Genomic DNA, 57,671 nt, shown 5'->3' with positions numbered 1-57,671 from the left:
ATAATCCGTTCTTTGGGCGCAAAATTAGGATAATAAAATAGGAATTCATGAACCGACAGCCTTTAATCTGTAAAGTCATGGCAAAACAGCTGGAATCAGCTTTTACCGGGCGCGGTCCTTCATTGTATTATAACCTTTAGTTATGACTGATCACTTTATATATTTTTGTCATCCTCATAATTAATAGCATTTTTGAATACCAAACCAAATATTTTGAGCGAAGAAACTAAACCTGACCAAAGCCGGCAAGCCCTTATTTATACCGCGAAATCCATCGTGTTAGTTTCCTTGTTGTTTATTTTAGCCAGTTTAATAGGGATCAGCGCTTACTATTTTAAGGATGCAGCTTCAACCTCAACTCAAGAAAGTGCTGCTGCAGGGGCAGATCATGGAACTAGTCAAATTGGAAATACCAAGGCTGTAATGCAAGGTAAGGCCATTCCGGCTGATGCCTGGAAATCACCAGACGACAGTACGATTCCTGCCGATGAGTATGGTGAAATGATCCGTTATGGAAGGGAACTGGTGAAGAATACCGCTAAATATTTTGGGCCAAATGGTGCTGTGGCCAGAATCAGCAATGGAATGAACTGTCAGAATTGTCACCTGGAAGCAGGAACGAAGACTTTCGGCAATAACTATTCGATATTCTTTGCCAGCTATCCCAAAAAGAGCGCACGCTCAGGTAAAATGGCCGAAGCCACCGAACGCATCGCCGATTGCTTTCAGCGGAGCTTAAACGGAAAAGTTCCTGATCTAGCTGGAAAAGAAGTAAAGGCGATGCTCGCTTACATGAAATGGGTAGGATCGGAACAAGAGAAAGGAAAAAAAGCATTTGGTACGGGCACGGAAAAATTGAACTATATGGACAGAGCCGCAGATCCGGAAAAAGGGCTGATCGTGTACCAGAATAAATGCCAAAGCTGCCACGGACAGCATGGCGAAGGAATTAAATCAGCAGACCAATTGGCCTTTTTATACCCACCGCTCTGGGGACCGCACAGTTATAACGATGGCGCAGGGATGTACAGATTGAGCAATTTTGCAGGTTTCGTAAAAAATAATATGCCTTATGGGGTGACTTATCCAAATGCACAATTAACAGATGAAGAATCCTGGGACGTAGCTGCATTTGTCAACACTCAGCCCAGACCTCATAAAGCACAAAAAACAGATTATCCAGATCGCAGTAAAAAGCCAATTGATGCGCCTTATGGTCCTTATCTGGATGGGTTTCCTGAGCAGCAGCATAAATACGGACCTTATCCTCCAATCGTGCTGGCATTGAAAGATATCGCCCCAAATCATTAATAAATCTAGATCATTTTACCCTATATGAGAATTTTAAATCAGCTATTTTGTGGCGCAATCGCCCTATTTGTCCTTTCCTCCGAAGTGAATGCTCAGGAACACTGCTTTGATCCGCCATGGAATACTCCGCCGGAAAGCAAGGTACAGTTTACCGTTCCTGGGATAGACAATGTTCCTGATCTTTTCGGTGACATAAATGACCCCCAATTGGTGGTGTTCTTTGCAGGGAATCAGTTCATGTGCATTGACGAATTGATTGGTGCCTTTAAGAAAAAGCATCCCCAATATCAAAGGGTATTTGCGGAAACACTTCCTCCAGGTATTTTAGCCAAGCAGATTGCCAGTGGCAGCATTGTGGTCGGCAATATGAGGATCACCTTAAAACCTGATGTGTATACCGCTGGAAAAAGCAGAATCGAGCAAACACCGGAATGGTTTAGCAAAACACAGGTCTATGCCAAAAATAGGTTGGCCATTATGGTGCAAAAAGGAAATCCTAAAAAAGTAAAAGGGTTAAAAGACCTGGGCAGAAAAGACTTGAGAATCAGTATGCCCAATCCGGATTTTGAAGGAATAGGAAAAAGAATTGAAGAAGCCTATGTGAAAGCAGGAGGTGAGGTGCTAAAACAAACCGTTATGGAAAGTAAAGTGGCAGATAAGAGTACTTATCTCACACAGATCCATCACCGACAATCGCCAATGCGCATTCTTTATGATCAGAGCGATGCTGCGCCGGTATGGTATACGGAAGTTTATTATCAGAAAATGCTGGGACATCCCGTAGAAATGATCGAAGTTCCCGAAGCTGAAAATATCCGCTCTCAATATATTGCCGGACAGCTGAAAAATGCACCGCATCCAGAAGCAGCAAAGGACTTTATGGATTTTCTGGTAGGCGCAGAAGCTGGCGCTATTTACAAGAAATTTGGCTTTGATCTGCCCTAATATGAGCTGATAATTCATTGGTACGATTTATCAAGTAGGCTGAAAATGGCCTGAAAACGCGGTTTTAGCATTTAAATGGCCGGATCTTTGCTTACAATTGTAATTGTAAATGAACGCCCCTCCATCGGTTATACAAACAGTTAGAACTTAATGGAAATTGGGTTATTTAGTAAAAAAGAAAAATTATGAAAAAGGCAATCTTCGCTATCTTGATCTCTTTATCCGCTTTAACATCTTGTAAAATGATGAACAAAGGTCAAAACACACAGCAAAATGCTGCAGCTTCAAAATTAAGCGGCAACTGGGAGTTAAATTACATTACAGGGGTAAGAATAGCCTTTAATGGTTTATATCCAGAATCAAAACCGAATATCAATATCAATGCGGCGCTTAATGAACTTAATGGAAATACCAGCTGTAATTCCTTTGGTTCAAAATTAGAGGTAAAAGGCAACAAATTTAAAGTTGATTTATCAGGACCAATGACGATGAAACATTGTGAAGGCGAAGGAGAAATGAGATTCCTGGAAATGCTTAAAAAAGTAGATGCTTATACAGTAGATGGCAACACACTTACCTTAATGATGGGTGATGTACCAGCAATGAAGTTCACAAAAAAATAGTAAATTTTTAGGCTTTTAATCGTTCAAATGAATATAAGTTCACACTTTTGTGCAACTTATATTCATTTATCATTAGCGCAATACCATAAAGATTGAAGCAAGTAGAAGAAAAGCCTGAGGAGCAGAAGCTACAAAGGGGTTTACAAAACAGACATATCCAACTCATCGCCCTTGGCGGTGCCATAGGAACCGGTTTATTTCTAGGTATCGGTTCTGCTGCAGTTTTAGCAGGTCCATCCGTAATTTTAGGTTATGCCCTGGCAGGGATTATCGCCTTTTTCATCATGCGCCAATTGGGCGAAATGGTGGTAGAAGAACCTGTGTCAGGAAGTTTCAGCCACTTTGCTTTTAAGTATTGGGGTTCCTTTGCTGGATTTGCCTCCGGTTGGAATTATTGGGCATTGTATATTCTGGTGAGTATGTCTGAATTGACCGCTATTGGAATTTATGTGCATTTCTGGTGGCCCGAAATCCCATTATGGACTTCCAGTCTTTTCTTTTTCATTGTGATCAACGCCTTAAACCTCACCTCTGTAAAAGTATACGGAGAAGTAGAATTCTGGTTTTCGATCATTAAAGTCGTGGCCATCATTGCTATGATCGCTTTTGGCGCTTATTTATTGTTAAGTGGCAGCGGTGGAGCACAAGCCAGTGTACAAAACTTATGGAATGACGGCGGTTTCTTTGCCAAAGGATGGTTCAGTGCAGATGGAAAAGGTGGCTTTCAAGGCTTATTTGCCGCAATTGCGCTGATCATGTTCTCTTTCGGCGGACTGGAGCTCATCGGAATTACCGCTGCAGAAGCTGAAAATCCAGAGAAAACTATCCCTAAAGCAACAAACCAGGTGATTTATCGGATCTTGATTTTCTATGTAGGAGCATTGGTTATTTTGTTCTCTTTATCGCCATGGAAAAATATTACTACGGATAGCAGCCCTTTCGTAATGGTGTTTGAAAGTCTGAAAGGCTTTGAAATCCATGCCTTTGGGAAAACCATATATTTCACCAGTATCATTGCCAATGTGCTGAATATGATCGTACTTACTGCAGCCTTGTCGGTATACAATAGTTGTGTATATAGCAATAGCCGGATGCTTTTCGGCCTTGCAGAACAAGGAAATGCACCTGCTTTCTTGTCGAAACTGAACAAAAATCATGTGCCAATTAAAGCGATTCTGGTTTCCAGTCTTTTCGCCGCAATTTGTATTGTCATTAATAAACTGATTCCAGAAAAAGCGTTGGAAATATTGATGTCACTAGTGGTGTCTTCTTTGATTATCAATTGGTTGATGATCAGTATTACCCACCTGAAATTCAGGAAATCTAAAGATGCAGCTCAGGTGAAAACAAAGTTTCCTTCTTTTATCTATCCTTTGTCTAACTATATATGTCTGGTGTTTTTACTGGGAATTCTAGTGATCATGTGGATCACCGGAATGAAACTTTCAGTAGAGTTGATTCCTGCCTGGATTCTGCTTTTATACATTTGCTACTTATTGGTCAACAGAAGGAAACTTAGACAAGGTAAAATGAAGACAGGATCTTAAATAGCTAAATTAGCGCTGAAATGATACAATTTATGGTTTCACTTTATAATGTGAAACCATGCTTCTCCCGCTAAGACCATAGGTTTTTATACTTTTGAGCATATTTACACCTATTCTTACGCCATCTCTTTTGAAACCGAATATTAACTTCGACGCATTCTATAAAGCGGGACCTCCAATTTTAGTTTTGAAGCCGGACCCGCCGTATTTTACTATCGTAGAAGCCAACGATGCTTATCTTAAAGTAACCTCCAGCAGGATTAAAGATCTGGTGGGGCGACCCCTTCTGACTGCTTTTCCGCAGAACCCTCAGGACAGCAGTACTAAGAATGCAGAATTGTTTTATAACAATCTGCTCAGTGTGCTGGAAACTAAAGAACAGCAGGTACTCAGCATTCTCAAATATGATATTCCAATCCGGGGAACAGATCAATTTGAAGTGAAATACTGGATGGTGACTAATTTTCCGGTGCTGGATGATCAGGGGAATGTAGCCTATATCGTCCATACCAATGTAGATGTCACCTCTACGTACGATCTGGTTAGAAAGGAAAGGATCGAGCTAGAGGTAGAAGACTGGACCAATAAACACCTCCGTGAGTTTTTTGCCCATGCACCAGTGGCGATTGCGATGCTGAAAGGACGGGAGCTGAAAGTAGAACTAGCCAATGGACTCATGCTGGAAGTATGGGGTAAATCAGAGGAAATCATCGGTAAAAAGATGTCAGATGTGCTCCCCAAGGCTATTAAATTAGAAGTCCTCAGCCTGATCAGTCAGACGTATTGCACCGGTCGATCGCATTATAATGAAGACATAAAAATGCTGCTTGCAAGGGAGGGTTCCTTACAGGAAGCCTATTTCAACATGGTTTACCATCCCCTTAGAGATAGTTCCGACTGTGTTTGCGGGGTGATTATTATGGCTTCAGAAGTGACGGAACAGGTAAAAGCCAGGGTTGAGTTATTGCAGGAACAGCAAAGAAGCAGGTTGGCTATCGAAGCCGCTGATCTGGGCGTGTTCGATATGGATGTTGAACATGGCTTGCTGAAATGTGATTTACGGTGTCGGGAAATCTTTGGAATAGAAGCTGGTGAGGTGTATAATCAGACAAGGGATTTTATGACAGCAGTTCATGAAGAGGATAAAACCAGGCTGATTAAACTCATGAGAAATGCCTTTAAAAGGCCATTGAAGAATGGGGATTATGATGTGGAATTTCGTACGGTGAGCCTGATCAACCAACAAATGCGCTGGGTTCGTGCAAAGGGTAAGTTGTTTTTCAATGAGCAGGGACTGCCCGGCAGATTCATTGGAACGGTACTCGATAATACCCGTCAAAAAAGGGAAGAAGAGCTTAAAAATGATTTCATAGCCATGGTGAGCCATGAATTGAAAACACCATTGACCTCCCTGAAGGCATATGTTCAATTGTTGAAGAAAACAGGGAAGAAAGCGCAAGACCTCATGACCGCTGAAATCTTAGAAAAAGCAGATCATCAGGTGAATAAGATGGTCGGTATGATCAATAGTTTCTTGAATATTTCTAGATTGGAAGCAGGAGGGATTGTATTGGAAAAATCAGCATTCGAATGCAATAAGTTGATTCTGGAGGTAATAGAAGAGGTTAAAGCCATTATCAATCCTCATGTAATTGCTTTTGATAGGACAGAAGAATTGTGGCTAACCGGAGATCGGGATAAAATAAGCCAGGTGTTGACCAACCTGCTGAGCAATGCGGCTAAGTACTCCCTACACCATAAGGACATCCGGCTGGACTGCCGAAAAAATGAATCAAATGCCCAGATTTCGATAACGGACCGTGGGATGGGGATTCGGGAAACTGACCTTCCATATTTGTTTACCAGGTTTCAGCGATTCGAAACTGCGGATACTAAAAATATCGCTGGCTTTGGAATTGGACTGTATTTATGCGCAGAGATCGTGAAAAGTCACAACGGAAAAATCTGGGCAGAAAGTGAATTCGGCGAGGGAACCAGGATGATTTTTGAATTGCCCATCTCTTAGTTATAGCTGTTTTAAGGGCGATGACGTTTCTTTTCAGTAATCCATAAAGACATGTATTTAGTGCTGCTGGCATTGTGGTATTGCAGGATCTGGCCAAAGAAATTATGCTGGCGATGAGTTTTCAGTTGATGGCTTAAATTTTTCAAAGTCATACCAAAAGCTGGTAAAAATGACGACTTAGCATACCGATTATTTAAGAGGTCGATGCCGTTTTGCCGCGCTTGCAGCCATTTATCTTTCATTTGATATAAAGTAACTGCTGCGGTGATGAAAAGCTCAGGATCATCGGCGATGAGCCCATTCCAGTCTAAATCGCCAGCCATGGCTTCCGCACCAATGGTACTCGTCACATTTGGTGTACCCGTTAACATGGCATCAATGAATTTCCCTTTCAAACCAGCGCCAAATTGGATCGGTGCGAGCAGGACTTTATGCTGCGCAATCGCTTTCTTAGCATCTTCCGCACGGCCATGAACCAGAAATTTCTCTTTTTCATTGTAGAGCTGCATTACTTTCTGATTGCTGTAAGCCCCATAAATATGCAAGGCTACTCCCGGTAATTTTTTCCGGAGCAGCGGCCATATGGCTGTTTTTAAGGTTTGCAGGGTATGCCAGTTCGGCTCATGTAAGTAATTGCCAATAAACACAAATCCAGCTCTTTCTTCAAAAGATGGCCATTGCTTAAGGTCTTTTTCTTCCAATGTTTCTTCTAAAAAGGGGAGGTAGTAAATTAAAGAAGGGTCGATATGAAAAGTTTCCTTTAAGATTTTCATTTCCAGTTCGGAAATGATCAAAGAAAGGTCACATCGCAGTATAGCAGCGATTTCTCTTTTCGCCATATCCGTAAACAAATCACTGATTTGAAAATGTTTTCCGCTTTTTATAGCCTGCTGTCGTGCATGACGTAAACAATGGAGGTCTTCCGTATCCAGGATTCTAAGCGCATTAGGACATTCCTGCTGTACCCGCCAGCCATATTGTTCTTCCATCACAAAGCGGTCGAAAAGAACGATATCCGGAGCAATTTCCCGAATCAAGCCGTTAAAACCATCATCATTTAATTCAATAACCAGTTCGCTAACTCCTTTTCCCTCCAGGTCAAAGCTGTGTGCTGTTTTAGCTGCTGCACAAGCAAAAATCACCTGATGACCATCAGCAATAAAGAAATCAATCAGCTGAAGCATTCTTGTTCCCGCTGCTGAAGAGCATGGCTCTGGCCATACTAAACCGATGATTAATGTTTTCTTTTCGCTCATTTCTTTAAAATTGTCGCAAAATAGATGTTTTTACTGCAAAGCCTGCGATTATTCCTAATTTTGGGGCAGAGAATTTTATTTATACCTCATGCTTGGACTAAAATTATTAACAGACCCCCGTTGGGCTAATATTGCAGAATCGAATTTAGAAGAAATATTAACGGATCATGCCTGGTGCGAACAAAAAGCCGCAACAAATGCGATTACTTTAATTACGAATAATTCTGAGCACATGGATTTGGTAGAAGAACTCACCGCCATTGCGATTGAAGAGATGCAGCATTTTCAAATGGTGATCGAAATTATCAATAAACGCGGGTATACCCTCGGAAGAGAGCGTAAAGATGATTATGTGGGCCGATTAGTGAAATTTAGCCGCAGAGATGGCAGTAGAAATAATGCCTTTATCGACAGACTATTATTCGCTGCAATGATTGAAGCAAGGAGCTGCGAGCGTTTCCGCGTGCTGTCACAAAATATTAAAGACCCTGAACTGGCGAAGTTTTACCATGACCTTATGGTATCTGAAGCCGGTCATTATACAACTTTTTTAAATTTTGCCCGTAAATATACCATCGATGTAGATGTGGATGCGAGATGGAAAGAATGGCTGGAGTTTGAAGGGGAACTGATCCAAAGCTATGGCAACAAAGAAGCGATACACGGCTAATATTTAAGAAATTATAACTAAAAAGCAGTTCCAAAATTTAATGGAACTGCTTTTTAGCTTAAGGCTAAATCGACAATAAAAATCCAATAGTGAAATTGGAATCCCAATCGAACACAAAAGTATTGCAGTTCGTCGCATCTTTAATAGCCTGGTAGATGTTTACGCCACTTTTGATCTTGATTTTATCTGTTTTATATTTTCCTGGATCTTTTAATACCGTATATCTTTCCTGTCCTTTCCGACTTTGATTGGCCAGTTCAAATGGTACTCCGCCAATGATGAAACATATTTTACGTTGGGCAGCAGGTATTTTTCCGGCAGCCAATTTTACCTGATCATAAACGTCCTTATCCACCATATCCTTCTCATAATATTTTGCCCCTGGGGCCTCTTCAAAATGTACGGAATTGTCTTTCCAGCATATTTTAGTGTTTCCAGAGCCAATGTCTACTACAAATGAAGAATCTGAATAGCTGTCAGGTAATACACATTTTAAGGCCAATTTCCCTTCTTCTTCGGGCGTGACCAGGTTTACGATATAACCCATCTTTTTTAATTCTGAAGAGATAGCGGCAGTTTTAGGCACTTTTTGTGCACCAGAACTGATTACAAAATGAATGTTTTTTGATTTCACTCCTTTATCAAACATACCCCCTATATAATCTTTTAACCCCATTCTGATGTCGGTGGTGCTGGCCATTCCCTCATAGACAAATGATTTTCCGAAATCTTTAGAAATAATTTCCCAACGTTTCTCTTTGTCGATATTCACAATGAAAGAATTGAAACCTGAAGCGCCAACTTCTACTACACCCTTGTACGCTCCATTTACTGGTTTTTCCGGACTATAATTAAATTCAGGGTGGTCATCAGGGCTGCCAACTGTCGCTTTCTTTTTTAGCGTGCCAATCGAATTTAAGTTATTCGCTTGTGTATCAAATCTGCCACTTTCTAAAGCCCAATAACCAGCACCAATGATTAAAATGATCAAAATAACTGCTTTTATTGGCCAGGATGCTTTGTTTCTGGTAGTCTTTTCTTCCATGTTGTTGATTGGTGCTTTCGTTTTGGTTGGTTTATAGCGTTTTTATTAATAGAGATGGTAGATGAAATCTGATAACGAATATAGTACATCAATTTATTTATGTGAGCTAATTTCGGAAGATTAATTAAATGAGGATCGGAAACGATTAAACTAAACATTGTTGCTATATTGAATTTTGCGGTATTCATGGCAGTTGTGAAAAGAAAATTGCTTTGGCCTCCTAATATTAAATCCTGAAAATAAACTATGACTAATTTTAAAATGGATCGCCAAACTTTTAGAGACCTGAATGTATTTACCGATGCATCGGCTGACGAATCTATATTCAGCTTTTTTAAAGCAACGAGAACATTAGGAGGGAAGGAGAAAATTCAGGAAATGATGGAAAGGCCATCTTCAGATATTCATTTACTGAATGGGCGTCAATCTGCGATCAAATATTTTCAAGATTATAAGCTGCAGATAGCGGTTAAAAGTGAACAATTAGACCTGATCGGGTATTATTTGAAATTCAATAAAGTACTTTCCAGAAATAATATGCTGGATGCTTTGGTGGATTTCATCGGGAATAAGTCTAGCAACGACTATTATATCGTGATTAAAGGATTAGAGTTTCTGATTAGCACTTTGAAATATCTATCCCGTTTTATAGCTGAACAGGATCTGACCAAGGTGCCAGAATATTTGAAGAATAAACTGAAAGAGATCGAAATAATATTGAATATAGAGTCTTTAAAGACTGCTGCGGGCCTTAATGAAAAAAAACTTAAGTTTTATCAGGTGAGTAAGTTAGACCATAGCTTTCGTGGAAAAGAGAAAATAGAACTACTCCATTTATTACAGCTGATTTATGAACTGGACGCTTATGAAACCATTGCTACAGTGGCCAGAAAAAGACAATTCTGCTTCCCTGAATATTCCGAAACTGAAAATCTGGAGCTGGGGCTTGTTGGTTTCTTCCATCCCTCCTTTGATGAGCCCGTTAAAAATGATATTTTTTTGAATCAAGCCGAAAACATGGTTTTTCTTACCGGATCCAATATGGCAGGTAAATCATCTTTGTTAAAGTCGTTGGGATTGGCTGTTTACCTGGCACATTTAGGCTTTCCAGTTCCTGCAAGTTCGATGAAAATAGCCATTTTTAATGGTTTATTGACCACAATTAACCTACCGGATCAGCTCGGACAAGGGCTTAGCCATTATTATTCTGAAGTAAAACGGGTAAAAGAAGCTGCAACGGCACTCCTGGAAAACAACCGAATGTTTATTGTTTTTGACGAACTTTTTAGAGGAACAAATGTAAGAGATGCCTATGATGCTTCCTTGCTGATCATTTCAGAACTGACGACCATCCGTAATTCGGTATTTTTTATCTCTACACATCTGGTGGAGCTTGCAGCTGCGCTCAAGCCACTAAATCATATCGCTTTCAAATATCTGGATACCTTTTTTGAAGGAGAAAAGCCGGTATTTACATACCGGCTTAAGGAAGGTGTTTCTGAAGAACGTTTAGGGATGTACATCATCCAAAAAGAAGGAATTGTGGACATTATCCGTGCTGTTTCCCCAAAAACTTAATAATTCAGCTTAAAGCCTAACGTGTACCATGATCCTGGCATTGGAATGGCTTCCGCTTCAATAAATTGCGCATTAAACAGGTTGCCCGCATCCAAATAGAGGTTGTAATGTGGTTGCTTATAGGCCAGTTTGGCATCGATCACCGTATAATCTTTATAAGTAATACGGTCTTGATAACGGGCAGCAATTGTTAAATCCATTACCTTGCAGAAAGAAGTTGTTAAGGTGCCATTCAATTGATTCTTTAAACTTCTTAAAGCATATCTGGAGATGTTGGCAGTAGAAATAGTAGTTTTAATTGTCGGATCCAGATAGGTGTAAGCAGCGCCCAATCGGAAGCCATTCAGGATGCCAATGCTGCCGGAAGGGGCAGTCCAGCGGTAATCTCCACTTAATGTCAAGCCAGTGGTATTGACCTGAGCATAATTTTGTGGCTGGTAACGATCGGTAATGTTTTCTTTTGTCCAATCAATAAAATCACTGATCCGGCGGGTAAAATAACTGGCATTGGCGGAGAATCTTGCGTTGTTGAACTTGATTCCGGCTTCCGCATATTTTGATTTTTCGGGATGCAACTGGTCATTACCTTCATTGGAAGGCCCTTTATAATAAAGGTCGGTATAGGTTGGCAAACGCTGTCCAGTACCTAGATTACCATATAATCTCCAATTGCCGTAAATATTGTAGCCAATGTCGAGGCCAGGAAAAGCCTGCCATCCATAGTCAGAATTGTAATTGGTATAAGCGCCAACATTTACTGATAATCGATCGAAAGGCTCAAATTTATACTCTCCAAAAAAGCCGGAATTGCTGCGGTTTCTCTTCCCGAGACTGCTGCTCTTGATATATTCTGTCCTGGTTTCCAGGCCCAATCCGAAGGTACCGAACTCAGTTTGTATCGTATTGTTTAATTCTGCATCCAGGACATTACTTACGTGATGGTTAGGGGGATAAGCTAATGTTACCTTGTTAAAGAGGTAATTATCTACGTTATTGCGGTAACTGATCCTTGGAACCATGGTCCAGTGCTCCGTGATTTTTGTGGTATAAGCCAGGGAAGCAATCGCCGTTTTTACAGTTTCTTCTGATTCCTTATCATTTGGTGCAGCATAGAATCCATTTGCACCGAATTTATTGTAGGTATAGCCAGCCATCACATCCAGCTGGTCTTCTTTTCCCAGTTTGATTTTTCCCTGATAATATAGTTTCTGATTATTGAAAGCAGTATTGTAACGGTAACCATTGCCTGATTCCCGTCCGATGGAAAACAAATGACTGGACTGATCTAAAGCGAGGCTGCCACTCAGATGCTGGCCGTTGTTCAAGTAAATACCCCCAGCTCCATCTCTGTGTTTAAAACTACTTCCAGCAAACACATTGGCTGAAATACCGGTCTTCTGCGGACTGCGGGTCACAATATTTATCGCTCCGGTTAACGCATTAATGCCGTAAACTCTGGATGCAGAGCCACGCAGGACTTCAATATGGTCAATATCATCCATGGTAATGGGTAGGTTCATCATGTTGTGACCCGTTTGCGGATCAGTAATTTTAACGCCATTGAGTAAAACCAATGTTTCATCAAAGGTACCACCATCGATACTGATGTCGGCCTGAGTACCGCCAGGGCCGCGCTGACGAACATCAATACCAGTTACATAGCTGAGCAATTCACTAACTGATCTGGCCGGTAAGCTCTTGATCTTTTCGCTGTCAATGATCCAGATGTTTCTATTTTGTTTCGAAAAAGGAAGTTGAAGTCGGTTTTCCTGTACCATGACTTCATTTAATTTTGTGGTGTCAGCCATAGGTTGGGCTGTTTGTGCATTTAAAGTGATGCTGGAACCCATCAGGGCCATAAAATACACGGAATTTTTAAAAAGCATTGCGGTTTATTTTGAGGGCCAAAGATATATTGTTTTCCAACCAATTTTCCCCAGAACTGGCATACTTATTTTGTTTTAATTATGTTTGCTGAATAATTTGATAAGAACCGCCCTGCGGAAAATTTACAGAAAAAACGTATAAAGAGAATAAATATGATTATTGAACCGAAAATTCGTGGGTTTATCTGCCTGACTGCTCATCCTGATGGTTGCGCACAAAACGTGTTAAACCAGATCAATTACGTGAAATCTAAAGGACCTATCGACGGACCTAAAAAAGTCCTTGTGATAGGCGCATCAACCGGTTTTGGTTTGTCATCAAGAATTACCAGTGCTTTTGGAGCTAATGCATCTACTATTGGTGTATATTTTGAAAAACCACCAGCACCTGGAAAAACTGCTTCAGCGGGTTGGTACAATACAGCTGCATTTGAAGCAGAGGCTCATAAAGCTGGCTTATATGCTAAAAGTATCAATGGCGATGCCTTCTCAAAAGAGATCAAAGAAAAAACTTTGGAATTGATCAAAGCTGACCTTGGACAAATTGACCTGGTCATTTATAGTTTGGCTTCTCCAAAAAGAGTTCACCCGGTAACAGGAGTGGTACACAGTTCTGTATTGAAACCAATTGGTGAAGTTTATACCAATAAAACAGTAGATTTCCATACCGGAATTGTTTCTGATATCTCTATTCAACCAGCTCAAGGTGATGATATTGAAAATACGATTGCCGTTATGGGTGGTGAAGACTGGGCGATGTGGATCGATGAATTGAAAGCTGCAGGTTTACTTGCACCTGGTGCAACAACAGTTGCCTATTCTTATATCGGGCCATCACTAACAGAAGCAGTTTACCGTAAAGGCACTATCGGTCGCGCTAAAGACCATTTAGAGGCTACAGCGTTCCAGATTGCTGATCGATTAAAAGATATCAATGGAAAAGCTTATGTATCGGTAAACAAAGCCCTGGTTACTCAGGCGAGCTCTGCAATTCCAGTGATTCCATTGTACATTTCATTATTGTATAAAATTATGAAAGCAGAAGGCCTTCATGAGGGATGTATTGAGCAAATTCAACGTTTGTTCAAAGAGCGTTTGTATACAGGTGCTGAAGTATTGACAGATGAGCAGGGACGAATCCGTGTAGATGATTTAGAGATGCGTGATGACGTTCAGGCGCAGGTTGCTGCCCTTTGGACTGAAGCAACTACAGAAACACTTCCTGCAATCGGTGATCTTGCTGGTTACAAAAAAGATTTCTTAAACCTGTTTGGTTTTGACGTAGCGGGTGTGGATTACGAAGCTGACGTGAATGAAATGGTAGAAATTTCAGGATTGGTATAAAACCACCTGATCATGATTACAGAAAAGCGCTTCCTGATGGAGGCGCTTTTTGTTTTATAAATATTTATTTAATTCTTCTTCCAGTTCTTTTGGAAACAATGGCTTCCGGAATAACTTCACCACATGTGGATTCGCTTCCGCTTTTTTGATGTCTCCAAAATCCAGGGTGGAGGAGAGTATCGCTACGACACATTTTTCTGTGATTGACTTTGGCAGCCCTTTATAAATTTCCAGAAACTCAAAGCCATCCATCTCCGGCATCTGAATGTCCAGTAAAATGAAATCAGGAATCTTATCCTCCTCATTTTGGTTTTTACTGAAGTAGTTCAGCGCCTCTTCGCCCGATTGGCAAAGGATAATTTCATCAAATAATTTAGTGATGGTGATGATCTTGGAGTTGATTTTCAGGTCAACCTCATTGTCATCAATTAACATAACTTTTCTGACCTTATTTAACATTTGGAATCGTGATTTTAAAGGTGGTACCTTCTATAGCATTTGAACTTACTGTAATCTTTCCGTTGATTTTATTTAGCGCTTCTTTCACTATGAAAAGGCCCAGGCCACTCCCATGATTAATTTTACTTTTAAAGAATTGTAAGAATATCTTTTCTAAATGTTCGTTCAGAATGCCCATCCCATTGTCGTTGATGCTAATGTGCACCTGAGTAGGCTGAACCTCTACAGATATGTTTACATTCTTATTTACTTCTGTTTCTTTCTGGTACTTGATTGCATTAGAAATCAGGTTTCCTAAAATCACTTCAATGCGAAAGGCATCTCCAAAAAACTGCTCATCCTGAATGATGTTCACATTGAACTTCATATCCTTATCTGTATAAGCATACAGCTCAATCAGGTCGGCCACTAATTTTTTGAAATGGATTTCTGTATGTTCCGAAACGGTCTTGTTGTTTTTATAGTATTGCAGCGTTTTTTGGATGTAATAATCTAATCTGTTGGAGCAGGTTTCAATCAATCCCCAGTACTCACCACTGGAATTAAACAGGCCTTCCATTTTTACCAGATTTACAATTCCCATTGTAGATACCAATGGTGCCCGTAGTTCATGAGAAATACTATAGATAAAGCGGTTCAGCTCATCATTGGTTTTTTCCAGTTCTGCGACTTTATTTCTCAGGTCTATTTTAGATTTATAGGCATCATATGCATTTTTGATAGAGTTGTGCAGCTCCAGATCATTCCATGGTTTGGTAATATACCGGTAAATATCGCCATGATTGATCGCATCAGCCAGGGCTTCAATATCAGTATAACCAGTTAATAAAATCCTGGTTGGATCTGGAAACGTATTTTTGATGCTTTTGAAAAACTCCACCCCTGTAATATTCGGCATCTTCTGATCCGCAATAATCACTTGTACTGCAACGTTTTCAAGGATTTTTAATCCTTCGTCAGCAGAAAGGGCGGTGTAAATTTCATACTGTCGCCTAAAACTTGCTTTGAAGGCGAGCAAGTTATTTTCTTCATCATCAATATACAGAACACGTATAGTTGTGGCATTCATAATAAAGTTTATTATCGTGAGATTACGGGTAAGGTAATAATAAATTCTGTACCTTGATTTACTTTTGTCACAACATCTATACGGCCACGATGGTTTTCAATGATTCTAAAGACAATGGATAAGCCTAATCCGGTGCCTTCTCCAACATCTTTAGTCGTAAAAAATGGTTCAAAAATCTTTTGTTTTACTTCCTCAGTCATTCCTGATCCTGAATCTTTAATACTAATTTTCACTTCTTCTCCTTCTTGCCAGGTGCTGATGCTCAATTGTTCTTCTGTATCTGGTACTTGTTTTCCTTTAATCGCCTGGATGGCATTGCTGATCAGGTTCATAAATACCTGGTTGATTTTTCCAGGCATACATTCTACTTTTGGAAGGGTACCATAACGCTTCACAATCTGTAGATTTCCAGGGAAGGTACTCCTCAATAAAACCAGGGTAGAATCCAGTCCTTCATTCAAGTCCACAGGCTTGGTGTCATTTTCATCCAGTCTGCTGAAATTTTTCAGACTTCTGATGATTTCTGCAGTACGTGTTGCGCCTTCACCAATTCCTGAAAGTAGTGATTTAATCTCTTCTCTGACGAAATCCAGGTCAATAGATCTTTTAAAATTTTCAATTTCGCTGAGCTGTGGATGGAGCTCCTGTGCAGGATCAACGTTTTCATACATATCAATCAACTGATTCAGGTCGTCAATATCCATCTGAAGCGGTTTGATATTGGAAGTCACAAAATTAATTGGATTGTTGATCTCATGCGCAATACCAGCGGTGAGCTGACCTAAAGAAGCCATTTTTTCCGAATCTACCAACTGAGATTGTGTCTCTTTCAGGTTAGATAAAGCATCATTTAAACTGGTATTGATATTTTCCAGCGCTTCTGTTCTTTCCTTTACTTTAATTTCTAACAGGACGTTTTGTTCACGCACCAGTTTTTCATTCTCTGTCAGGATTCGCAAAGCCTCTGATTGTGATTCTTCTTTCTCCTTCTTAAAGATGTTGATCTTGTCGGCAAGTGCAAAAGATAGCAATACGGCTTCTAAACCTGATCCAATCAAAATTGCATTATTTGTTAAGAAGGTATAGGAAAGTATACCAATATCCTTCATGATAAATATGATAACTCCGATTAGAAAGCAAGACCATGAAATCGTAAAATATAAAGCTGGGCGGTATTTTTTTCTATAAATTAAGATACCTGTAACGATAACTGAGATAGATGCGATGATGGTGAGCAGCTGCAAAGCCATTTGTGCTTCTACCGGATAACCCATCAAGCTGATGACAAAGCAGAGCAGGTAAAGCAGGATTAAAATGTTCAGGTAACGATTGATTTTGCGGTAGAAGTTCTTAACGTGCAGGAATTCTTTGGTAAAGAGAATTGAAGCGATTCCTACAAAAACAATGGAAAATATCAATCCCTGATTGTTTAAGTTCAGGTTATCGCCCCAAAGTAAGGAGAAAGCATAACCCTGTAAGGAAAGCTGTGTAAAGCCAACGCTAAAAATATAGACTACATAAAATAAGTAACTCCGGTCCCTTACCGTGAAATATATAAAGATATTATATAAAAACATGGTGATGATCAGGCCGATATACAGGCTAAAAACGTTACTTTCCAGGTTTATGCCCTGCATAATAGCGGTATAGGAACCTATAAATAATGGCAGTGTAATCGGACTGGATGCAGAAACTTTAAGGTAATACGTGGTCGTATCTGTAGTTGTTCTCAATCTGAAAATTGGGTCCTGATGTACCACATCACGCTGATGGATAGAAATCTCATTTCCTGATTTAATCTCTTTATATTGCCCATGCTCCGCATAATAAAATGCAACCTTATCCAGATTCGGGCTTTTCAATTGAAGGAAAAAATCCGTTGGTTTTTGAGTATTTGCCACGTTGAACCTGATCCAGATCGTAGATTTTGTCAGTCCGAAGTTGGCAATTTTATGGTGATTAGGGACAAATTTCCCGTTTTGGATGACTTCATTCAGCGCAAGGTTTCCTGAGGCATCTTCATAGGTGGAAACCTGGTCGCTGATGTTAATTGGTGTGGTAGCTGCGCCGTTCAGCTGAATCAATTGTGCATTTGCAGGACCAATCCCCAGCAAAAAAAGCATCATCAAACAGCATAATTGTGGAATCTGCTTTAAACTATATAGGTACTGCATTATCTGTTAAACTTTAAATCGTACATGATGTCTACTTCTCCTTTAGGGCCGGTTTCGGAGCGCACCTGTACAGGATTTTCAATCAGGTCAAAAACCAGCTCCCTAATGGTAGGCTCGGCTTTTTCCAGGGTTCTTAAATTGTCAATAATTACTGCTGTAGCAATTAAATCAAGTTTAGGGTAGTAAAATTGTCCATTGTTACCAACGGAAATATTCACATCAAAACCTGTTCTTTTACCACCTCTAACGGTGGCTGGAGCACATAAAGCAAATAAACTATGCAGTCCGAGTGTGTAAGCCAATGCCACAGAAGCGCGGATTAAAAAGATACTGCCAATTCCAAATCCTGCAATTTCTCTGGAGTTCCAAAGACCGCAAAGTTCGCCGGTTTTCAGTAGTTTTCTTTCTTTTAGCTGATCAAATATTTTAGGATCCAGTTTTCCGATCGCGTCTTCTATTGGGAGTGGTAAATCTTCATCAGCAATCTGTATCCGTGCGCCACCCAATGCTCGTCCATCTTCGGTAGATTCTACTAGGATCACATAAGTATTATCATGATGCACCCAGGCATGTTTCGCCGAGGTGATCATGGTAATGCCATAGATTTCTAATACCTTTCGATGGCCATCTATAAATTTATGACATAAAGCTTCGTTGTCTGTCGCCTTAAATGCGGTGAACTTTACCATCTATTGGGTTAAATTAGCTTTGAATATTTTATCAATTGGCAAACGTTTCGAAGGAGTTCCTTCTGCTTCTGCATAGAATAGTCTACATAGAAAAACGCTCACTTCCTGCTCATCTATTGTAGGGAAGCAATTGTAGAAAATTTCATTTAATTCAGAAAACTTGTTTTTAAGATAAAGATCCTGATTTAATCCATCTCCGTATTTTAAAATGTTGAAGTGTAAAATGCTCGCCGTCATCGGATGAAGTGAAATTCCGGCACGATTGGCGGTTAACCACATCCGCTCTACTGCTTTTCCTCCTTTAATGAAATCGGCTGAGGTATAATTCGGCATGGTGACCAGGGCAATTGCGGAGGAAGCCAGGCCGGATTTTTTTGACAGGCGTTCCAGTCCCGTGCCCATTTTCCAGTGTTTCAGCAAATCCAGCACCTTTGGGTCTTTTGCAATTCTCATCCCAATGGCTTCTCCAGCTGTCAGACCAAAAGATTCCAGATCCAATCCATCGCCGGTTCTTTCACTTTCTTCTTTGGTAAATCTCAGTTCCAGGTTGAAGAGCTCATGGTGCCCGGTTGGGGTGTACAAACGGAGTTTATCCGATTCGCCCATGATGTTTGCCACTTTTTGAATGGCTGCTGCATCTTCAATAAAATATATTTTCGCACCTGTGATCTGCTCCGTTTCTGCTTTTATCTCAGCTAATGTCTCAGTAGGAATGGCTTTGATGACTTTAGGTTGATTTCTGTTGGTATTTCTTAGGTCGGTAAAATCCGCAAGGCCGTCTTTTTTATGCTCGCCTGCTAAATTTGAAAACTGCAGCACAGCAATTAATTCTGGAATTTGAGGGTCAGGAAAAAGCTGCTCCTGCACCTGAAGGTTAAGCGTTTCTGCTTTGAGTCGGATGCTTTCCAGCGTTAATCCGAAACCGACATAAGCCACAATATTTTTATGATTTGCAAAAGAGAAAGAGCGTTCCGTATCGTGGAAAAGTAATAAGGCGCCGTCTTTATACAGCCATTTCCAAGGTTGATTGTTGCCTGCAGAGCTTCCTCTTTGTGCAGTGTGTATGAGTTCGTCCAGCTGTTCGCCATCCAATTCAATTGCATTTACTGCTTTTTCAATTTTTAGCTGTGCAGCAAGTGCTTCCATCTCCGGAAAGGAAATTCCTTTTGCAGGTTGAAGGACCTCAGTATTTGTATTTTCTGTTACAGGATCTGCGATGATCTCTTCGATGTCTACAAAGAAGCGACCCGAAACAGAAAGCTCCTGCAGTAATATTCTCCTCGACAAATCCGCTGTGATGCCACCGCCATAAGTAACGGCACTGGCCAGCTGAGGCCATGAAGTAATGGTTTGCTGGATTTCAATCATGGAAGCCTTCATCCTGGTGGATAAAGTTTCTACGCCTGCAATCGGCAAGATATAAGGTATTTTTTCTTCGTTGGTTTTAAGGTGTTTGACTTTCGAAATGTCCAGGTGCTCAATATACCCATGTAAAATAGGACGGTTTGGCTCCAGGTCAAAACGCTCAATATCGATGGTACCTCTATCACTGGCTTCCATCAATACGGGAATTTGATGGGCTTTTGCTTTTACTCTGCAAAGGATTTTAATGTCGATGCCGTCACACTCGTCAATTAAAAGGTCTAGTTTTCCGTTTTCCGTTAAAAACCTTTCAATATTTTCTTCAGTAATGCCTTCGTGGAAACAAGTTACTTTTAGAAAAGGATCAATTTCCGCAATCTCTCTGGCCACAATCACCGTCTTTCTTAAATCAACATTTTGAACACCACTGCGAATGCGGTTGAGGTTAGTCAGATCAAGGTGGTCAAAGTCTGCAATGCGCAATTCCCCGCAGCCACGCTCAATAGCCAGGGTCAGGGAAACGGATTGCCCCACAGAAAGACCGATTACGCCAATTTTCTTCTCCATCAGCTGGTCTTGTTCCTGCTGCGTAATTTTATGCTTGTTTCTATTGGTTCGAACCAGGATAAATTCTTCTTTGTCAAGGATATGTACCAATTTCTCAATCCATGGATAATAAACCCAAACGCCATAAGTTTCTGAGTCCTGTCCATTCAAACGTTTTACTATAAGCTCCTCGATTTGATCTTTGTTCAGGACTAAAGTTGGATTTAAGCCTTTAACCAGGTCAGTAAGTTGATTTGTAATGCTGTCAAAAACCTGGATATGTGGTTTTTCTTTAAGCAAATTCAATAGTGAAGATTGATCTTCTGGATTTAGAATTCTAAAAAATATTGGGGTATAGATTTCACTATACTTTTTTGTTTGCGAAGCTAGCTCTTTTTTAAGTTGACGTAATTCTTTATCTAATTGCATTTGTTCTATGAGATATACCCTTTAATCATTACAAAAATTCTATTAAAATTATACTTTTAACCGTTATAATGAAAGTATAATTTTTAATATTATGAAGGTGTTAATTTTAATTAACGCGTTACCTACTAATAATGAGCGCTATTCCTTTGAATCCTGTCCCAAAAAATAGGATAGAAAGATTCTATTCTTATAAATTTTCAACCAAATTACTTCATTGAACCTTATAAAAGCAATATATTTAAAAAAATTATATTAAATTCATAAGATGAATTCTAACGCATCCATAAATGTCCTGTACATAGACGATGAAGCTCACAATCTGAACTCTTTTAAAGCGGGATTTAGAAGAATGTTTAATGTCTTTACCGCTGAGTCGGCAGAGGAGGGGAGAAAGGTTTTGGAAAAGCAATTAATCCATGTGATCATTACCGATCAGCGGATGCCTGTCATGACGGGAATTGAATTCCTGGAATCTATCATTCCTGATTTTCCTGAACCTATCAGAATATTGCTTACAGGTTACGCTGATATTAACGCGGTAATTGACGCCATCAACAAAGGACAAGTTTATAAGTACATCCAGAAGCCCTGGATGGCAGAAGATCTACGGATCAATATTGAAAAAGCTTTTGAAATCTATTCGTTAAGAAAAGAAAACCGGGAGCTCACAGAAAAACTATTGATCGTGAATCAACAGCTGGAATTTTTATTTCGCCAAAGTCTCTTATCCTAAAAGATCAGGATAAGAATTTCGGATCGATGTCAGTTTCTTATGGATATTGATCCGAAAAAGATGCCGCTTCTGAATTTATGATTTATTTAATAAATCGCCTTCTAATGATATTTTAATGCCTATTTGTGTAATTATTTAAGAATAAAACTGCAAATGATTTTTATCTTTAAATAGTTTTTTTGTTCATAATAATTGAAATATATTTAACAAAAAAAAGGTAAAAATTCTATGAATTCTGACACTTCCGTAAACGTTCTCTATGTTGATGATGAAGTTCACAACCTGAATGCTTTCAAAGCAAGCTTCCGCCGTAAATTCAATATTTTCATTGCGAATTCTGCAATAGAGGGTAGAAAAGTTTTAGAATCTGAGGATATCCACGTGATTGTTACGGATCAAAGAATGCCGGTCACTACCGGAATTGAGTTTCTGGAATCTATTATCCCTGATTTTCCAGATCCGATTAGAATTTTACTAACGGGCTATGCAGATATTAACGCGGTTATCGACGCAATTAATAAGGGACAGGTGTACCGATACATTCAAAAGCCCTGGATGGAGGATGATTTGAGAATCAATATCGAGAAAGCTTTTGAACTTTATACTTTGAGAAAAGACAACAGAGATCTCACCGCCAGCTTATTGGTAGCCAATGAGAAACTGGAAAATTTATTGAGAATGGGGACTGATTTATAGTCCCCATTTATATTTTAAAGCTCTTTTCTTAAACGGGCCACTGGGATATTCATTTGCTCCCTGTACTTTGCAACCGTTCTTCTGGCAATATTATATCCTTGTTCTTTTAGGATTTCTGTGAGTTTCTCGTCTGCCAATGGCTTACGTTTGTCTTCATTTCCAATACAGTCTTCCAAGATTTTTTTCACCTCTTTATTCGATACTTCTTCCCCGCTTTCCGTTTGAATTGCTTCAGAGAAGAAAGATTTCAATAGAAAAGTGCCGAATTCCGTTTGTACATATTTTGAGTTCGCTACCCTGGAAACCGTAGAAATGTCCATGTCAATTTTATCGGCAATGTCTTTTAAGATCATCGGACGCATTTTGCGCTCGTCACCAGTCAGCAGGTACTCATATTGGTATTGCATGATGGCGTTCATCGTTTTCAGCAAGGTCTGCTGTCTTTGCTTAATGGCATCAATAAACCATTTTGCAGAATCCAGCTTCTGTTTCACGAACTGAACAGCCTCTTTTAGTTTCTTATCTTTTTGTGCTGCTTTGTCATAATGATCAAACATGTCGATATAGGATCGGCTTACCCTCAGTTCAGGCGCATTTTTTGAATTTAACGTCAGAATCAAGGTACCATCATTATTGCTCACATGAAAATCAGGAATCACCTGCAGTTGTTTTGTAGTCACTTGATTGGAATCTCCAGGTTTAGGATTTAAACGGAGGATTTCGGCAATGATTTCCTTCAGGTCTTCACTGTTCAGCCCTAAAGCTTTTTCCAGTTTATCGTAGTGTTTTCTGGTAAATTCATCCAGATAGTTTTCTACGATGACAATGGCTTTTTGAATGATCGGATTTGAAGGGTCTTTACGCTTTAATTGTAAGGTAAGGCATTCTTGTAAGTCTCTGGCTGCAATTCCCGGAGGATCGAAGCTTTGAATTACTTTCAGCATCTCTAATACATCCTCTTCTTCTACCATCGCATTTTGCGAGAAGGCAAGGTCGTCGATCATAGAGGTGATTGGCCTGCGCAAATAACCATCGTCGTCTAAACTACCAATAATCTGCTTTCCAATGATGAAATCTTGATCGGATAATGGAACCAGGTCCAGCTGTTCCTGTAAACTCTCAAAAAAAGTACTTTCAATCGCAATTGGAGTTTCTTTTTTCTCTTCATCATCCTCATTGTTATAAGAGGTGCTATAGTCGTTTACATTGTCGTCCTGTAAATAATCATCTACGTTAAACTCATCTGTATTTTCTTCCTTCGCACTTGGATCGAAATCATCCGGTGTATCATTTAGATCATCATACTCACTTTTAGGCTCCTCAGCGATCATTAAGCTGGGATCTTCAAGCGCTGGATTTTCCTCCAATTCTTCTTTAATTCTGGTATCTAATGCAACAGTAGGTACTTGCAGCAATTTAATAAATTGAATTTGCTGAGGGGAGAGCTTTTGAAGTAGTTTTTGTTGTAGATGTTGTTTAAGCATGTTTTATCAAAGCGGTATTATATGTACCCGTTCCAAAAATACGAATTTGGTTTACATATAAACTATCAAGACAAAGTATTATTGTGTATTTAGCAGGAATAAAGGCTTTTCGAAATCGGGTTTTCTTAAAACATTTTTTACTATCCCCTAATTTGGCCGCTATTATTCTGGCAAACAATCAGGATTAAAGCGCTGTTAAGTACTTAGTCTTGAGTAGGAAAAAGATGAATTATCGCTGAATAGCAGGAATAGGTACAGGTTTTGAAAATAATTTCCTACTTTTATTAGGACGTTTAACATCTAAAACTAATACTACTTATGAGTTTTGTAAAAGAATTTAAGGAATTTGCAGTCAAAGGCAATGTGATTGACCTGGCTGTCGGTGTAATTATTGGGGGCGCTTTTGGCAAGATTGTGACTTCCCTGGTCAATGACTTGATTATGCCTCCGATCAGTTTGCTGATTGGCGACAAGGGATTTGTCAATTTCTATGTCCCGCTGAGTGCGAAGGTGAGAGAATTTGTAGCGACTAATCCTACCGCTTCTCTGGAAGATGCCAGGAAAATAGGTCCTGTGTTTGCCTGGGGAAACTTTGCAACAGAGGTGATTAACTTCCTGATTCTTGCAATGATTATTTTCTTAATGGTGAAAGCAATCAATAAAATGAAAAGAAAGCAAGAGGAAGTTCCAGCTGCAGCTCCTGCACCAACACAAGATCAAGTATTACTTACAGAGATCCGCGATTTGCTGAGAAACAAATAAGCTGTTTTTTATAAAATAATAGACCCCTTAAATTGAATGAATTCTTCTTCAGCTTAAGGGGTTTTTAAATGATAAATTCTCGCAGATCAGACAAATGAATTTTTACTGGATATTGTTCGGGTAGAGTTCGGGAAGAGCAGTGTATTAGCATAGGGTTCGGAAGGGGCTGCTACAGGGGTCGGATAGGGTTGCTATATTCTCTGCTATCCGAACCCTATAGTAACCTCCTCGGTTGGCTATAGGAAAGCAGATTTCTTCCAGCGGAGTACAACTGTTCTTTTGGGCTGCAAAATGTAATTAAAAGGTTCTTTTAACAGCAGGATCCGTCAGTATAATATAGTCGCCAAGATTGCTGTATTTCGCCCAGTCTGGTGTGCTGAAATCCTCCCCTGAAAAACAAGAGATATTGGCAATTTTCAATTTCGGCAGCAAAGTTTTCAATTTTGCCAGGGTACCCAATTGCTCATCGCTATGAAAACGACCATTCACCTGGAAAACTTTTGTTCCTTTATTACTTTTCAAATATTTGGCAATAGACCAGGACATGGTGGCATCCCATAGGTTTTGTGTTTGGTAGATTTTCATTGTACCCATGCCATGGCCGCCAAGCATGGCGATAAACTTCTCATAATATTTTCCAGTTGCCGTGTCTACAGGAAGGGGAGGAAGAAAAGAACTGGAACTTTTTGGGAACTGATCCAGTACCGATAAGCCTGATTTACTCACTGCATTGCTGTATCGGGTGGCTGCGTTGGCAGCTATGACCGGTAAATGATGGGATTTCGCATATTCAATCATTGGTTTATAATCTTCATAATTCTTCCAGACCCTGGCTTCTTTGACAAAATTTTTCTCAGAAATCAATCCCAATAGGTATTCATCCATCACCGGCTGAACATCCGTATGGAACATTTCTAAGCTCAATGCGGTTTTTGGGTAGCTGCTGCTGATCTTTTGAAACAGTTCAAGTTCTAACTGATGACCTATGGAATCATTGTGTTCTTCGCCGAAAAATAATACATCGATATCTTTCATATTGCTGAGGATTTCCTCCAGCTGGATGAGCTTTTGTTTTTTTACATCATAAACTTTGTAGTGTGCTGTTGGCGCTTGTGCAATGGATAGTAGGGGTAAAATGCAAATCAGTGCAGTGAGTATTTTTTTCATAGGTTTTCCTTGTTTGTTTGTTAATTAGAATTATTCCAAATTAACGAATAATTTTTACCGATAAAAAATGGGGCTTTACCGACCATTATCATCATCCGGAGTAATTAGGCTTTTAAAATGGCGACTGATCTGCTACATTTGAGTAGAAAACACATAGATTAAACGAATAAATCGAGCACGATGGAAAAGTGGAATGATGGTAAAAAAAATAACAGCATCTGGGCCGGGCTGTTTCTTTTAGTATTTGGATTGGTCTTCCTGTTAAAAAATATAGGTCTTCAGCTTCCATACTGGGTGCTGAGCTGGCATACCATCCTTTTAACGATTGGCTTGCTGGTTGGCTATAAAAAGAATTTTCAGGGTGGCGGCTGGCTGGCCATGGTTTTGGTAGGCGCATTTTTTACGCTGCAGCGCATCACAGACGCTAATATGTCTAAATATTTTTTTGCAATGGCCTTTATCATTATGGGGCTGTACCTGATCTTTAGGCCTAAAGCCAGACTCAATAACCCGAAATGGAAAAAGAAACAAGCTAACTTTACAGATGGCACTTTTGCAAATCAATCCGCTTTTACAGATTCAGCTGATTTTGTAAATACAGCAGCAGAGCCTACTGCGGCAGAAGAGTTGAATACAGAAGAACCAAAATCGGATCAGGCCGGCTGGGTGGACGAAAATGATGTGATCAACGCAGTATGTGTTTTTGGTGGAACAGATCAGCATGTGTATTCCAAAAATTTTAAAGGCGGAGAAATGGTGGCTGTTTTTGGAGGCTGTAATGTAAATTTAACGCAGGCAGATTTTGAAGGGGCAATTGTGGTGGAGATCGTAGCTGTTTTTGGAGGTGTTAAAATCATTATACCATCAAGCTGGATAGTGAAGTCGGAAGTGGTGGCGATTTTTGGTGGGATAGAAGACAAAAGAGGCCCTGTTATCGTTTCAGATGGCGGAACGAAGATCATTAAGATTACCGGACTGGCCTTGTTTGGTGGGGTGGAGATTCGGAATTTTTAAATGTAATATCAAATCACCACGCTAAACTCCTCATATTTTGACCAACAGACCGCTAGCCAATAAGAACATTAAACGATATGCCATGGTTATTTTTGTAGCCTGGACCTCGGTATTTGTCCTGCTTTTTTATTATACTTTAAACTTTAACTGGTATATATCTGTGGCTGATAGCCTGGTTACAAATGGCTTGCTGGCACTTGCCTGCATGATTTTAAGCAATATGCTGGGCTATTACCAGCCCAAAAATGAAACCATTCTGTTTGTGCTGGTGATTACTCTGATCCTCGCCGGACTGATTACTTTCATCAGCAATGTATCGCTCTCTTATTTGTTTGTCAATGAGCTAACCTACCGGAGTTTTTTACAGCTTTCGCTGATTCTAAGGTTCATTATCGTCTTTGTTTTCCTCGCCTGGTGCGCGGTAGCCAATATTTTATGGTACCGCTTAGAAGAACAATCGGCGACGCAGGAGCGACTGCTTACTGCCCAAAACCTGAGTAAAGAAGCAGAATTGAACAAATTACGCCACCAGCTGCAGCCTCATTTTCTTTTCAATAGCCTCAATTCTGTCTATGCGCTGACCATTATGAATCCTACAGAAGCTGGGACAATGATCATGAAACTGGCTTCTTTTTTAAGAGGAAACCTGAAAAGAGACGATGAGATCTGGGTAAAAGTAGCCGAAGAAATGGAATACATTCAGCTTTACCTCGATATTGAAAAAGTACGTTTTAGTCACCGCTTAAATATTGATGTAAATGTTGAAGAAGAAACCTTAGATTTATGTCTGCCAGGTACACTGTTACAGCCTATTGTAGAAAATGCCATTAAATTTGGCTTGTACAATACGGCTGCTGCCATTACGATTTCCATCTTCGTAAAAGTAGAAAACACAAAACTGGTAATTACTGTGCAGAATCCTTTTGATCCGGAAATGAAGGCCACAGGCGGCACTGGATTCGGATTGTCAGCGATTAAGCGCCGGTTATACCTGTTGTTTGGGGATGAGCAATTGCTACAAACCAGTGCAACAAAAGACAATATATATATAACAACCTTAAAAATACCTCAGAACCAATGATGAGAACGATTTTAATAGATGATGAATCCCTGGCCAGGGATGTCGTAAAGCATTATCTGAGCAGCTTTCCCGATATTGAGGTAGTAGCGGAGTGCAGTGATGGCTTTGAGGGGATTAAAGCGATTACACAGCACCAGCCGGACTTTATTTTTCTGGACATTCAAATGCCCAAGATCAATGGCTTTGAGATGCTGGAACTCGTAGAACAGCATCCTGCAGTCATTTTTACCACCGCATTTGATGAGTATGCCATTAAAGCTTTTGAAGTAAATGCGGTAGATTACCTGCTGAAACCCATAGAAAAAAGCCGGTTCGACCTGGCGATACAAAAACTACCTGCCCGCTTAAATCAGACGGAACAGTACAGTAGGGAACTGCTGGATACGGCCGCATTGAATCCCGCGCAGCAGAATAGGGTAGTGGTCAAGAAGAATGGCATCATAAAAATCATCGCCGTAGCAGATATTCATTACCTCGAAGCAGACGACGATTATGTGAAGTTAAGCACCACTGAAGGCGCTTTTCATAAGAATAAGACGATGAGCTTTTTTGAACAAACGTTAGAATCTTCACAATTTATTCGTATTCATCGATCATATATCATAAATTTGGCCCAGGTGACAAAAATAGAACTGAAAGAAAAGGACAGTTATATTGTTCTTTTAAAATCTGATATATGGCTTCCGGTAAGTAAAACGGGCTATATTAAGCTTAAAGCAGCGCTTGGCTTGTAAGATTTTAAGGAAAAATGAAAACTACCTTTAATTCTATTTGCAATTAAAATAAAATCAAGCTATATTTGCACCTCTTATTTAAAAAAATAGTCTAAGATATAATACAGTTATGAAAAGAACATTCCAACCTTCGCAAAGAAAGAGAAGAAACAAACACGGCTTCCGCGAAAGAATGGCTACAGCAAACGGTAGAAGAGTATTAGCTTCTCGTCGTGCAAAAGGAAGAAGTAAGCTATCAGTTTCTGACGAACGTCGTCACAAAGCATAATTTTTGATTGCAGCACAATAAGTGTTAGCAGATCACAATATCTGCAAATTTGCGATCAAAAACATGAACACATTTAATAAAGAAGAACGGTTATGTAGTAGAAAACTTTTAGATCTGCTATTTAAAGACGGTTCTTCTTTTTTATTATACCCATTCCGCATTTCCTATCACTTTGTAGATGTGCCGCACAGTTTCCCTGCTCAAGTAGTGATCAATGCCCCAAAGAAACGCTTCAAAAGGGCGGTCGACAGGAATTTGATCAAGAGAAGGATTCGTGAGGTATATCGTCTGCAAAAGAACATAGCACTTTATCCGTCATTGGAGGATTCAGAAAAGCTTTTGATCTTTTCTATTCAATATGTAGGGAAAAAGATCTATGAATTCTCTTTCTTAGAGAAGAAAATGGAAGCTACTTTGAAAAGGTTAATCGGCAGCATCAAAAATGATCAGGGCAATTAAACTGGTGATAGGATGGTTCTTTTTAGGACTAATTAAGCTATATCAATGGTTTATATCGCCATTATTGGGTGCCAATTGTCGTTTTACGCCTACCTGTTCTCAATATGGAATAGAAGCGATAAAAAAACACGGACCTTTTAAAGGAGGATGGTTAACTTTGAAGCGGATTGGTCGTTGTCACCCCTGGGGCGCACATGGCCATGATCCTGTTCCTTAATCCTGAATATTTATATTGACCCGATGATGACCATACTTCAAATCGAAACCGCTACACAAGTTTGTTCTGCCGCTATCTCTCAGGATGGGAAAACCATCGCATTGAAAGAAGAAATGGCCAGTAATATTCATGCGGGAAGCCTCACGCTGTTCATTCAATCAGTAATGGATACTGCAGGATTAAAGTTCTCTGAACTGGATGCGATTGCAGTAAGTAAAGGTCCAGGTTCTTATACCGGATTGAGAATTGGGGTGTCTACGGCGAAAGGATTATGCTTTGCGTTAGACAAGCCTCTGATTGCAATTGATACTTTACAGATGATGGCGGAAGGTTTTTTGAAAGCCGAGCCAACTCATGAAGGGTTGATCTGCTCTATGATAGATGCCAGAAGAATGGAAGTGTTCACTGCAGTTTTTGATGCGCAACTGGATTACGTATCCCCTGTAGAAGCGAAAATTATTGACGAACAAAGCTTTGAAAGCTTGTTAAGGGCAAAACCGGTTACCTTTATTGGCGACGGTGCCGCAAAATGCGCAGCAACATTAACACATGAAAATGCGCATTTTTCTATGACCAATTATAACTCAGCAGGCAACATGAGCCAGCTGGCCATGCAGGCTTATACACAAGGTAAGTTTGAAGATGTGGCTTATTTTGAACCCTTTTACCTAAAGGATTTCGTATTAACTACACCCAAGAAAAAATAGAATAAGTATTTTCCGGGCAAGTAAAACAGTTACTTCTTAGAGAAGATGCCAAAAATGCGTTTGAATAATCCAGGTGATTCTTCTCCAATACCTGGCATCGTACTGCTGTTTTGTGGATGTTCTACAAAATTGCCGAACTTAATTCCAACACCCAGGTATACCGAAGCGCCGTTATAGCCTTTACCAATGCTGGCGTCTTTTTTTATGAGCCCTCGCGCCTGACTGGTCGTTTTCAGGAGGTCGTCTGAACCCAGAAATACTTCAAAGTTTGGGGTTTGATACATGGTTTGAAGCCCCAGGTAAAACAAATTGTGAAAGTTATAAGTAGGACTGGCGGTGACAGAAAAGCCATCGTATTTAAATTTATTGACCATTACTACATCACCGCCTTCAAAAAACAGGTTTTTAGATACGATAAAAGAAGGCGTCCATACACCGAAGCTCTTAGAAACCATAAAATCTATTTTTGCATTGGTCGCGGAGTAAAAGCCACCCGTATCAGGGTTTTTAGTCAAGGCATTTGTAATTTCATTTTTGACCCTTTGATCTTCACCAGGACTGCCGTCCAGCAGGATTCTTGCATTTACATTTTTAAAATACGATTGACTGTTCCATCTGATAAACCCAAGATCTTTTAGATTTCCCATCAGAAAGTACCCGCTTTTACTTTGGTAAGAAGTACCTAAACTGATCGAGGCGCCCGGGTTTCTGAAAGTAGGCATGAAGGTGTTGGTACTCAGCTCATTTACGTCTATAAACGTGCTGCGGTAAGCGCCTTTAAAAATAGCATGAGCGGTGCCTGCCGGTCCATCATCATCTATTCCGGACTCCCTGATGTTTAGTTTGTTGTAACTGGTTCCGCTCAAAAGACTCAGTTTGGCGCCGAAAGCCAGTCTTTTGGTATAGTTTTCCCGGTAAGTGACACTGAACTGGTGATAGCTCTGCGCATAACCCTTGTCATTAAAAATACCATCCCTGAAAGACTGATTGGTTAGCCGGTCAGGATCGTCAATAATGATTAAACTTTCGTTGGTGTACTTCGCCAGCGCATCGGTTCTGACCTGCCATGAAAATCCAAGCTCTTTTTGATATTTATAAGAATTGAATATTTTTAAAGTCAGGAGATAGGCATTGCTTTGCTGGTAAATGGTATTTAAACCGCCTCCTAATGGAACATCTTTGGAATTGGTGAAACCTTCTGTCACGAGCCTGCGTATATAATCGCTATTGCCTTTGCTGGCTGCATTCAGCCCAAGATAAGGCAAGAAAAAGTTCGAAGCGTATTGTCGGGATGAATCCAGAGTAAATACTTTCTGAGCCGGGTTTTCAAAACCGTCAAAGAGTGTTTTTGTGTTGAAAAGACCATATTGCTGCGCCTTTATCTGATGGGCGAATAGTAATAAGATACAAACGGAGAACGCCTTTTTTAACATATATTGTTATTTGCTTAACAAACTTGATGATTATTAATGATTTATGGTGAGAATATTAGAAATCTTTTTCAGTCGTTATAAATTTGCTTATAAGCAGATTGGTTTGGAATTTCCCGTGATCTCCAGTCAATTGATATACAAAAGACTCATAGTTTTTTAATGCTTTTTCGGTGTTTAGCTGATTGAAAAATGGTGAATAAATGTTTTTTGCCAATAAATTACGGGAATTCTGATGGTCAATGTAGAAATTAAGATTAGAATTATTTGGCAATTGGTTGTTCATATGGATAAAGGCCGGCGTATTGATCAGCAATTTATTCGCCCTGTAATCATTTAGAAAAGATTGCAAAGTGGCTGCATTATTGGCAAAAACCAGGTAATTGTCGATGATCAGGTAGTATGGTTTTTTGAAGGATTGAAAAGGCAGCCCGAAATAAGTGTACAGCAAATCTGGTACTTTAAACAGTTTTAGGTCTTCGGAGTAATCTTCGCTTAAATCAATCAGCAGCTGATCTAATTTGTCTCCGTTACTCAGGTTAATTGCCCCAAGTTTTTCTCCGGTACTCAATTGGAAAGCCATCATTTGATTTTGAAAGTATTTCGGAAACAGCAGGTCCAGGTTTAAATGGTATTTCTGATTGATGGTTTCTACCAGTTTTGTTCTTTTCTGCTCCTCCTTATGTTCCTGAAACCAATAGTCCAGCTTTTTAAGCCATGGCTCATATTTATCCAGGGCATATATGCTGTAATTAGCCGTGCGTTCCGGTAAAATATTCTGGATACTCATTTTTTGAGGATTCTCCTCCGCAAATAATTGGTAATAACTGTCTGAGGTATTAATCTGAGTAGTTCCTGTAAAAAGAACCCTTTCTTTGCTGTAGTTGTAAGTTAACAGCGCAAAAGCATCCTGGTGAGCCAGGATTGAAAGTTCGCCATTCAATTTGCCTGGAACAATTGGTTGAAGCAATGCCGGAATCCGGTTGAAATTTATATAAAGCTGCGCCAAACTATTTTTAGACAATTTACTACCCGATTTAATATAGTCTACAAAGGCTTCGTCTTTTTTATCATAAGTTTTCGTCAATATGGTTTTGATAGGCTCCGGGCGATTGGACAGCAGGATCAAATGATCTTTGATCCCCAGATAAAAAATACTGCTGTCGGCCAAGGTTAATTTGGTCTGACCGGCAGTGCTGTCTACCTGAATAGCAGCCGTTTTTAAGGCCTGAAACAGCTGTATCTTACTGATGTCTTTGTCGCTTTGTGTGCTGAGGACAAAATCCAGCTCCTTTCCTTTCCCGGGAAGTATGGCAAGATAGACCATTTGCTTTTGCGTCAGGGCATTTAAAGCAGGTGAGGAAAGTACACCATTCTTTAAAGACTGCAGGGATTTGAATTTCTCCGAACCCATGATTTCCTCGAAATTATCCTGTTCTTTTAGTAGATCCAGTACGCTTTTATCTTGCTCAAAAGAGAAGATAAATCCGGATTCACTGACCGCGGCATAGAGGCTGAGGTCGGACTCTGCATGAGCCGTATTTAATTTAGAAAAATAAAGATAGGCCATGGTTACAATGGCCGTAAGGAGTACGATGATGCTGAGTAAGATCTTTTTCATTGCTGTCCTTACAAATTTAATTTAATAAGTTGGGATTACTAAGAAAATGCAACCAAGTTTCTTAATTTTGGAAGATTAAAAAAGCCGATTTTATGAGCAACAGACCTATTATTTTAACCGCCTCTCTATTTGGATTAACAGCAGTCGTATTGGGTGCCTTTGGTGCCCATGGTTTAAAAAGCCAGGTCAGCCCGGAAGCCCTGGAAATATGGAGCAAAGGAGTGGAATATCAGTTTTATCATACTTTCGCTTTATTGTTTCTTTCTCTGCTGAGTATGAACCAGCCTAAGCTGCTTAAACTGGCTTATTATTTCTTCACTTTCGGAATTATCCTGTTCTCAGGATCACTATATCTATTGGCGACCAGAGAGATTACCCATATCGGTTTTGGTGCTGTTTTAGGCCCAATTACACCGATTGGTGGCTTGCTGTTTATTCTTGGATGGGGAAGTTTGTTTTTCGCCGCTTCAAACAATAAGTAAGGATGAGTGCTGGTCAACTGGAATTCGAAGAACGGGAAACGCTGTTTATCGAAGTGATCTTGCCATTGTCGTTGGCGAAGAATTATATCTATAGGGTGCCTTTTGAACTGAATGATCAGATTGCGGTAGGAAAGCGTGTGGTGGTTCAGTTCGGGAAAAGTAAAATTTATACGGCGCTGATTAAAAGCGTCAGTCAGCAGGCTCCGGAAATTTATCAGGCCAAATACATCATCGATGTGGTGGATGAACATCCGGTAATTACGGCTTTACAGCTGGAATTCTGGGAATGGATGACTAGCTATTACCTTTGTAATGAGGGAGAAGTGATGGCGGCAGCATTGCCCGCAGGTTTGAAGCTGGCCAGTGAAACGATCATCGTGCTGAAAGAAGAATTTCCTCAGGATGGTGAAGTGCTCAATCTTAAACAAGAAACTCTCATCAATGCGTTAAAAGTGCATGGTCGATTGACAATAGATCAGGTATCTGCTTTGTTAGGACAGAAAACCGTGTATCCGATCATCAATACTTTACTGGATAAGGAGATGGTGTATATTGCCGAAGAGGTGATAGAAAAGTATAAACCATTGTTAAAATCTTTTGTCACCCTCCATCCATTTTACCAGGATGAAGAGAATTTGAAAGAACTCTTCGCTGTTTTAGAGCGCGCTCCAAAGCAATTGAATGCACTGCTGACTTATTTAAAGTTGTCCAGGCAACAAAGCACGATTCCGAAGGCACAACTTCAGGAAGAGAGTGATTGTGGTTCAGCCGCGCTAAAAACGTTGATGGATAAAGAAGTTTTTGTGATCGAGAAGAAGCCGGTGAGCAGACTCAAAGAGCAGGACGATGATTTTGTGCTGAACTTTGAATTGAGCGAAAACCAGCAGCTGGCTTTGACACAAATTGAAACAGAATTTGAAAAGAAAGATGTGGTGCTTTTACATGGGGTCACGGCCTCAGGTAAAACACAGGTATACATCAGACTGATTGAAAAAGCAATTGAAAACGGCGGACAGGTTTTATTCCTCCTGCCGGAGATTGCCCTGACTACTCAGATTGTAGAGCGGATCCAGCGTTATTTTGGGGATGCAATTGGGGTATATCACTCTAAATTCAACAACAATGAAAGGGTAGAAATCTGGAATAAGGTGATCAATGGTAAGTACCGGATTGTTTTAGGCGCCAGATCTGCAGTGTTTTTACCTTTCCAGAACCTAAAACTGATTGTCATTGATGAGGAGCACGAATCTTCCTACAAACAGCAGGAACCGGCACCACGTTATCAGGCAAGGGATGCAGCAGTGTATCTGGCCTGGTTACATAAGGCAAAAGTAGTATTGGGTTCGGCTACGCCATCTATTGAAAGCTATTTCAATGCGCTGCACCAAAAATATGGCCTGGTGACGATGTCTGAACGATTTGGTGGGGTCGCTCTGCCTATTCAGGAGGTGATCAGCATTTCAGAAGAGACAAAAAAGAAAAAGATGATTTCTTATTTCTCCAGTCAGCTGGTGGAAGAAATCGATAATACTTTGAAGCTAAAAGAACAGGTAATCCTGTTTCAAAATAGACGTGGTTATGCTACGATCCTAATCTGTGCAACTTGCGGTTATGCCCCAAAATGTGTGAGCTGTGATGTGAGTTTAACGTATCATAAAACCAGCGGCAAGTTACATTGCCATTATTGCGGTTACCATCAAAATAGCATCAATGTGTGTCCGGCTTGCGGTTCTGTACATATTGAGCAAAAAGGTTTTGGAACTGAAAGGGTAGAAGAGGAACTGACGCTGATCTTCCCGGAAGCGAAAATAGCAAGGTTAGATGTCGACAGTACCAGAACGAAAAATGGATTGCAGCAGATCATTTCTGATTTCCAGGAAAAGAAAACTGATATCCTGATCGGTACACAAATGGTGGCGAAAGGACTGGATTTCGACAATGTGACCCTCATCGGGGTGATCAATGCCGATACTTTATTGAACTATCCGGATTTCAGAGCTTTCGAAAGAAGCTATCAATTGCTGGCACAAGTAGCGGGTAGAGCTGGAAGAAGGGACAAACAAGGAAAGGTGATCATTCAGGCTTATGATGATAAACACCGGATCATTACTCAGGTAATTGATAATAAATACCAGGAAATGTATACGGATGAGATTCGTGAGCGAAGAGAATTCCAATATCCGCCTTTTACCAGGGTGATTTTTGTCAATATTAAACATAAAGACATGAACCTGCTGAATGTTGCCGCACAGAAATTCGCTAATGTTTTGAAAGGACATCTGGGGAGCCGGGTACTTGGACCAGAGCAGCCAATGGTAGGTAGAATCAGGAATTATTACATCAAGCAAATCATTATTAAGACAGATAAAAATACAGCCATCACTAAAGTGAAATCGATATTAAAGGACGTTATATTGCAATTTCAGGCAGAAAAGGAGTACCGCGGGGCAATTGTTCAGGTGGATGTAGACCCTTACTAGTTTTATTGCGATTGATACTGTGAGGATTATAATTTTGCTGTAGATTATGTGGTCACATTAGATTTCAAAAAGCTATTTTTGGGTAATGGCATATAAGTTTGTAGATAATTACAGGGAGCGGGGAGCGAGAAAGAAATTGGTTGCTCATCTTGAAGGTAGAGGCATCACCGATAGGCGGGTGCTGGACGCGATTGGGAAAGTGCCACGTCATTTTTTCTTTGATGAAACTTTCTGGAATCAGGCCTATAAGGACATCGCTTTTCCTATTGGTGATGGACAAACCATTTCACAGCCTTATACGGTAGCTTATCAAAGTGAGCTGCTCCACATCAAAAAAGGAGATCAGGTACTGGAAATTGGAACGGGTTCTGGTTATCAGACTTGTATATTAATGGAATTGGGGGCCAATGTGTATACGATTGAACGTCAGGAAAGTATTTACCGCCATACCATTCGCGTTTTACCTGGAATGGGATACAATGCACACTTTTTCTTCGGAGATGGCTCTAAAGGTATTGTGGAGCACGCGCCATACGACAAGATTATCGTGACTGCAGGCGCACCATGGGTTCCTGAAGCGCTATTGAAGCAATTGAAAATAGGCGGTATTATGGTGATCCCTGTTGGCGATGAAAATACCCAGAAAATGGTAACCGTCATCCGCGTCAGTGAAACGGATTACGATAGGATTGAACTGGATACTTTCCGTTTTGTGCCTTTAGTAGGAGATCAGGCCTGGTAGGTTAATTCCCAGGCTTTTATTCTTTCATTGCACGATCCATTTCTCTTTTGGATTCTCTGTCTTTAATACTGTCTCTTTTGTCGAATTCCTTCTTACCCTGGGCTAAAGCAATCTGAATCTTTGCATAACCTCTGTCGTTAGTGTAAATCCTTAGGGGAACAATGGTATAACCCTTTTCTTCGCTTCTGAATTTTAACTTTTTAAGTTCTTTCTTATGGAGCAGCAAAACCCGGTCACGTTTGATATCGTGGTGGTGGAAAGAGCTATGGCTATATTCTGAAATATGTAAGTTTCTAACGTAAAGAACATCACCTATGAACATGCAGAAGGCATCGGACATATTCGCTTTACCTTGTCTGATGGCTTTAATCTCGGTACCCAACAGGGCTAATCCGGCATTAAACTCCTCCACAATGTGGTAATCGAAGTAAGCTCTTTTATTTTTAATTTGAATATCGTTCTTCATTTGTATCAATTTTCACAAAGCCCGGCAGAGATAAATTCTATGCCGGATTTTATAAGAATACCGCTAATATCCGAAAGAAATAGGGATTTCTGAATTTTATCGGACAATTAATACGGGAATAGTTACTTTATGCCTTACAGAGTTCACTGTAGTTCCTAAAATCAGGTCTTTTATACCTTGGTGGCCATGCGCGCCCATCACCAATAATTCCAGGTCATTCTGTTTACTGATTTCTACAATAGCAGTCACCGTTCCCCCGTATCCAATGTGAGCACTGGATTTATACCCCAGGTCTTTTAAATTTGCGCGGTATTTTTCCAGGTTTTCTGCGTCACTCAAGGTTTCTGCATCTAGTGCTGCTTTTCCATGATACCTGGCCACAGCAGTTTCCACGACATGTATCAGGTAGTAATCCGCTTTTTTTCCACCCTGAATCAGGGCATGGCGAATGGTGTTCCGGTCATTTTTCGAGAAATCAACCGTAATGCCAATGCGTGAATAATTGATTTTCTCGATCTCCTCTATGTCCAGCGCATCGCCATGCGGAACATTGTGCTGCCCTTGTTCCGTTTTATTCAGGAATGGATAAATGAAAATATATAATAACAATAAGCCGATCAGTATGGCTGCAGGAATGACCAGTACATATAAGTACCAACTGTGATTATCGCTGGTCCAGCTGCTAATTTCTTCCACTACCAGTTTCACATTTAGGGCCACAATGAGAATAGAGCTGATCCAGGCCAATACTTTTACCCATGGTTTGATGGCAAAGCTTTTCATCGTTTTCTTATCCGAAGTGAAATGAATCAATGGGATTACTGCAAAGCCCAGCTGTAAACTCAGTACCACCTGACTCAAAATCAGTAAACCGCCTAAAGCATTGTCGCCGAGAATTAAGATGGTGAAGAAAGCAGGGATGATGGCAAGTAAACGGGTGATTAAACGACGCAGCCAAGGCTGGATCCTCAGCTTTAAATGGCCTTCCATCACGATTTGTCCGGCAAGGGTACCGGTTACTGTTGAACTTTGTCCAGCGGCAATCAAAGCGATGGCAAATAATGTAGGGGCTACATCTCCAAAGATGTTTTGCAGTAGTCTGTGGGCATCCTGGATCTCCGCAACTTCATGTAAGCCGTTTTTATAGAAGGCTGCCGCGGCAAGAATCAAGATCGCTGCGTTGACAAAGAATGCCATATTTAGGGCAACTGCAGTATCAATGAAATTGAATTTAATGGCTTCTTTGATACCTTTTTCGTCCCGCTCAAACTTCCTCGTCTGCACCAGAGAAGAATGAAGATAGAGGTTGTGGGGCATGACTGTTGCGCCAATAATCCCAATCGCAATGTATAAGGCTTCACCTGATAGTACTGAAGGTTCAAGTCCCTTAACGATTTCTTTTAGGTTAGGTTCTACAATAAACATCTCTACGAGGAAGGAGAAGCCTACAATAAACACCATGGATACGATAAAAGCCTCCATTTTACGCATGCCTTTATTCATCAGAAACAGCAGCAGGACAGTGTCAAGAATAGTCACACTGATTCCCCAGATCAAAGGCAGCCCGAATAATAACTGTAAACCAATGGCCATACCAATGATCTCTGCCAGATCACAGGCGATAATCGCAGTTTGCGCGAGGCCGAACAATGGAATGTTGATCCATTTAGGATAAGCATTTCTTGAAGCCTGGGCTAAATCCAGTCCTCTAACGATACCAAGTCTGGCACTCAAAGATTGCAGCAGCAGGGCGATCAGATTGGACATTAACAGGATCCAGATCAGCTGATATCCGAATTTACTACCTCCGGCAATGTCTGTGGCCCAGTTTCCGGGGTCCATATAACCGACACTCACTAAATAGGCAGGGCCGATAAATGATAAAATACGACGCCAGCCTTTGCGTTTGCTGGTGTCTACACTTTGATTTACTTCGCTTAGAGATTCGGAATGCTTCATTTTAGATCCTGATGAGTATGTGCTTGGCTATTTCTCTGGTGACACTTATTTTCTTTTCTTCTATAATAATTTCTACGGATCCATCAAATTCATTGATGGTACTAATGGTTAATGATTTCCCTAACGTAAGGCCCAATTTCTCCAGGTGCTTTAAAAAAGCAGAAGAATGTTCACTTACGCCCATGATCAGACCGCGGTCGTCTTTTTTAAGCCTACTTAGCTTTATGAATGGGACGAAATCGAAATTTCCATTTTTGTCAGGAATCGGATCACCATGGGGATCATTTTTTGGGAAAGCCAGAAATTCATCCAGCCGCTCTACCAGTTCCTGAGAATTGATGTGCTCAAGCTCTTCGGCAATGTCATGAACTTCATCCCATTTAAAATTTAGTTTTTCCACTAAAAACACTTCCCAAAGGCGGTGTTTCCTGATCACATTGATCGCGGTTTGCCGGCCGGCAGGTGTTAAACGTGCGCCCTGATATTTTTTATATAGGATCAATTCCTTTTCTGAAAGCTTTCTCAGCATATCAGTTACGGAAGCAGGTCTGGTCTGCATTTTTTCAGCAATCGCATTGGTTTGTACCGATTCTTCATTGTTCTCCGATAAATGGTAGATGATTTTCAGGTAGTTCTCTTCGGTGAATGATTGCATTTCTGTGTGTCTAACTAAATGTTTAGACAAATCTAAAAAATTAAAGAGAAATAAACTACAATTATTTGTACGATTTTTAGAATAAAATTTGGTGTTTTTACGTTGGTAGTCTACCTTTGATCATATTTTAAACACAGATGGCAGCAGAATTAGATAAAACAGACTTTAAAATACTGAAACTATTACAAGAAAACGGTAGGATTACCAACCTTCTTTTATCCCAGGAAATCGGACTTTCTCCGGCACCTACCTTAGAAAGGGTACGTAAACTGGAGATGTCGGGTTTCATAAAAAGTTATCATGCCTTGGTAGATGAAGAGAAGCTAGGTTTAGGAATAAAAACTTTCATCCAGGTTCAATTGGATTTTCATAAGAACAACACGATTCAGATTTTTCTGGATGAAGTGAATCAAATTAAAGAAATCACAGAATGTCACCATGTAACCGGACAAGCAGATTTTCTGTTGAAGGTATATGTAAATGACATCAAAGCTTACGAGCGTTTGATTATGGATAAGATCAGTAAGATCTCCGTAGTGAAAACTTTCCAAACAATGATGATCATGTCTACGACGAAGAAAGAACCAATTGTTCCTTTGGAATACTAAAACACTTCCTATTCACTTAGGAGAGACAGGGATCGATCCTGTTTTAAGGTTAAAAGGGCTGAGACTATATTTTGTCTCAGCCCTTTTGGTTTTTAGCTGATTTGCCAGTTGATTGGAGTTTTCCCTTCTTTGATCAATTGTGCATTGGTTTTTGAAAATGGCTTGCTGCCAAAGAAACCAGTATAAGCTGAAAAAGGAGAGGGGTGAGGCGAAGTGATCACAGTATGTTTACTCGTATCTATTAAGGCAATTTTCTTTTGCGCATAGGCGCCCCAGAGAATGAAAATCAATCCCGTTCTTTTTTCCGATAATTCTTTGATGATGGTATCCGTAAAGGTTTCCCATCCTCTGTTCTGGTGGGAACCCGCTGTTCTCGCCCTGACTGTGAGCGTGGCATTTAATAAGAGTACTCCTTGATCTGCCCATTGGGTCAGATTTCCATGGTCAGGCGTTTTGAATCCTTCCATATCTGTGCTCAGTTCTTTATAAATGTTTTTTAGAGAGGGTGGAACTGTAACTCCCTTTTGCACGGAAAATGAAAGACCATGTGCCTGGCCTGGTCCATGATAAGGATCCTGTCCCAGGATCACCACCTTCACTTGGTCGAATGGTGTATGGTTTAAGGCATTAAATACATCTGTGCTCTTAGGATAGATCTCATGACCCTGTGCTTTCTCTTCCAATAAAAATGTTTTCAAAGCTTTCATGTAGGCTTTGTCAAACTCTGGCTCCAAATGGGTGTGCCAGCTCGTATCTAAATTCAGTGGCATATCTATATCAATAAACATATTTTATTTTTTCGCGAAGATACTCAACATATCTTTTTCCAGCGTTGCTCTTGGTGATTCTGTGATGCGGCCCAGCTCTTTCCCTGCTTCGGTAAGAATGAAAGTAGGGACATGACTGATGTTCATACCATCGATCAGCCCGTTTTCCGCTTGTTTGCTGTGGTCTACGCAAATCAGGGTAATGTCTTGTTCTTTGAAATTTAAGGCATCCAGCATTTTGTAAAAATGAGGGACCTGCAGCTGACTATCACCGCACCAGGTGCCCATTACAATGGTGATCTTTTTATCTTTCATCAAAGGCTGCAAGGCGATGATCGTATTTGCGTCCGGCTGATAGGCTGGATATTCGACGTCATACCTGTGCTGCATCTCTGGCAGGGCTTGTAAACCCGCTCTGCTGCAGATATTGATCAATCCTGTCGTATTCCCGGCAGCATCTTTTGTTTTCTTGTTGATTTCTTGTGAACTGGCTGTCATAGCAAATAATAGTAGCGTAAAGGTAATTAACTTTTTCATCGCAGATTTGGGTTGGTTTTATAGGCTGATCGGGAGCATCCTCCTTTTCTTTATTGAAATTATAAATTAAATCTGCTTTTTGTGATATAAACACGATATTTGCAAAAAATAATTTAAAAGGAATATGCCAAATATAGTTCGCCTTATTATAGGTTTCGCAGTGTTAGGAGGGGCCATCGCCCTGATGGTCTTCGGTTTATGGGGATGGGGAATTTTAGCATTTTTCATCAGTCTTTTAATCCTGGTAACTTACTTCTTCAATGAGAATATGTTGCTTGCGCAGTGGTATTTGAGAAAAGACAACATGCCTAAATCGGAAGTTTTCTTAAGAAGAATCACTGATTATGAAAAACAATTGATTAGAGCACAGCACGGTTATTACAACTTGCTGATCGGTTTAATTGAATCCAGAAAAGCGCCAATGGCTTCTGAGAAGTACTTTAAGAAAGCACTTACTTTAGGAATGACTATGGACCACAACATCGCATTGGCTAAATTAAGCCTTGCGGGAATTGCGATGGGAAAGAGAAATAAAAGAGAAGCGCAGATGTATTTAGCAGAAGCGAAAAAAGCCGATAAGAATAAATTACTTGCTGATCAGATCAAACAGATGAAAGATCAGATGGGCATGATGGACAGACAGCAGCAAGTAAGGTACAAGTAGAAAATATTAAAGAAATGAGTAAAAAGCCACATGAAAATGTGGCTTTTTATTTTTCACTCAGTCTGTCAAAATTCTCATAGCTGTCTTGATTGGCTCTGCTGATGATATCATCATCCATATCATCTTTCTTTCTGCTGAAGAACAATTGCTCCGACTGGATTCTGGTGATCAGCTGACGGATCAAAGTCAAGTCAAAATCTTCTTTGTTGAGTTTGATGCAGTATTCGTTGTCTGTGATTTCTAAACTTGAGCTGTACATATTTTCTAGGTTTTAAATATGTCTAAAATTAAAAAAGGCTTGCTACATATTTTGTAGCAAGCCTTTAAGTTTATGTTATGTGTTTGTTAAGCAAACCAAGCTTCAACTGCCTCTTTTGAAGGCATCGTTAATTCCAGCTTCATTTTCTTGCGCATTCCTCCAAGATCGTTAAAAACCTTGTTTGGGTTCGCTGCTTTCAACTCTTCAATGGTATTGATGTTCATCTTTCTGATCACCGGAACCCATTCAGTCGGGATGCCAGCTTTTACGAAATCTTCATCGGTAGTTACTTTTGCTTTTTTCTCTGGTCTCATCTGAGGGAAGAATAAAACTTCCTGGATGGTCGACTGGTTCGTCATTAACATGACCAATCTATCGATTCCAATACCTAAACCAGAGGTTGGAGGCATACCATATTCCAATGCACGAATAAAATCGTCGTCCATGGCCATTGCTTCATCATCGCCTCTTTCAGCCAGTTTCAATTGATCGATCAGACGTTCTTTCTGATCAATAGGATCGTTCAGCTCTGAATAGGCATTGGCAATTTCTTTACCATTTACAAACAGCTCAAATCTTTCTACCAGGCCTTCTTTACTTCTGTGTTTTTTAGCCAATGGCGTCATTTCCAAAGGATAATCCGTGATGTAAGTTGGCTGGATCAGGTTGGCTTCTACTTTCTCACTAAACAACTCATCGATCAGCTTTCCTCTGCCCATGGAAGCATCTACTTCAATATTCAGACTCTTGCAAACCTCTTTGATCTGATCCTCTGTCATGTCTGATACATCTATTCCAGTATATTTCTGAATAGATTCGTACATGGTTAGTTTTTCATAAGGACCTTCGAAATTGATTTTGTGTTTACCCACTTCAATTTCTGCTTTTCCATGAATTGCCACTGTGATTTTTTCCAGACAATCTTCTACCATGGCCATCATCCAGATGTAGTCTTTATAAGCTACATAGATTTCCATAGAGGTGAATTCTGGGTTATGGGTACGGTCCATACCTTCATTTCTGAACATTTTACCGAACTCATAAACGCCGTCGAAACCAGCTACAATTAGCCTTTTCAGGTAAAGCTCATTTGCAATACGCAGGTATAAAGGCATATCCAGGGTGTTGTGGTGTGTCGTAAATGGACGCGCCGCTGCACCACCATGAATGGGCTGAAGAATCGGAGTTTCTACTTCCATCCATCCTTGTTCATCAAAGTAGTTTCTCATCGTATTGATGACTTTTGAACGGTTGATGAATATCTGTTTGAATCCAGGGTTTACCGTAAGATCCACATAACGCTGTCTGTAACGCAATTCAGGATCCGTAAAACCATCGTAAATATTTCCTTCCTCATCGCGTTTTACTACTGGTAAAGGCTTTAAGGATTTTGATAACAATTTAAATTCTGTAACGTGTACAGAGATCTCACCAGTCTGGGTAGTGAAAACATAGCCTTTTACGCCTATAAAGTCGCCCAGATCCAATAACTTCTTGAATACGGTGTTGTATAGGGTTTTATCTTCATCAGGGCACAACTCGTCTCTTTTTAAATAAACTTGTATTCTTCCTGTCGAATCTTGCAATTCTACGAAGGCAGCACTTCCCATAATTCTGCGGGTCATGATACGGCCTGCAATGCTAATGTTCTTATATGCAGTCTTATCTCTTTCGTAGTTAGCTAAAATATCTGCGGCATGGGCATTGATTTCAAATGCTTCAGCAGGGTAGGGATCGATCCCTAATTCACGAAGTTGGTTTAGCGAATTTCTACGCAACAACTCTTGTTCTGATAGTCCTGTACTCATATTTGTGATCTGTCCGGCATCATGCCGGAAAAGGTTTATTTTATGCTGATTATTTCACAGAATTCTGTGACCTCACAAAAATAGTGATTTGTGAGGTTTTTAAACGATTAAAGGAGGCATTAATCTCACATTTGTTCTAAAATGAGGTTTAATCTGCTTCCACTTCTTCCTGATACATCTCGTCGATGTTAGCGGCGTACTTGCTTTCAATGACTTTTCTTTTCGCTTTCATCGTTGGCGTAAGCTCTCCATCTTCGATGCTAAAAGGGTTTCTTTTGATTTTGAAGTTTTTGATGCGCTCAAACTTGGCCAGCTCATTAGAGAGTTTTTTGATGTCTTTCGCCATCCATTCCACGATTTCTTTATCTTCAATAAATAGCTGGGGTTGTTGGAAAAAGGCCTCTGTAAGCTGGAACTCTTCCTGTAAGCTTTCTTTATTTGGGATAATGATCGCCGTTAAATACTCTCTTTTATCACCAATAAGAAACAGTTGCTCGATTTTAGGGCTTTTCAGGTAAATGTTTTCTACCGGAGTAGGGTATACATTTTTTCCGTAAGCATTGACGATCATGTTTTTTAAGCGGTCGGTGATCTGGAGATTTCCTTTGTAAAAACGACCAATGTCACCGGTATGGAACCAATTGTCTTTATCAATGGCTTCTGCGGTTTCTGCAGGTTTGTTAAAATAACCTTGCATCACACAATGTCCGCGGACAATAATTTCTCCTTCTGCGCATTCAAAATCCTCCTGGAAGGTTTCATGCGTTTGGATATTGATGATTTCTTTAGTTTCTATGTTTTGAATGCCAATTTCAATACCCGGAATCACACGGCCAACGGTACCATATACTTGTCTGTCGTATTCCGTTACCGCCATAACAGGCGAAGTTTCTGTTAAACCAAAACCTTCCAGCACTTTAATGCCCAGGTTTCCGAAAAACTCACCCACATTTTTAGGTAGTGCAGCACCGCCGGATAACATGAATTTTAATCGTCCACCGGTTTTTTCCTTGATTTTGCTGAATACCAGTTTTTCGGCAACTGCTTTTTTAGCTGATAAGATCAAGCCTGGTTTTCTGCCTGCTTCTTTCTCCGCACGATATTGCTGTCCGATGTCCAAAGCCCAAAGGAAAATCTTTGCCTTTAACCCACCTCCAGCTGTACCGCTTTTGATGGCTTTGTCGTGGATTCTTTCCAATAAGCGAGGCACGCAGCTCATGACGGTCGGTTTGATCTCTGCCATGTTTTTGGCCAGTAGCTCTAAACTTTGTGCGTAAGCAATTTTACAGCCTTGTGCACAGCAAACATGGTACGTTGCCGTACGCTCAAACACATGAGATAGGGGTAGAAAAGATAAAAAGGTTTCTGTTTCGTCGATAATTGGGATTTGCTGCAAACAAACTTTTACGTTTTGTACAAAGTTGTTGTGCGAAAGGACTACTCCTTTTGGGGTGCCTGTAGTACCAGAGGTATAAATTAGCGAGGAAGTATCAGAAGGGCGCAGCGATTCCCGGATGCGGGTAATCTCCGCACGTCTTTCTTCAGTTACCGGGCTTTCCAGCAAGGTAGAAAAAGGAATGATTTCTGCCTTCATTCCTTCCGGCAAAGCAATCTTTTGATAATCTGGAAAAACTGGGATGATATATTCCAGATTTCTACAGTTCTCGGCTATTTTAGTTACTTTTTTATATAGAAAAGGATTGCCGATCAGAATTGCTCTGATTCCTGAATCGTTGATGATGTAAGTGACTTCCTGTTCAGATAGCGTAGGGTAGATGGACACGTTAATTGCACCAATCTGCTGGATCCCCTGGTCATAGTAAACATAGTCTGGAGAGTTTTCGATCATTAAGCCCATCCGGTCACCTTTTACAATTCCTTTGTCGAGGAAAAATGAAGCTATAGCATCTGCACGTTTCAGTGTGGTTTCAAATGAGATTTCTTCCCAGTCTGCATTCTTCTTATGAATGAGAAAAGTCTCGGTGGGTTTATGGATGTTTTCCACCACATTTCTCAAGAGACTTGGGACGGTAGAAAACTCATTAAATGTTACCATGGTAATTTATTTTGTTTGATTGGAGGAACAATGATAAACTTTTCTTTGTTAAGAAAAAATCAGTTCATGAAAAAAGGGCACATCAGTGCCCTTTTATATCAATAAGGTTTAGGAATTAAACAGAGAAACTCTCGCCACAACCGCAGGAACGACTTGCGTTAGGGTTATGGAAATTGAATCCTTTTCCGTTTAGACCATCTGAAAAGTCAAGCTCAGTACCGGCTAGATAAAGAAAGGATTTCATATCTAATGCGATCCTGATTCCTCTGTCCTCGAAAAACTGATCTCCGGTTTTTTCTTCGTTATCAAAATCTAAATTGTATGATAAACCAGAGCAACCTCCACCTTTTACAGAGACGCGCAAAAAATAAGTGTCATCCATCTGCGCATCTTGCATCAGGTGATCAATTTTGCTTTTTGCTTTATCGGTTATCGTAATCATCGTTTTAAAAATTAAAGTTTAGCAAAACAAATCAAATTGCCTGCCAAACTATGATTGAAATTAGTGATGAGATTTAGGCATTGCAATTGGCTCCATACCGTTTTTAATACGGTAATCGTTGATTGCAGATTTGATCGCATCTTCAGCCAATACTGAACAGTGGATTTTTACCGGCGGTAAAGCCAATTCTTCCACGATGTCCATATTGTCGATGGTCAAAGCCTCATCTACAGTTTTTCCTTTTAACCATTCAGTAGCTAAAGAAGAAGAAGCAATTGCAGATCCGCAACCAAAGGTTTTGAATTTTGCATCTGTGATCACATTGTTGTCATCTACTTCAATCTGCAGGCGCATTACGTCACCGCACTCAGGTGCGCCAACTAATCCTGTTCCTACATTCTTGCTGTCTTTATTTAAAGTACCAACATTTCTAGGGTTGGTATAATGTTCCATTACTTTTTCTGAGTATGCCATTTTGTTTTCCTCCAAATCTCCGTTTCCGGGGATTATATTTTAAATATTGTTTATTAATGGGTGTAGCTTAGTGCTCAGCCCATTCAATTTTACTTAAGTCAATTCCTTCTTTAAACATTTCCCATAGTGGAGAAAGTTCTCTTAAGTGATTTACTGCTGCTTTAGTGTGCTCAATAGCAAAATCAATTTCTTCTTCAGTCGTGAAACGACCCAATCCGAAACGGATAGAAGAGTGCGCTAAATCATCAGAAAGACCTAAGCTTTTCAATACATAAGAAGGTTCTAATGAAGCAGAAGTACAAGCAGATCCTGAAGATACGGCAAGGTCTTTCATCGACATCATTAAGCCTTCACCTTCTACATATTTGAAGGAAATATTAGCTACATGAGGCAAACGGTGTTCTGTGTTACCATTTACATAACTTTCTTCCATTTGGGATAAAGCGCCTTCCAATTTATCTCTTAATGCAGATAAACGTTTTGCTTCTTCATCCATCTCCAAACGACAAAGTTCACATGCTTTACCTAAACCAACGATACCAGGTACATTTAACGTTCCTGAACGCATGCCGCGCTCATGACCACCACCATCAATCTGTGCAGTTACTTTAACCCTTGGGTTTTTACGGCGTACATATAATGCACCAACACCTTTAGGGCCGTACATTTTATGTGCTGAAAATGCCATTAAGTCAATACCATCAGCGTTTACGTCTACAGGGATTTTTCCTACAGCTTGTGTCGCATCAGTCATGAATAATGCACCATGTTTATGAGCAATAGCAGATATTTCTTTAACTGGCTGAATTACGCCGATCTCATTGTTACCATACATGATGGTTACTAAAATCGTTTGTTCAGTCATTGCAGCTTCAAGTTCCTGAAGATCGATTAGACCATCAGCTTTCACTTGTAAGTAAGTTACTTTAGCACCTAGTTTTTCCAGGTGTTTACAAGCATCTAAAACTGCTTTGTGCTCAGTAGTAGCGGTAATGATATGGTTACCTTTGTCCTGATACATTTCGTAAACTCCTTTGATACCTAAATTGTCTGCTTCTGTAGCACCTGAAGTAAAGATGATCTCTTTATCAGTACAGCCAATTAGTTTCGCCACTTGTTCACGAGCGTAGTCAACACCTTCTTCTGCCACCCATCCAAAAGCGTGGTTACGGCTGGCAGCATTACCAAATTTGTTGGTGAAATATGGTAGCATCGCTTCTAATACCCTTGGATCAAGAGGAGTAGTTGCATTGTTATCTAAGTAAATAGGAAGTTCCATCGTATGTAATTATTCTTAATAATAGACAAATGTACGAAAAAAGAATGCCAACAATTATAAATAATAGCTATGACCGTATAGGTAAAACCTGCATTTTTACATTTTTCTAACCGTTTAAGCAATTATGAAAAAGATAGAGCACATTGGGATCGCTGTAAAAGACCTGGATTTTTCCTGTGATCTTTATGAGAAATTATTAAATACTGCTTGTTATAAAAAAGAAGCGGTGCTTTCTGAAGGCGTAAATACTGCGTTTTTTCAGGTTGGACCCAATAAAATTGAATTGCTGTCGGCCAGCAGCCCGGAAAGTCCGATTGCAAAGTTCCTCGAGAAAAAAGGGGAGGGCATTCACCACATTGCTTTTGATGTGGAAGATATCCTGGCGGAGATGGAACGGTTAAAAAATGACGGTTTTGTGCTTTTGAATGAGCAGCCTAAGCTGGGTGCCGACAATAAACTGGTCTGTTTTCTTCATCCGAAAGGGACAAACGGCGTATTGTTAGAACTGTGTCAAGAGATTAAACCGCTATAAAAGGATGGAAGATTTAAAAGCATTGAGCAGTATCGTCGGGAAAGACTTTGAAGTTGAGGAAATCTGGACAGAAGCGCAGATCAGGGAACGATTGGTGCAGGCTTTTGCCTACCTGCTCGACAATGACATCTCCAAAATGATGAACATATTGTACCGGACAGACGTAGATGAGGAGAAATTAAAAAGCCTTTTGATCAGTAATTCCGAACTCCCTTCCGCTGAAGTCATTGCTGATGCCTATTTAAGGCGACAAAAAGAGAAAATTGAGACCCGGAAAAAGTATAGTAGATAATTTTTCAAGACTTCCTTGCTAATGAAAAATAATTTTAGGATATTTGCAACCTTAAAAATAAGCGAGAAATAAGGAAATAATAATATAAAAGCATCATGAAAAAAGATCTGCATCCATCAAACTATAGATTTGTAGTATTTAAAGATATGTCAAATGAGTACTCTTTCTTAACGAAATCTTGTGTAGATACTAAAGAAAGCATCAAATGGGAAGATGGTAACGAATACCCTCTATACAAATTAGAGATTTCTCATACTTCACACCCTTTCTATACTGGTAAAATGAAGTTAGTAGATACAGCTGGTCGTATCGATAAATTTAAAACTCGTTACGCTAAGAAGTAATTCTACAAAAAAAGTAATTATTTTAAAGTCCCGGTGCTGTTGCTTCGGGACTTTTTTTATTTTTGTTACTTATGAAAATCAATTTATTTGATGATAATGCCTGGGCATCCTTACGTCCGCTATCTTTCACAAGACCGGTTGCCGACCTCCGTGTTGGAATTTTAACCATAGCTCAAAAATGGGAGCGGCATTTAAATGCCACTGCCGGCTTTCTGACCATTCCTTATCTTTCTGTTAAATACCCAGCACAGCCAAGTGCCAGCTTGTCCATCAATGGATCGGTATGTCCTGATGAAGGCTTACTGGAAGCAATAGATCGTTTGCGTGATGGTGAAGTGTTAAAACAAGAAGATTTGCTGATTGCTTACCGGGCGCCTTTTGGGACCTCTCCAGAGGAGCTGAATGCGCTGAAACCAGTCGCTTATAGCGCTTCAATTATCAGAATCCTCCATCCGGAAGATATTTTTAAAAACAATGATATAGAACTGAAAAAAGACTTTAGTTTATTGACAAAAGGTCGTTCTTCCGCAATATTAAGCAGTACTAACGTGATCCTTGGAGAAGAAGTCTTTGTAGAAGAAGGCGGAGGAGCGGAGTGTGCAACATTGAACAGCTTAAGCGGACCAATTTATATTGGTAAAAACAGCCAGATCTGGGAAGGGGCACACATTCGTGGATCCTTTGCACTTTGCCATGATTCACAAGTCAAGATGGGGGCGAAAATCTACGGACAGACTACCATAGGTCCATTTAGCCGGGTTGGAGGAGAAATCAATAACGCCGTGATCTGGGGGTATTCCTCTAAAGGTCATGAAGGTTATCTTGGCAATTCTGTAATGGGACAATGGTGTAATATTGGTGCGGATACCAATAACTCGAACCTTAAAAATAACTATGCCTCAGTGAAAATCTGGGATTATACCCTGGATGATTTCAGGCAAACAGGAATGTTATTTTGTGGAATGATCATGGCCGACCATGCAAAATGCGGCATCAATACCATGTTCAATACCGGGTCAGTTGTAGGCGTAGGAGCCAATGTTTTTGGTGCCGGATTCCCTAAAACTTTCCTTCCTGATTTTTCATGGGGTGGGGCACAAGGATTTGAAACTTACCGCCTCGAAAAAATGTTTGAAACTGCAGAACAGGTGTTTATACGTAGGAACTTGCCTTTTGATGAGAAAGAAAGAAATATATTAACCGCTGTATTTGAATTGACTAAGTCATATAGGAGTTAATTATCACTAAAAAAACAGCAGAATTGAAGCCTTTATCTTAGCTTCATGGCGCTAAAACAATAAAAATTATGACCAGAAAAAAAATCGTTGCCGGAAATTGGAAAATGAATTTAGACTATGCCGAAGGGGTATCTTTATTCTCAGAAATCGTGAACATGGTAAGAGATGAGAAAAAAGGTGACCAAATCGCCATCATCTGTTCTCCATTTATTCATTTAAACAGTTTGGCACAATTAGGTGGTGAAACGGTTAAAATTGGTGCTCAAAATTGTCACCAAAACGAAAGCGGCGCTTATACAGGAGAGACTTCTGCAAAGATGATTAAATCTGTAGGCTGTGAATATGTCATCATCGGACACTCAGAAAGACGTCAGTATTTCGCGGAAACAGATGAGTTATTGGCTCAAAAAACAGTAATTGCTTTACAAAACGGCTTAACGCCACTTTTTTGTATTGGTGAAACTTTAGACGAAAGAAATAACGGAAGTTATTTTGATGTCCTTAAATCTCAATTGGTAAATTGCGTTTTTGGTTTAGAACCTGCTGATTTTGCTAAAATTGTGATCGCTTACGAACCAGTTTGGGCAATTGGAACAGGCTTAACCGCTTCTTCTGAACAAGCACAGGAAGTGCATGCTTTTATCCGTGCTGAAATCGCTACTAAATACGGCATTGATATCGCAGAAGGTACCAGCATCCTTTATGGTGGCAGCTGTAACCCGAAAAATGCAGCAGAATTATTCGCTCAGACGGATATTGATGGTGGATTGATCGGTGGTGCTTCATTGAAATCAAGAGACTTTACTGACATCGTTAAAACTTTCAATTCTTAATGCAATACATCAAGGTAACATTCAGCTTTACAGCGATAGAAGAATATCAGCAGGATTTGCTGATCAGTGATTTGGCGGAGATTGGCTTTAATACATTTGAAGATACCGAAAATGGCTTTGCCGCATTTATTGACCTGGACAGTTACTCGTTAGAAAATCTAACAGAAGTGCTGGACAGTTATAAAGAAGAACTGGAAATTACGTACGACATTACAGAGATTGCTGCAGAAAACTGGAATGAGGAGTGGGAGAAGAATTTCGAACCTCTGATTATTGACGAGCAGTGTTATGTAAGGGCAACTTTCCATGAACCTCAGCCACAATATCAATATGAGATTGTGATTGATCCTAAGATGGCTTTTGGTACCGGTCACCATCAAACCACTACCATGATGATGCAATATATTCTGTCTACAGATGTTCAGGGGAAAAATATCCTGGATATGGGCTGCGGAACAGGGATTCTTGCCATATTGGCGGCTAAAAAAGGCGCAGCATCATTGGTCGCGATTGATAACGACGATGTGTGTTACCTGAGTACCTTAGAAAATTCTGAGCTGAACGGTATTACCAACTTAACCGCTGCCTGCGGTGGTAAGGAAACCATTCCTCAGCAAACTTTCGACATCATTCTGGCAAATATCAATAGAAACATTCTATTGGACCAAATCCCTACTTATGCTGGTGTTCTGGCCTCAGGAGGAAGTATTTTCTTCAGTGGCTTTTATGAAAGTCCAGATCTGGATATGATTAAAACAGCCTGTGAAGCTTTGCAGATCAGGTATGTAGATCATAAAAAAATAGGAGAATGGGTTGCTGCCCAGTTTAGAAAAGATTAAAGATCAATACCGCTTCGGCGGTATTTTTTTGTACCTTATTTTATCATTGTAATATGCGCATACATTTTATAGCAATTGGCGGTAGTGCCATGCACAATCTGGCCATTGCCTTACATAAAAAAGGCTACCAGGTAACAGGTTCTGATGATGTTATTTTTGAACCTTCAGGAAGCAGATTAGCCCGACATGGCATTTTGCCGGAGCAGATGGGCTGGGATGCCAGTAGGATAACAGCGGATCTGGATGCCGTAATTTTAGGTATGCATGCCTTACTGGATAATCCGGAATTGCTGAAAGCTCAGGAATTAGGTCTTAAAATCTACTCTTACCCGGAATATATCTATGAGCAAACTAAGGATAAACTTCGTGTAGTGATCGGTGGCAGCCATGGTAAAACCACCATTACCTCTATGATTCTTCATGTATTAAATTATTACCACCGCGATTTTGATTACCTGGTAGGTGCGCAGCTGGCGGGATTTGATACGATGGTAAAAGTCACAGACGAAGCTCCGCTCATCATTATTGAAGGCGATGAATACCTGGCTTCCCCAATAGACAGGAGACCAAAATTTCATTTATATAAAGCAAATATTGCAGTAATTAGTGGAATTGCCTGGGACCATATCAATGTTTTTCCAACTTTTGAGGATTACACCCGTCAGTTCGAATTGTTTATTGATACCATTCAACCGGAAGGAAAATTGATTTACTGTACTGCCGATGAAGATTTAAATCAATTGGTGGCAAGGTCTACGGCTAATGTACAGAAAATAGGATACGGGATTCCTGAGCATGAATTGAAAGATGGTGTAACTTATCTTTTACCTGAACACACCGAGTTAAATGTGTTTGGAAATCATAACTTGATGAACCTCAATGCGGCACGTTTAGTTTGCGAGGCTTTAGGTCTGAATAATGAACAGTTTAATGCTGCAATTTCTTCCTTCACTGGGGCTGCAAAAAGACTGGAAGTATTGATCAAAAAAGACCATACGAACGTCTATAAAGACTTTGCCCATTCCCCCTCAAAGCTGAAAGCGACTATAGAAGCTGTGAAAACACAGTTTACGGAAAGGAAATTGGTAGCGTGTATAGAGTTACATACATTTAGTAGTTTGAATAAAGAATTTTTAGCACAATATAGAGATACAATGAAACAAGCTGACTGTTCAATTGTATACATTGATGAAGAAACTTTTAAACATAAAAAGATTAAACCATTTAGCAAATTTGATGTACAAAATGCGTTTAATTGTAATGAATTACAGTTTTTTAATAATTCTGACGAATTAAAAGATTACTTTATGAGTATGAATTTTAATCACACAAATTTATTACTAATGAGCTCTGGTAATTTTGGTGGCTTAGATTTGGTGAAATTGGCACGTGAGTTGACTACTACCTAACATCAAGTAGAAACTAGAATAATACACCTAAATTTATCACATGAATATCATTGGAAAAAACATTAGACAATTACGCCAGAAGAACGGCTGGAGCCAAGGGGAAGTGGCCAAACGTCTAAATATTTCAATTCCTGCCTTTTCAAAAATAGAAACTGGTATTACAGATATTAACATCTCCAGATTAGAGCAAATTGCTAACCTATTCCAGGTATCGACGATGGACATCATCTCCAAAGAAGGTGAAAACCCACAGTCCCTTAATTTTGAAGAAATTAATGCCCTTAAAGATAAACTTGCTTTGAGGGAAGAAGAGATCATTAAACTCCAAAAGAAGGTGATTGATCTTTATGAGGAAATCCGCGAAAGATAGGCTTGCTATTAAAATATTTTACGTAGCGTCAGGTGTCGTTTGCCAAAAGTGGCACCTGTTGCTTCGTGTATCGACAGCATCTTGTCGTTAAAATCTCCTACCCAACTCAATTCCAGCTCATCATATTGATTTAAAGGCAGCACATATTCTTTAAGTTTAATAAAAAGTGCAGATTCTAATCCATGTTTCTGGAAAGATTTCTTGGTTCCCATCACGATGGCACGCATCCTGTTGACGCCAACCCAGCGTTTGTAAAGGAACATCAACTTTTGAATTAAGCCCAATTTACCGTTAAAACCTTTGATCATTTGATTGGCATCAGGAATGATCACCACAAAAGAGGCCGGTTCCCCGTTGATGTAGGCAAACCAGATCAGCTTTTCATCCATAATGGTTTCCATCTTTTTAAAGCTTTCCTGTAGAGTTTCCTTTTTAATGGGAACGAACTTCTCAAAATCCTGCCAGCCGTCATTGTAGATTTCCATCAGGTCCTGTACATATTTTTCAGAATTCTTTTTAGAGAAATGCTCAAAAGTATAACCAGGCTTATTGGCTACCCAGTTGGCGATTTTGGTAAAGCGCTCAGGAAAAGGCTTTCTAACGGCAAGGTGATTGGTGATTTGCTCGTAAGACTTCTCAAATCCATAGTTTTTGAAAAAGTCATGATAGTATGGGTGATTGTAATTCATGCCGTAAGAAGGTGGTGTAAAGCCCTCTACCAACAAACCCCAGAAAGAATCATTCTCCCCGAAATTGATTGGGCCGTCCATGGCTTCCATGCCTTGTTCCTGCAGCCAATGCTTTGCAGTATCAAACAGGAGGAAGGCCGCATGCTGATCAGCTATACATTCGAAAAAGCCCATGCCGCCAGTAGGCTGCTCGTATTGATGTGCTTTTTTGTCATTGATAAAAGCAGCAACCCGGCCAATGGTTTGACCAGCAGTATCTTTTAAAATCCAGCGGGCGCATTTTCCGTGGTTAAAGAAGGTATTCTTCTTCGCATCAAATATTTGCTCAATATCATTATCCAGCGGACAAATCCAGTTGGGATCATTTTTGTAAAGAAAACGTGCCACATTTAAAAATTCCTTTTTTGTCTTTGAATCGGATACGGGTATAATCTGCATGTATGCTGGGCTGAATTAAAATAAAAAGCATCCCTATAGGGGATGCTTAAAGAGATACTATGTACTGTTCTTTAATAATCGTCGTCATCGTCGTCACTGAAATTATCGAAGCCATCCAGATCATCTAAAGGCATGTCAAAGTCGTCGTCTTCATCTTGATACGACTTCTTGTTGCCGGTTACTTCACTTGAATCATCGATGTCAGTTTCAGGGTCAACTAATGAACTTTTGCTAGTAGGTTTTTTTGGATCTTTCATTACAAAAAAATAAATTCAGTAAGGTTTGTATTGATACGTTAAAATTACAAAAAATCTTTTTAAATATAAACAACGGCGTTTATTTGATTTTTTCGTGCATCAAAATTAGTATAAAAAATTTTTATGGGAAGAGTTATTTTAAAAAAAAATCAATGAAATTATAGGTTGCCTGGCAGTATAATTTTTATTGAAATCCGTCCGTAATTGCAGAAGAAATTCTCCTGATTTGATAAAAGTGGTGATGCTTAAATACTTTCGCGATCAGTTCGAATGGAATTATGTTTTTTTTGAAAATTAATAAAAGGGAAGGGGGGCACTGGATTTTTTTTTAGCCGGGAAGAACTAGCAATTGTAAGCTTAATGCTACTGAAATTGTAAATCTAAAAGACTAAAAATGTGAAATGGGTTTACAATCGAACATTGATCCATCCCATCTATTAAATAAGAGTGCTTTCCTGGAAAGTGTGGGAAATATGTTCAGATAAGCCATTTAATCACTGATTTTAAAAACCGATTTCTTTGGCTAATTGATTGTAAACCTGTTGCTCAATAACACAATTTGTGTAATGTTTACGCCCATTTTAACATACCTTTATTTGGCATATTCAAATAAAAGACATAAAATTATGAAAGTTGTTATTTACGGAATTGGAAAAATGGCAGAATTTATTTGCTACTCTTTTATTAATGATAGTCCTCATGAAGTGGCCGCTTTTTGTGTAGATGAAGCCTACGTTCCCAAGCCTGGTACCACGATGCTCGGATTGCCGATCCTTAGTTTTGATCAGGTGATGGAGCAATATCCGAAAGAAGAGTACGTAATGCATATTGCAATAGGTAGAAATAGTGCCAGAGAAAACCTTTATTATAAAGTAAAGGAAGCTGGATATGGTTTTGCAAATTACATCTCTTCAAAAGCAAATATTTGGCCGGATTTAATAGTCGGTCAAAATGTTTTTATTGATCAATGCTGTGATATTCAGCCTTTTGTTACGGTTGGGAATAATTGTATGTTAATTGGCGCCCGTATCGGTCACCATTCCACAATTGGGCATAATGTGCTGCTCTCTGGTAATATCCTGGCCGGAAATGTGATGGTAGGAAATAATTCTTTCCTAGGAATCAATTCCTCTGTGAAAGAAGATGTCCTTATCGGAAATAACAATATTATCGGTGCTGGGGTATTTGTGACAAAAAACACAGTCGATGATGTCATCATTTCCAATCCACCAACCATTCAAAGGATAGGAGACGCGAAGCGTTTTACACTGTTCCATAAAACAGCTTAAGTTCTATTATTTAAAAAAAATATCACTTACTTGAACAGTTCAAAAAGCTGTTGTGACTGGACTGGACTGGACTGGACTGGACTGGACTGGACTGGACTGGACTGGACTGGACTGGACTGGACTGGACTGGA

General features: G+C 39.9%; 58 protein-coding genes (1 of these 58 running past the window's edge). 32 read left to right on the top strand and 26 right to left on the bottom strand.

Going from position 1 to position 57,671, the window contains the following annotated elements:
- Positions 1-2: a 2-nt sliver of a hypothetical protein gene (locus K7X70_RS19535; protein ID WP_222538649.1), read on the bottom strand. Its footprint begins 346 nt before the window's first position; only 2 of the gene's 348 nt are visible here; the start codon is cut by the window's left edge — 2 of its three bases fall inside, at positions 1-2; its stop codon lies off the left edge, out of view.
- A gap of 211 nt (positions 3-213) precedes the next feature.
- Between K7X70_RS19535 and K7X70_RS19530 the strand changes: the two genes are divergently transcribed.
- The 5 genes from K7X70_RS19530 to K7X70_RS19510 all read left to right on the top strand — a co-directional run bounded on the left by K7X70_RS19530 (position 214) and on the right by K7X70_RS19510 (position 6,452).
- The gene (locus tag K7X70_RS19530) at positions 214-1,311 is read left to right on the top strand and encodes a c-type cytochrome (protein WP_222538648.1); all 1,098 of its coding nucleotides are present in this window, start codon (positions 214-216) and stop codon (positions 1,309-1,311) included.
- A 24-nt stretch (positions 1,312-1,335) separates the two neighbouring features.
- On the top strand, positions 1,336-2,256 hold the full coding sequence (locus K7X70_RS19525) for a molybdate ABC transporter substrate-binding protein (RefSeq protein ID WP_222538647.1): 921 nt from the start codon (positions 1,336-1,338) through the stop codon (positions 2,254-2,256).
- A 185-nt stretch (positions 2,257-2,441) separates the two neighbouring features.
- Positions 2,442-2,879 carry an META domain-containing protein gene (locus tag K7X70_RS19520; RefSeq protein WP_222538646.1) on the top strand — a complete coding sequence of 146 codons (438 nt, stop codon included), beginning with the start codon at positions 2,442-2,444 and terminating at the stop codon, positions 2,877-2,879.
- 92 nt (positions 2,880-2,971) lie between these two features.
- Complete coding sequence (locus K7X70_RS19515; protein ID WP_222538645.1) at positions 2,972-4,426, top strand: amino acid permease; 1,455 nt, start codon at positions 2,972-2,974, stop codon at positions 4,424-4,426.
- A gap of 130 nt (positions 4,427-4,556) precedes the next feature.
- On the top strand, positions 4,557-6,452 hold the full coding sequence (locus K7X70_RS19510) for an ATP-binding protein (protein ID WP_222538644.1): 1,896 nt from the start codon (positions 4,557-4,559) through the stop codon (positions 6,450-6,452).
- A gap of 11 nt (positions 6,453-6,463) precedes the next feature.
- Here the strand turns inward: K7X70_RS19510 and K7X70_RS19505 are convergent, their stop codons facing one another.
- On the bottom strand, positions 6,464-7,708 hold the full coding sequence (locus tag K7X70_RS19505) for a glycosyltransferase family 4 protein (protein WP_222538643.1): 1,245 nt from the start codon (positions 7,706-7,708) through the stop codon (positions 6,464-6,466).
- Positions 7,709-7,796: 88 nt separating this feature from the next.
- On the opposite strand from K7X70_RS19505, the gene K7X70_RS19500 reads away from it, so the two are divergent.
- Positions 7,797-8,378: a MiaE family protein gene (locus K7X70_RS19500; RefSeq protein ID WP_182961256.1), complete on the top strand. Its 582-nt coding sequence runs from the start codon at positions 7,797-7,799 to the stop codon at positions 8,376-8,378.
- A gap of 64 nt (positions 8,379-8,442) precedes the next feature.
- On the opposite strand, the gene K7X70_RS19495 is transcribed toward K7X70_RS19500, so the two are convergent.
- On the bottom strand, positions 8,443-9,423 hold the full coding sequence (locus K7X70_RS19495; RefSeq protein WP_222538642.1) for a hypothetical protein: 981 nt from the start codon (positions 9,421-9,423) through the stop codon (positions 8,443-8,445).
- A 246-nt stretch (positions 9,424-9,669) separates the two neighbouring features.
- On the opposite strand from K7X70_RS19495, the gene K7X70_RS19490 reads away from it, so the two are divergent.
- Positions 9,670-11,001, top strand: a complete 1,332-nt coding sequence (locus tag K7X70_RS19490; RefSeq protein WP_222538641.1) for a MutS-related protein — start codon at positions 9,670-9,672, stop codon at positions 10,999-11,001.
- Here the strand turns inward: K7X70_RS19490 and K7X70_RS19485 are convergent.
- Complete coding sequence (locus K7X70_RS19485) at positions 10,998-12,887, bottom strand: TonB-dependent receptor plug domain-containing protein (protein ID WP_222538640.1); 1,890 nt, start codon at positions 12,885-12,887, stop codon at positions 10,998-11,000. The genes K7X70_RS19490 and K7X70_RS19485 overlap by 4 nt on opposite strands.
- Positions 12,888-13,040: 153 nt before the next feature.
- Between K7X70_RS19485 and fabV the strand changes: the two genes are divergently transcribed.
- Positions 13,041-14,231: an enoyl-ACP reductase FabV gene (gene fabV, locus K7X70_RS19480; RefSeq protein WP_222538639.1), complete on the top strand. Its 1,191-nt coding sequence runs from the start codon at positions 13,041-13,043 to the stop codon at positions 14,229-14,231.
- Between the two features lie 54 nt (positions 14,232-14,285).
- Here the strand turns inward: fabV and K7X70_RS19475 are convergent, their stop codons facing one another.
- Genes K7X70_RS19475 through K7X70_RS19455 form a run of 5 tightly spaced genes read right to left on the bottom strand, consistent with a single transcriptional unit; the run spans position 14,286 to position 20,959 of the window.
- Positions 14,286-14,690, bottom strand: coding sequence for a response regulator (locus K7X70_RS19475; RefSeq protein WP_222538638.1), 405 nt, complete (start codon positions 14,688-14,690; stop codon positions 14,286-14,288).
- A complete protein-coding gene (locus K7X70_RS19470; RefSeq protein ID WP_222538637.1) occupies positions 14,680-15,759 on the bottom strand; it encodes a hybrid sensor histidine kinase/response regulator in 1,080 nt (359 codons plus the stop codon). Before K7X70_RS19470 ends, K7X70_RS19475 begins: the two co-directional genes overlap by 11 nt.
- A gap of 11 nt (positions 15,760-15,770) precedes the next feature.
- Positions 15,771-17,933 carry a sensor histidine kinase gene (locus K7X70_RS19465; RefSeq protein WP_222538636.1) on the bottom strand — a complete coding sequence of 721 codons (2,163 nt, stop codon included), beginning with the start codon at positions 17,931-17,933 and terminating at the stop codon, positions 15,771-15,773.
- Positions 17,933-18,622, bottom strand: a complete 690-nt coding sequence (locus K7X70_RS19460) for a hypothetical protein (RefSeq protein WP_222538635.1) — start codon at positions 18,620-18,622, stop codon at positions 17,933-17,935. Before K7X70_RS19460 ends, K7X70_RS19465 begins: the two co-directional genes overlap by 1 nt.
- Positions 18,623-20,959 carry an Rv1355c family protein gene (locus K7X70_RS19455; protein WP_222538634.1) on the bottom strand — a complete coding sequence of 779 codons (2,337 nt, stop codon included), beginning with the start codon at positions 20,957-20,959 and terminating at the stop codon, positions 18,623-18,625.
- Between the two features lie 265 nt (positions 20,960-21,224).
- Between K7X70_RS19455 and K7X70_RS19450 the strand changes: the two genes are divergently transcribed.
- Positions 21,225-21,692, top strand: coding sequence for a response regulator (locus K7X70_RS19450; RefSeq protein ID WP_062549753.1), 468 nt, complete (start codon positions 21,225-21,227; stop codon positions 21,690-21,692).
- 228 nt (positions 21,693-21,920) lie between these two features.
- Positions 21,921-22,388 (top strand): response regulator, encoded by a 468-nt coding sequence (locus K7X70_RS19445; protein ID WP_062549752.1) that lies wholly within the window; start codon positions 21,921-21,923, stop codon positions 22,386-22,388.
- Between the two features lie 14 nt (positions 22,389-22,402).
- On the opposite strand, the gene rpoN is transcribed toward K7X70_RS19445, so the two are convergent.
- The gene (gene rpoN, locus K7X70_RS19440; RefSeq protein ID WP_222538633.1) at positions 22,403-23,872 is read right to left on the bottom strand and encodes an RNA polymerase factor sigma-54; all 1,470 of its coding nucleotides are present in this window, start codon (positions 23,870-23,872) and stop codon (positions 22,403-22,405) included.
- A gap of 318 nt (positions 23,873-24,190) precedes the next feature.
- Between rpoN and mscL the strand changes: the two genes are divergently transcribed.
- Positions 24,191-24,634, top strand: coding sequence for a large conductance mechanosensitive channel protein MscL (mscL, locus tag K7X70_RS19435; RefSeq protein ID WP_062549750.1), 444 nt, complete (start codon positions 24,191-24,193; stop codon positions 24,632-24,634).
- A gap of 297 nt (positions 24,635-24,931) precedes the next feature.
- Here mscL and K7X70_RS19430 read toward each other — a convergent pair whose 3' ends face one another.
- Complete coding sequence (locus K7X70_RS19430) at positions 24,932-25,801, bottom strand: ChaN family lipoprotein (protein ID WP_222538632.1); 870 nt, start codon at positions 25,799-25,801, stop codon at positions 24,932-24,934.
- A gap of 180 nt (positions 25,802-25,981) precedes the next feature.
- Between K7X70_RS19430 and K7X70_RS19425 the strand changes: the two genes are divergently transcribed.
- The 7 genes from K7X70_RS19425 to tsaB all read left to right on the top strand — a co-directional run bounded on the left by K7X70_RS19425 (position 25,982) and on the right by tsaB (position 30,281).
- On the top strand, positions 25,982-26,815 hold the full coding sequence (locus tag K7X70_RS19425; RefSeq protein WP_222538631.1) for a LiaF transmembrane domain-containing protein: 834 nt from the start codon (positions 25,982-25,984) through the stop codon (positions 26,813-26,815).
- A gap of 82 nt (positions 26,816-26,897) precedes the next feature.
- Positions 26,898-27,896 carry a sensor histidine kinase gene (locus K7X70_RS19420; RefSeq protein WP_222538630.1) on the top strand — a complete coding sequence of 333 codons (999 nt, stop codon included), beginning with the start codon at positions 26,898-26,900 and terminating at the stop codon, positions 27,894-27,896.
- Positions 27,893-28,630: a LytR/AlgR family response regulator transcription factor gene (locus K7X70_RS19415; RefSeq protein WP_222538629.1), complete on the top strand. Its 738-nt coding sequence runs from the start codon at positions 27,893-27,895 to the stop codon at positions 28,628-28,630. The genes K7X70_RS19420 and K7X70_RS19415 overlap by 4 nt, the downstream gene beginning before the upstream one ends.
- A gap of 109 nt (positions 28,631-28,739) precedes the next feature.
- Positions 28,740-28,898, top strand: a complete 159-nt coding sequence (gene rpmH / locus K7X70_RS19410; protein WP_073232865.1) for a 50S ribosomal protein L34 — start codon at positions 28,740-28,742, stop codon at positions 28,896-28,898.
- A 63-nt stretch (positions 28,899-28,961) separates the two neighbouring features.
- Complete coding sequence (locus tag K7X70_RS19405; protein ID WP_222538628.1) at positions 28,962-29,357, top strand: ribonuclease P protein component; 396 nt, start codon at positions 28,962-28,964, stop codon at positions 29,355-29,357.
- Positions 29,341-29,574, top strand: a complete 234-nt coding sequence (yidD, locus tag K7X70_RS19400) for a membrane protein insertion efficiency factor YidD (protein WP_062549746.1) — start codon at positions 29,341-29,343, stop codon at positions 29,572-29,574. Before K7X70_RS19405 ends, yidD begins: the two co-directional genes overlap by 17 nt.
- A gap of 23 nt (positions 29,575-29,597) precedes the next feature.
- Complete coding sequence (gene tsaB / locus K7X70_RS19395; RefSeq protein WP_222538627.1) at positions 29,598-30,281, top strand: tRNA (adenosine(37)-N6)-threonylcarbamoyltransferase complex dimerization subunit type 1 TsaB; 684 nt, start codon at positions 29,598-29,600, stop codon at positions 30,279-30,281.
- 29 nt (positions 30,282-30,310) lie between these two features.
- On the opposite strand, the gene K7X70_RS19390 is transcribed toward tsaB, so the two are convergent.
- Entirely contained in the window at positions 30,311-31,714 is a 1,404-nt protein-coding gene (locus tag K7X70_RS19390; protein ID WP_222538626.1) for a DUF5723 family protein, read from the bottom strand.
- Positions 31,715-31,769: 55 nt separating this feature from the next.
- A complete protein-coding gene (locus K7X70_RS19385; protein ID WP_222538625.1) occupies positions 31,770-33,332 on the bottom strand; it encodes a hypothetical protein in 1,563 nt (520 codons plus the stop codon).
- 92 nt (positions 33,333-33,424) lie between these two features.
- Here K7X70_RS19385 and K7X70_RS19380 point away from each other — a divergent pair, with 92 nt between their 5' ends.
- The 3 genes from K7X70_RS19380 to K7X70_RS19370 all read left to right on the top strand — a co-directional run bounded on the left by K7X70_RS19380 (position 33,425) and on the right by K7X70_RS19370 (position 37,036).
- A complete protein-coding gene (locus K7X70_RS19380) occupies positions 33,425-33,814 on the top strand; it encodes a DUF423 domain-containing protein (protein ID WP_222538624.1) in 390 nt (129 codons plus the stop codon).
- 2 nt (positions 33,815-33,816) lie between these two features.
- Entirely contained in the window at positions 33,817-36,294 is a 2,478-nt protein-coding gene (gene priA / locus K7X70_RS19375; protein ID WP_222538623.1) for a replication restart helicase PriA, read from the top strand.
- 85 nt (positions 36,295-36,379) lie between these two features.
- The gene (locus K7X70_RS19370) at positions 36,380-37,036 is read left to right on the top strand and encodes a protein-L-isoaspartate(D-aspartate) O-methyltransferase (protein WP_222538622.1); all 657 of its coding nucleotides are present in this window, start codon (positions 36,380-36,382) and stop codon (positions 37,034-37,036) included.
- A 16-nt stretch (positions 37,037-37,052) separates the two neighbouring features.
- On the opposite strand, the gene smpB is transcribed toward K7X70_RS19370, so the two are convergent.
- From smpB to K7X70_RS19355, 3 genes are all read right to left on the bottom strand, one after another.
- Positions 37,053-37,502 carry an SsrA-binding protein SmpB gene (gene smpB / locus K7X70_RS19365; protein WP_182961031.1) on the bottom strand — a complete coding sequence of 150 codons (450 nt, stop codon included), beginning with the start codon at positions 37,500-37,502 and terminating at the stop codon, positions 37,053-37,055.
- Positions 37,503-37,598: 96 nt separating this feature from the next.
- Positions 37,599-39,461: an Nramp family divalent metal transporter gene (locus K7X70_RS19360; protein WP_222538621.1), complete on the bottom strand. Its 1,863-nt coding sequence runs from the start codon at positions 39,459-39,461 to the stop codon at positions 37,599-37,601.
- A 1-nt stretch (position 39,462) separates the two neighbouring features.
- On the bottom strand, positions 39,463-40,116 hold the full coding sequence (locus K7X70_RS19355) for a metal-dependent transcriptional regulator (protein ID WP_222538620.1): 654 nt from the start codon (positions 40,114-40,116) through the stop codon (positions 39,463-39,465).
- A 137-nt stretch (positions 40,117-40,253) separates the two neighbouring features.
- On the opposite strand from K7X70_RS19355, the gene K7X70_RS19350 reads away from it, so the two are divergent.
- A complete protein-coding gene (locus K7X70_RS19350) occupies positions 40,254-40,724 on the top strand; it encodes an Lrp/AsnC family transcriptional regulator (protein WP_048906633.1) in 471 nt (156 codons plus the stop codon).
- A 92-nt stretch (positions 40,725-40,816) separates the two neighbouring features.
- Here K7X70_RS19350 and ung read toward each other — a convergent pair whose 3' ends face one another.
- Together ung and K7X70_RS19340 are read right to left on the bottom strand one after the other, a co-directional pair.
- Complete coding sequence (gene ung / locus K7X70_RS19345) at positions 40,817-41,494, bottom strand: uracil-DNA glycosylase (protein ID WP_222538768.1); 678 nt, start codon at positions 41,492-41,494, stop codon at positions 40,817-40,819.
- Between the two features lie 21 nt (positions 41,495-41,515).
- Positions 41,516-42,028, bottom strand: coding sequence for a thioredoxin family protein (locus tag K7X70_RS19340; protein ID WP_222538619.1), 513 nt, complete (start codon positions 42,026-42,028; stop codon positions 41,516-41,518).
- A gap of 124 nt (positions 42,029-42,152) precedes the next feature.
- Between K7X70_RS19340 and K7X70_RS19335 the strand changes: the two genes are divergently transcribed.
- On the top strand, positions 42,153-42,692 hold the full coding sequence (locus K7X70_RS19335; RefSeq protein WP_062549735.1) for a hypothetical protein: 540 nt from the start codon (positions 42,153-42,155) through the stop codon (positions 42,690-42,692).
- 46 nt (positions 42,693-42,738) lie between these two features.
- On the opposite strand, the gene K7X70_RS19330 is transcribed toward K7X70_RS19335, so the two are convergent.
- The 6 genes from K7X70_RS19330 to K7X70_RS19305 form a co-directional block, all read right to left on the bottom strand.
- On the bottom strand, positions 42,739-42,951 hold the full coding sequence (locus K7X70_RS19330; protein WP_222538618.1) for a hypothetical protein: 213 nt from the start codon (positions 42,949-42,951) through the stop codon (positions 42,739-42,741).
- Between the two features lie 86 nt (positions 42,952-43,037).
- Positions 43,038-44,759: a lysine--tRNA ligase gene (gene lysS / locus K7X70_RS19325; protein WP_222538617.1), complete on the bottom strand. Its 1,722-nt coding sequence runs from the start codon at positions 44,757-44,759 to the stop codon at positions 43,038-43,040.
- Positions 44,760-44,907: 148 nt separating this feature from the next.
- A complete protein-coding gene (locus K7X70_RS19320) occupies positions 44,908-46,815 on the bottom strand; it encodes an AMP-dependent synthetase/ligase (RefSeq protein ID WP_222538616.1) in 1,908 nt (635 codons plus the stop codon).
- A 115-nt stretch (positions 46,816-46,930) separates the two neighbouring features.
- Positions 46,931-47,257 carry a HesB/IscA family protein gene (locus K7X70_RS19315; RefSeq protein WP_062549731.1) on the bottom strand — a complete coding sequence of 109 codons (327 nt, stop codon included), beginning with the start codon at positions 47,255-47,257 and terminating at the stop codon, positions 46,931-46,933.
- A 60-nt stretch (positions 47,258-47,317) separates the two neighbouring features.
- The gene (iscU, locus tag K7X70_RS19310; protein ID WP_222538615.1) at positions 47,318-47,731 is read right to left on the bottom strand and encodes a Fe-S cluster assembly scaffold IscU; all 414 of its coding nucleotides are present in this window, start codon (positions 47,729-47,731) and stop codon (positions 47,318-47,320) included.
- Positions 47,732-47,798: 67 nt separating this feature from the next.
- Entirely contained in the window at positions 47,799-49,010 is a 1,212-nt protein-coding gene (locus K7X70_RS19305; RefSeq protein WP_062549729.1) for an IscS subfamily cysteine desulfurase, read from the bottom strand.
- A gap of 124 nt (positions 49,011-49,134) precedes the next feature.
- On the opposite strand from K7X70_RS19305, the gene mce reads away from it, so the two are divergent.
- From mce to K7X70_RS19265, 8 genes are all read left to right on the top strand, one after another.
- Positions 49,135-49,542, top strand: coding sequence for a methylmalonyl-CoA epimerase (mce, locus tag K7X70_RS19300; RefSeq protein ID WP_222538614.1), 408 nt, complete (start codon positions 49,135-49,137; stop codon positions 49,540-49,542).
- Between the two features lie 4 nt (positions 49,543-49,546).
- Positions 49,547-49,834, top strand: coding sequence for a hypothetical protein (locus tag K7X70_RS19295; protein ID WP_222538613.1), 288 nt, complete (start codon positions 49,547-49,549; stop codon positions 49,832-49,834).
- Between the two features lie 95 nt (positions 49,835-49,929).
- Positions 49,930-50,178: a type B 50S ribosomal protein L31 gene (locus tag K7X70_RS19290; protein ID WP_062549726.1), complete on the top strand. Its 249-nt coding sequence runs from the start codon at positions 49,930-49,932 to the stop codon at positions 50,176-50,178.
- A gap of 71 nt (positions 50,179-50,249) precedes the next feature.
- Positions 50,250-51,416, top strand: a complete 1,167-nt coding sequence (locus K7X70_RS19285) for a putative sugar nucleotidyl transferase (RefSeq protein WP_222538612.1) — start codon at positions 50,250-50,252, stop codon at positions 51,414-51,416.
- A 68-nt stretch (positions 51,417-51,484) separates the two neighbouring features.
- Complete coding sequence (gene tpiA / locus K7X70_RS19280) at positions 51,485-52,249, top strand: triose-phosphate isomerase (RefSeq protein WP_222538611.1); 765 nt, start codon at positions 51,485-51,487, stop codon at positions 52,247-52,249.
- Entirely contained in the window at positions 52,249-53,088 is an 840-nt protein-coding gene (prmA, locus tag K7X70_RS19275; protein WP_222538610.1) for a 50S ribosomal protein L11 methyltransferase, read from the top strand. The genes tpiA and prmA overlap by 1 nt, the downstream gene beginning before the upstream one ends.
- Before the next feature lie 53 nt (positions 53,089-53,141).
- Positions 53,142-54,497, top strand: coding sequence for a UDP-N-acetylmuramate--L-alanine ligase (locus K7X70_RS19270; protein WP_222538609.1), 1,356 nt, complete (start codon positions 53,142-53,144; stop codon positions 54,495-54,497).
- A 40-nt stretch (positions 54,498-54,537) separates the two neighbouring features.
- Positions 54,538-54,867 (top strand): helix-turn-helix domain-containing protein, encoded by a 330-nt coding sequence (locus K7X70_RS19265; RefSeq protein ID WP_062549721.1) that lies wholly within the window; start codon positions 54,538-54,540, stop codon positions 54,865-54,867.
- An 8-nt stretch (positions 54,868-54,875) separates the two neighbouring features.
- Here the strand turns inward: K7X70_RS19265 and K7X70_RS19260 are convergent, their stop codons facing one another.
- Together K7X70_RS19260 and K7X70_RS19255 are read right to left on the bottom strand one after the other, a co-directional pair.
- Complete coding sequence (locus tag K7X70_RS19260; RefSeq protein WP_222538608.1) at positions 54,876-55,994, bottom strand: GNAT family N-acetyltransferase; 1,119 nt, start codon at positions 55,992-55,994, stop codon at positions 54,876-54,878.
- A gap of 71 nt (positions 55,995-56,065) precedes the next feature.
- The gene (locus tag K7X70_RS19255) at positions 56,066-56,251 is read right to left on the bottom strand and encodes a hypothetical protein (protein WP_222538607.1); all 186 of its coding nucleotides are present in this window, start codon (positions 56,249-56,251) and stop codon (positions 56,066-56,068) included.
- A 626-nt stretch (positions 56,252-56,877) separates the two neighbouring features.
- On the opposite strand from K7X70_RS19255, the gene K7X70_RS19250 reads away from it, so the two are divergent.
- Complete coding sequence (locus K7X70_RS19250; protein WP_222538606.1) at positions 56,878-57,540, top strand: acetyltransferase; 663 nt, start codon at positions 56,878-56,880, stop codon at positions 57,538-57,540.
- Positions 57,541-57,671: the final 131 nt, after the last annotated feature.

The sequence above is a fragment of the Pedobacter polysacchareus genome (genome assembly GCF_019802255.1).
Classification (GTDB): Bacteria; Bacteroidota; Bacteroidia; order Sphingobacteriales; family Sphingobacteriaceae; genus Pedobacter; species Pedobacter polysacchareus.
Note: the sequence above shows the minus strand (reverse complement) of the source record. Positions and strands in the feature narration are given on the sequence as shown.

Bases quoted from the DNA above. Each gene is read 5' to 3' on its own strand.
- K7X70_RS19525 (WP_222538647.1), top strand. From the start codon at position 1,336: ATGAGAATTTTAAATCAGCTATTTTGTGGCGCAATCGCCCTATTTGTC.
- K7X70_RS19520 (WP_222538646.1), top strand. From the start codon at position 2,442: ATGAAAAAGGCAATCTTCGCTATCTTGATCTCTTTATCCGCTTTAACA.
- K7X70_RS19505 (WP_222538643.1), bottom strand. From the start codon at position 7,708: ATGAGCGAAAAGAAAACATTAATCATCGGTTTAGTATGGCCAGAGCCA.
- K7X70_RS19500 (WP_182961256.1), top strand. From the start codon at position 7,797: ATGCTTGGACTAAAATTATTAACAGACCCCCGTTGGGCTAATATTGCA.
- K7X70_RS19495 (WP_222538642.1), bottom strand. From the start codon at position 9,423: ATGGAAGAAAAGACTACCAGAAACAAAGCATCCTGGCCAATAAAAGCA.
- K7X70_RS19490 (WP_222538641.1), top strand. From the start codon at position 9,670: ATGACTAATTTTAAAATGGATCGCCAAACTTTTAGAGACCTGAATGTA.
- K7X70_RS19485 (WP_222538640.1), bottom strand. From the start codon at position 12,887: ATGCTTTTTAAAAATTCCGTGTATTTTATGGCCCTGATGGGTTCCAGC.
- fabV (WP_222538639.1), top strand. From the start codon at position 13,041: ATGATTATTGAACCGAAAATTCGTGGGTTTATCTGCCTGACTGCTCAT.
- K7X70_RS19475 (WP_222538638.1), bottom strand. From the start codon at position 14,690: ATGTTAAATAAGGTCAGAAAAGTTATGTTAATTGATGACAATGAGGTT.
- K7X70_RS19470 (WP_222538637.1), bottom strand. From the start codon at position 15,759: ATGAATGCCACAACTATACGTGTTCTGTATATTGATGATGAAGAAAAT.
- K7X70_RS19465 (WP_222538636.1), bottom strand. From the start codon at position 17,933: ATGCAGTACCTATATAGTTTAAAGCAGATTCCACAATTATGCTGTTTG.
- K7X70_RS19460 (WP_222538635.1), bottom strand. From the start codon at position 18,622: ATGGTAAAGTTCACCGCATTTAAGGCGACAGACAACGAAGCTTTATGT.
- K7X70_RS19455 (WP_222538634.1), bottom strand. From the start codon at position 20,959: ATGCAATTAGATAAAGAATTACGTCAACTTAAAAAAGAGCTAGCTTCG.
- K7X70_RS19450 (WP_062549753.1), top strand. From the start codon at position 21,225: ATGAATTCTAACGCATCCATAAATGTCCTGTACATAGACGATGAAGCT.
- K7X70_RS19445 (WP_062549752.1), top strand. From the start codon at position 21,921: ATGAATTCTGACACTTCCGTAAACGTTCTCTATGTTGATGATGAAGTT.
- rpoN (WP_222538633.1), bottom strand. From the start codon at position 23,872: ATGCTTAAACAACATCTACAACAAAAACTACTTCAAAAGCTCTCCCCT.
- mscL (WP_062549750.1), top strand. From the start codon at position 24,191: ATGAGTTTTGTAAAAGAATTTAAGGAATTTGCAGTCAAAGGCAATGTG.
- K7X70_RS19430 (WP_222538632.1), bottom strand. From the start codon at position 25,801: ATGAAAAAAATACTCACTGCACTGATTTGCATTTTACCCCTACTATCC.
- K7X70_RS19425 (WP_222538631.1), top strand. From the start codon at position 25,982: ATGGAAAAGTGGAATGATGGTAAAAAAAATAACAGCATCTGGGCCGGG.
- K7X70_RS19420 (WP_222538630.1), top strand. From the start codon at position 26,898: ATGGTTATTTTTGTAGCCTGGACCTCGGTATTTGTCCTGCTTTTTTAT.
- K7X70_RS19415 (WP_222538629.1), top strand. From the start codon at position 27,893: ATGATGAGAACGATTTTAATAGATGATGAATCCCTGGCCAGGGATGTC.
- rpmH (WP_073232865.1), top strand. From the start codon at position 28,740: ATGAAAAGAACATTCCAACCTTCGCAAAGAAAGAGAAGAAACAAACAC.
- K7X70_RS19405 (WP_222538628.1), top strand. From the start codon at position 28,962: ATGAACACATTTAATAAAGAAGAACGGTTATGTAGTAGAAAACTTTTA.
- yidD (WP_062549746.1), top strand. From the start codon at position 29,341: ATGATCAGGGCAATTAAACTGGTGATAGGATGGTTCTTTTTAGGACTA.
- tsaB (WP_222538627.1), top strand. From the start codon at position 29,598: ATGATGACCATACTTCAAATCGAAACCGCTACACAAGTTTGTTCTGCC.
- K7X70_RS19390 (WP_222538626.1), bottom strand. From the start codon at position 31,714: ATGTTAAAAAAGGCGTTCTCCGTTTGTATCTTATTACTATTCGCCCAT.
- K7X70_RS19385 (WP_222538625.1), bottom strand. From the start codon at position 33,332: ATGAAAAAGATCTTACTCAGCATCATCGTACTCCTTACGGCCATTGTA.
- K7X70_RS19380 (WP_222538624.1), top strand. From the start codon at position 33,425: ATGAGCAACAGACCTATTATTTTAACCGCCTCTCTATTTGGATTAACA.
- priA (WP_222538623.1), top strand. From the start codon at position 33,817: ATGAGTGCTGGTCAACTGGAATTCGAAGAACGGGAAACGCTGTTTATC.
- K7X70_RS19370 (WP_222538622.1), top strand. From the start codon at position 36,380: ATGGCATATAAGTTTGTAGATAATTACAGGGAGCGGGGAGCGAGAAAG.
- smpB (WP_182961031.1), bottom strand. From the start codon at position 37,502: ATGAAGAACGATATTCAAATTAAAAATAAAAGAGCTTACTTCGATTAC.
- K7X70_RS19360 (WP_222538621.1), bottom strand. From the start codon at position 39,461: ATGAAGCATTCCGAATCTCTAAGCGAAGTAAATCAAAGTGTAGACACC.
- K7X70_RS19355 (WP_222538620.1), bottom strand. From the start codon at position 40,116: ATGCAATCATTCACCGAAGAGAACTACCTGAAAATCATCTACCATTTA.
- K7X70_RS19350 (WP_048906633.1), top strand. From the start codon at position 40,254: ATGGCAGCAGAATTAGATAAAACAGACTTTAAAATACTGAAACTATTA.
- ung (WP_222538768.1), bottom strand. From the start codon at position 41,494: ATGCCACTGAATTTAGATACGAGCTGGCACACCCATTTGGAGCCAGAG.
- K7X70_RS19340 (WP_222538619.1), bottom strand. From the start codon at position 42,028: ATGAAAAAGTTAATTACCTTTACGCTACTATTATTTGCTATGACAGCC.
- K7X70_RS19335 (WP_062549735.1), top strand. From the start codon at position 42,153: ATGCCAAATATAGTTCGCCTTATTATAGGTTTCGCAGTGTTAGGAGGG.
- K7X70_RS19330 (WP_222538618.1), bottom strand. From the start codon at position 42,951: ATGTACAGCTCAAGTTTAGAAATCACAGACAACGAATACTGCATCAAA.
- lysS (WP_222538617.1), bottom strand. From the start codon at position 44,759: ATGAGTACAGGACTATCAGAACAAGAGTTGTTGCGTAGAAATTCGCTA.
- K7X70_RS19320 (WP_222538616.1), bottom strand. From the start codon at position 46,815: ATGGTAACATTTAATGAGTTTTCTACCGTCCCAAGTCTCTTGAGAAAT.
- K7X70_RS19315 (WP_062549731.1), bottom strand. From the start codon at position 47,257: ATGATTACGATAACCGATAAAGCAAAAAGCAAAATTGATCACCTGATG.
- iscU (WP_222538615.1), bottom strand. From the start codon at position 47,731: ATGGCATACTCAGAAAAAGTAATGGAACATTATACCAACCCTAGAAAT.
- K7X70_RS19305 (WP_062549729.1), bottom strand. From the start codon at position 49,010: ATGGAACTTCCTATTTACTTAGATAACAATGCAACTACTCCTCTTGAT.
- mce (WP_222538614.1), top strand. From the start codon at position 49,135: ATGAAAAAGATAGAGCACATTGGGATCGCTGTAAAAGACCTGGATTTT.
- K7X70_RS19295 (WP_222538613.1), top strand. From the start codon at position 49,547: ATGGAAGATTTAAAAGCATTGAGCAGTATCGTCGGGAAAGACTTTGAA.
- K7X70_RS19290 (WP_062549726.1), top strand. From the start codon at position 49,930: ATGAAAAAAGATCTGCATCCATCAAACTATAGATTTGTAGTATTTAAA.
- K7X70_RS19285 (WP_222538612.1), top strand. From the start codon at position 50,250: ATGAAAATCAATTTATTTGATGATAATGCCTGGGCATCCTTACGTCCG.
- tpiA (WP_222538611.1), top strand. From the start codon at position 51,485: ATGACCAGAAAAAAAATCGTTGCCGGAAATTGGAAAATGAATTTAGAC.
- prmA (WP_222538610.1), top strand. From the start codon at position 52,249: ATGCAATACATCAAGGTAACATTCAGCTTTACAGCGATAGAAGAATAT.
- K7X70_RS19270 (WP_222538609.1), top strand. From the start codon at position 53,142: ATGCGCATACATTTTATAGCAATTGGCGGTAGTGCCATGCACAATCTG.
- K7X70_RS19265 (WP_062549721.1), top strand. From the start codon at position 54,538: ATGAATATCATTGGAAAAAACATTAGACAATTACGCCAGAAGAACGGC.
- K7X70_RS19260 (WP_222538608.1), bottom strand. From the start codon at position 55,994: ATGCAGATTATACCCGTATCCGATTCAAAGACAAAAAAGGAATTTTTA.
- K7X70_RS19255 (WP_222538607.1), bottom strand. From the start codon at position 56,251: ATGAAAGATCCAAAAAAACCTACTAGCAAAAGTTCATTAGTTGACCCT.
- K7X70_RS19250 (WP_222538606.1), top strand. From the start codon at position 56,878: ATGAAAGTTGTTATTTACGGAATTGGAAAAATGGCAGAATTTATTTGC.